This is a genomic window from Flagellimonas eckloniae (genome assembly GCF_001413955.1).
In the GTDB taxonomy this organism is placed as follows: domain Bacteria; phylum Bacteroidota; class Bacteroidia; order Flavobacteriales; family Flavobacteriaceae; genus Flagellimonas; species Flagellimonas eckloniae.
This window is the reverse complement of sequence record NZ_LCTZ01000002.1, coordinates 3,315,657-3,371,321: the sequence shown is the minus strand read 5'-3', so window position 1 is coordinate 3,371,321 and position 55,665 is coordinate 3,315,657. Positions and strand designations below refer to the sequence as shown.

The following is a 55,665-nucleotide window of genomic DNA, read 5'->3' as shown; positions in this document are numbered from 1 at the left end:
TAACTTCCGAAGCTACATCTGCAAGAAAAATAGACCAGTCCAAGGCGGAATCACCTCCACCAGCTATCAATACTTTTTTATTTCGATAGACTTCGGGTTCCTTAATCATATATGAGACTCCCTTATCTTCATATTTTGATAAATTATCCAATAACGGTTTTCTGGGTTCAAAGCTCCCCAGACCTCCTGCGATGGCAATAATCGGAGCGTGATGTTGGGTGCCTTTGTTCGTAGTTACAACAAAGCTTCCATCTTCCAATTTTTCTATTTTTTCTGCTCGTTCCCCTAAGGTAAATCCAGGCTGAAAGGGTTTGATCTGTTCCATTAAATTATCCACAAGTTCACCGGCTAGGACTTCTGGAAATCCTGGGATATCATAAATGGGTTTTTTGGGATAAATTTCGGAACATTGGCCTCCTGGTTGGGGCAACGCATCTATTAAATGACATTTAAGCTGTAACAAACCTGCCTCAAAAACAGCAAAAAGACCCGTAGGTCCCGCTCCAATTATCAGTATATCGGTTTTAATCATTCAGAATCTTTTTTGGATATCTGCGCAACTTAGAATTTGTGTAAGGAAAGATTTATGATTTTTATCAGCTAGCTTACATTAATGACCTCTTCAATTTGAGGAACATATTTTTTTATGGTCATTTCCACGCCACTTTTAAGCGTCATTTGGTTAACGCTACAACCTATGCAATTGCCTTCTAGCTTTACCTTTACCGAGCTGTCGTTATCTATTGAAATCAATGAAATATCCCCGCCATCACTCTGCAAAAATGGTCGAATTTCATCCAAGGCCTTCTCAACATTTGTTTTAATCTCTTCTGATGTCATACTCATTTCTTTTTAACAGCAGCGCATCCCGCCATAGTTGTAATTTTTATTGCTTCTGTTGGGGGCAGATCTGTATTTCTTCTCACCAATTCCTGAACAACATTTTTAGTCAAGTCTTCAAAGTCTTCTTCTATTGGAGAAGCGGTCTGCATTGCGGCAGGTCTTCCAACATCTCCTGCCTCTCTAATACTTTGCACTAAAGGAATTTCACCCAAAAATGGTATTTCAAGATCTTCAGCAAGGTTTTTGGCACCACCTTTACCAAAGATATGGTATTTGTTGTTAGGCAGTTCTGCAGGGGTAAAGTAGGCCATATTTTCAACAATTCCCAATACTGGAACGCTTATTGCCTCCTGTTGGAACATGGCAACTCCCTTTCGGGCATCTGCCAGTGCTATTTCCTGTGGAGTACTTACCACAACGGCACCCGTTACCGGCAAGGACTGCATAATACTTAAATGGATATCTCCCGTTCCCGGGGGAAGGTCCAATAATAGAAAATCAAGTTCTCCCCAATGCGCATCAAAAATCATTTGGTTTAAAGCTTTGGACGCCATTGGGCCCCTCCAAATTACCGCTTGATTGGGCTGTGTAAAGAATCCTATTGAAAGTAGTTTCACACCATAGTTTTCAACAGGCTTCATTTTTGCCTTTCCGTCTACATTGATCGATAGTGGTTTTTCCAAAGCCACATCGAACATAATAGGCATGGATGGACCATAAATATCCGTATCCAGTAAACCTACCTTAAAACCCATTTTGGAAAGGGTAACTGCGATATTGGCCGTTACCGTAGATTTTCCAACACCTCCTTTTCCTGAAGCTATTGCAATTATATTTTGAATCCCGGGAATTGGATTTCCCTTGATCTGATTTACCTTAGGTTTTGATGAGGCCTCAACTTTAAGGTTGACTTGGATTTTTGCTTTTTGATAGACCTCGCTATGGATTATTTTTAAGATTTCAACCTCAGTTTTCTTTTTGGCCTGAAGACTTGGATTTTTAATCGTCACATCTACCTCAACCTCATCCCCAAATACCTGAACGTTGGTAACTGCTCCGCTTTGCACCAAATTTTGCCCTTCTCCAGGGGCGGAAATAAGTTCTAATGCTTTAAGAATATCTGCTTTGTTCAGCTTCATTAATCCAATTTTGTTTGCAGTCGTTTAAACCGATTCTAAATTACAAAGATACGCCCCAAAGCTTAGAATAAGAAACAGTTAGATTGAAAATGGAAATGACAGGATAGGTTTGCACTATATCCTGAAAAGAAATGATTTTGATGTAGAAAGATAAATTTTCACTTAACCGACTATATGACTTTGGCCAAGTCTTCAAATATTTTCCCTCCCCTACTTTTAATTTGATTGGGAGTGCCGTTTTCCTCTGGACAATTTGAAAAATCGACTTTTACAGTGGGCAAGGTATCTTCAACCACTTTGTTTACATAATCAATTTCGCACTGCGGGGCAAAACGTTCATTGGTAATCAAAATAAGTCCATCAATACTGCCATCAAATAACGTTTTTACCACTTTTTTTCTGTTCAATAAATCATTTTTGGATTGGTAGACTACAAGTTTATACCCTTTTTTTACAGCTGCTTCTTCAATACCTTCCATGATAAAGGCACAAAATATTTTTGAGAAGTTAGGTACGATAAGGCCTATGGAGTTTGTTTTCTTAGATTTTAGGGCCTTTGCTGAAAAATTAGGTTTATATCCATATTCTTTGGCTATTTTTCGAATTTTCAACTTGGTGTTTTCACTGATTTCCTTGCTATTGTTTATTGCCTTTGAAACGGTTGATTTTGAATATCCTGACAAATAGGAAATTTGGCTTATGTTGATTTCAGACTTCATGTGTTATTAAAATTCCTTTCTTAAGTGGGTTATAGCCATCCCCACCGCTAACATTTTTACTTCTGCTTATAGAATTAAAGACTAGTTTGGTTGCATAAAGTTACACTTAGACCTACCAATTTTTTCAATCTTAGGTCACTTTTACGAAATCGATTGAAATTTTCTCAAACCTTTGATAATCTGCCAGTTTAAAATTACTTTATCTTCTTTATGGAAATTTATTCAGAATATTCCTTCTTTCTGATTTAATACGGAAAATCTTCTTCATTTAGCTCGCTCGCGGGGTTCCAAAAATGTTTTTGAAAATCGACTATTTGATTGTCTTTGACAACGATTCCTTCATTTTCCAAAAGCTGCTGCATTAGGTTGGTTCCATCAAAATGATGCTTTCCAGTTAGTACACCAACTCGGTTCACTACTCGATGTGCAGGTACATCCTTGGCCAAAGAGTTGTTCATGGCCCACCCAACCATTCTTGCACTGCGCGCTGCTCCCAAATATTTAGCAATAGCTCCGTAAGAAGTAACTTTTCCGTAAGGAATTAATTTAGCAACCTCATATACCTTGTCAAAAAAGTTCTTATCCGCCATATTACCTATAAAAAATGCGAATTAAAGTGATTACCAACAAAACTAACATAAGCCCACTAAGAATATAGTTGGAGTTTTTAGAAAATCTATTTGTTTTGGTTTCTAATTTATTGAAGTAAAATGTATAGAGGTACAATACCGAAAAGGTGCCCGCACCAGCTGCCAAAACAAAAGTCAACGTATCTTTTAATTCAAACTTGATCCATCCAGCTTTGTTCCACATTGCATTTAAACCACTGTAATATGGTATGGTCAATAGGTTCACAGCGGCCAGGAGGATTCCTTTAAAAAAACTGTTCTTTTTACTAACCCTGACTTCTTTCGGCTTCTGCTTTTTATTTCTTTGGGCTGAGATAAAAAAATAAACTGCAAAAAAGGCAAATACCCACAATGCAATCTTTAATAATAGATCTATTACTTCAGGATTGTTATATAGGAATTTGGAAATAAGTACCGCAATATAGGCCTGGATCATTATCATTGAGGAAACCCCCAGACTGAAGATAATTCCATTCAACTTGCCCTTTTCCACGCTGGTTTTAGCTGCGTTCATATTAAGCAACCCAGGAGGCACAGTTGCCATAAAGGCAGCTGAAAAAGTGGCAAAGAACAGTATAAGTACGTGAATCATTGGCTAGTTTATCCTAAACTGGATGTACGTGATTGGTTTTCCTTTCTCAAGATACTGATTTTCATAAAAAGTCTGAATTTCCAGAACTTCTTTTGGGCTTCCTGCATTTTTATACACATCGTGGTTTGCATAAAGGATTTCATGACCTTCACCTTGTAAAAGTCCTAGGGTATATCCGTGCATAAATTCACTATCAGTCTTTAGGTTTACAACTCCTTTTGGCTTCAAAATGTGTTGATACTTTTTAAGGAACACAGGATTGGTAAGGCGATGTTTAGTTCGTTTATATTTAATCTGTGGATCTGGAAAGGTTATCCAGATTTCATCTACTTCATGCTCCCCAAAAAGGCCGTCCACCAGTTCAATTTGACTTCGGAGAAATGCAACATTAGTCAAGTTCGCTTCTTGGGCAGACTTTGCTCCACGCCAAAATCGAGCTCCTTTAATATCAATCCCTATAAAGTTCTTATCTGGGTTTTTCTCTGCAAGTCCCACGGTGTATTCCCCTTTTCCACAGCCTAATTCCACTACAATTGGGTTTTCGTTCTTAAAGAACGAAGCCCAACTTCCCTTGTACTTGAATCCAGCAATAACCTCTTCCCTTGAGGGCTGGATCACATTGGAGAAAGTTTCGTTCTCTTTAAATCGTTTTAGTTTATTTTTGCTTCCCACTTACCTTTTCTATTGACCAAAACTTAATGTTTTGACAAAACTAAGGAAATCCAAAAGCAATATTCATTTTGTTGCTTTGTAGTTGTGCAAAAATCCAAACGTATTTTAATAGCCCCATTAAACTGGGGACTTGGGCATGCCACCCGATGTATTCCTATCATTAATGCACTTTTGACACAGGGACACCAGCCTTTTATAGCTTCAGATGGTGTTGCACTTGCACTTTTACAAAAGGAGTTTCCAAATCTTCCGTCTTTTGAATTGCCTTCATATAAAATAACTTACGCCCAAAAGGCGAAGAATTTTAAAATCAAAATGATTTGGGACTCTCCCAAGGTTCTAAAAGCTATATCAAAGGAGAAAAGAGCCGTTAAAAAGTTGGTCAAGGAACACAATCTAGACGGTATTATTTCCGATAATCGATTAGGTGTTTTTTATAAGAGAATTCCATGCGTATTTATTACACATCAGCTTAACGTACTTTCGGGAAACACCACCTGGATGAGCTCCAAGGCACATCAAAAAATCATAAAAAAATTTGATGCCTGTTGGGTTCCAGATGTAAAGGAAAAACCCAATTTAACGGGAAAGCTTGGACACTTGAAAAAATCCAAAAGCAACATTACGTATTTAGGGCCTCTGAGTCGGTTCGAAAAAATAAAGGTTGAACTGGAATACAATCTTATGGTGCTTCTTTCAGGACCAGAACCTCAACGAACCTTTTTGGAAGAAAAGATTTTGAGAGAGCTATCCTCTTATCATGGAAATGTGCTTTTTGTGAAAGGAAAAATAGAAGATTCACAAACTAAGGAAATTCGGAGAATACCAAAAGGCAGAATTACGCTCTATAACTTTATGCAGTCCCAGGAATTGCAAATGGCATTGAACCAAAGTGCCCAGATACTTTGCCGATCAGGATATACGACTGTTATGGACTTGGCCAAATTGGAAAAGAAGGCCTTTTTTATTCCTACACCAGGACAATATGAACAAGAATATTTGGCGAAACGGCTGGAAAAGCAAAACCTGGTTCCCTATGCCGTACAGGACAGTTTTACTATTGAAGATTTAAATCGAATAGAGAATTTTAAGGGGTTAACATGCTTTGAATCCGAAATAACCTATTCAGAGCTATTCTCTGTTTTTTCCAAAGTGAAAGAGAACTCAGAGCCTACATCCACTTCACTTTCCACATAAATCTTCTCATCATGTGCCTCCATAATATGCTTTACAATGGAGAGGCCCAATCCTGAACCTCCTTCATCTCGACTGCCACTTTGATCTACTCGATAAAAACGCTCAAAAAGCCTAGGAATATGCTCTTGGGGGATACCTTCGCCATTATCAGTTACCCTGACAATCACCTTATTTTTAATTAGGTTTTCAACACTTACTTCGGTTGTTCCATTTGGATGGCCATATTTAATGGAGTTGACAAGAAGATTACTTATAACTTGCTGTATCTTCTCTTTGTCAGCATTCACATAAATTGGGGACATGTATTCTATATCGAACGTTAGACTGATTTCTTTTTTTGCGGCCTTCATTTCTAAAAGGTCAAATACGTTTTGAATGAGTTCAACTATATCAAAATCTTCTCGGTCCAATTTTAACCCTCCAACTTCAAGTTTGGTAATTAAATCAAGGTCTTTTACAATGTAAATCAACCGTTCCACTCCCTTGTTTGCGCGGGTCAAGTACTTTTCGCGAATTTTCTTATCGTTCATGGCACCATCCAATAGCGTTAGAATGTAGCCTTGTACTGTAAAAAGTGGGGTCTTTAATTCATGGGAAACGTTTCCTAGAAAATCCTTTCTGTATTCTTCACGGATCTTTAGGGTATCTATTTCAATTTTCTTGTCCTCGGCAAACTTTTCAATCTCCTGGGTCAAGGTTTTCATATCTGTTGTTACTGGTTTTGACGAAAATGAAGAGGACTCCAAAAGAGAAACATCATCATATATTTTTTTAACTCTCCTGTAGATAAATCGTTCTACCCTAATCTGCAGAATAACAAATGAAATAACGAAACAGGTCAGTGCAAACAAGAGAACAAACAACCAATCTTGTTGTTCTTTATAAATGAGAAATAAAATGAAAAACCCAGAAAGTAAAATAGTTATCAAAAAGGATGACCTTAAGGCAAACTTATAAGATTTCCTTAGCTTAATGGCCATTACAAGACAAACTTATAGCCTACGCCTTTGACTGTTTTAAAATGATGGTCGCCTATTTTCTCGCGTAGTTTCCTAATATGCACATCGATGGTTCTACCACCAACAACAACCTCATTTCCCCAAACCTTGTCTAAAATCACCTCCCGTTTAAATACCTTATTAGGTTTGGAAGTCAACAATGATAAAAGCTCAAATTCCTTTCTTGGGAGTATGATCTCTTTTCCATCATTAACAATTTTGTACTCCTCCCTATTGATGACAATATTGCCCACTTTTACAATATCTTCAACCTCTGCTTTGTCTTCTTTTAATCTTCTGAGCAATGCTTTCACCTTGCTGACCAATACTTTTGGTTTTATGGGTTTGGTGATATAATCATCTGCTCCTGCATCAAAACCGGCCACTTGGGAATAATCCTCTCCACGAGCTGTTAGAAAAGTTATTATTGTATTTTCCAAACCTGGGGTACTTCTAATAATCTCGCATGCCTCAATGCCATCCATCTCGGGCATCATTACATCCAAAATAATAAGATGAGGGCTTTTCTTTTTTGCTTTTGCGACCCCTTCTACTCCGTTTTTTGCTGTAAAAACTTCATACCCTTCCGAAGAAAGATTATAGCTCACAATTTCTAGAATATCCGGTTCATCATCAACAAGTAGAATCTTAATGTCCTTTGTTTTCATGGGATGGTATTTTTTGTGTTGATCGCCCAAATGTAAATATAATACTATAACGGCATTAATGCTTAACATTCATTTAATGTCATAACAATATTGTAACAGTTTTCAAATAAATACTTAACACGCACCTAACATCGCTTTTACAGGTCGTAACGTTCTTTGCCACCGAATTCTAATCCAACAGAACATTATATGAAAACTTATTTGATCTTACTCTTTTCGTTTTTCACTCTAGCTGGTTTTGCTCAAGAGAACGGTAGCATTGTAGGTAAGTTAACGGATAAAGAACTCAACAATGACCCATTACCTTTTGCCAACGTTATAATAAAAGGAACAACAAATGGCACAACTTCAGACTTTGACGGTCTATTTGAAATTACCAATGTTGAGCCTGGTACATACACCTTGGTATTTAGTTTCTTGGGATATGAAACGCTTGAGGTTCCCAATGTTCTTGTTGAAACTGGAAAGGTTACTGAAATAAATGCTGGTTTGGGCGCAAGCAGCGTGGGTTTGGATGAGGTTGTGGTAACAACAACCGCTAGAAAGGATTCCGAAGTCGCACTTTTACTACAACAGAAAAATGCTTTGGTAATTCAAGAAGCAATTAGTGCCGAAGCCTTAACCCTTAAAGGTATTGACGATGCGGCGGCAGCGGTTGCGCAAATTTCTGGTATTTCCAAACAACAAGGTTCTAGTAATGTTTATGTAAGGGGCTTGGGAGATCGCTACCAAAATACAACAATGAATGGGCTTTCGCTTCCTTCTAATGATGTCAGCAAAAAGAATATTGACCTTGATTTATTTTCTTCCAGTATTATAGAAAATGTATCTGTAAGTAAAGCATATAGCCCAACCTTTTATGGTGATTTTGCTGCAGGGAATGTAAATGTTGATTCCAAGGAATATACTGGAAATGGCTATTTTGAAATTTCCGTTGGAAGTGGTATAAATACCAATGCTTCAGGTGAAGATTTTGTGCGCAGTGAAGGACCAAGCAATTTTGGGTTCTACAACAGATATGATAATGATCCTTTTGCTATTGTATTGTCCCATGGTGTTGACCCTCAAGACGCATGGAGCCCTATAAATTTATCCCTGGCCGGTGAAGGTGGTTATTCTTTCAATTTTAATGACGACAAATCCAGACTAAGTTTTTTTGCAGCAGCAAGCTTTAACAATGGTTATGAGTTATGGGAGGGTCCAGCCAGAGATTTCACAAACGTTTTAAAAGTAGATTTTCCCAATGTAAAAGAGTTTGCCTATACTACGAACACTACTGCTTTGGGCAATATCACCTATAAAATAAACAATGAACACAAAGTTAAATATAGTTCCCTGTTTATAAACAGTTCTACCGATGCAGTTGGTTTCTATGGAGTCAATGGGTTGGGTACAAACAGGGATGCAATCATTACCACTGATGAAGGATTTTATGTAATGAACGTTCAGTTTAACCAAGATATGATTTTTGTAAACCAGTTGACGGGACAGCACATTTTTAATGAAAAATTGTCTTTGGATTGGGGAACAGGCTTTAATAAAGTCTTTTCTGATGAACCAGATAGAAAAAGGATTACATTGGAGAACTACCAACTTGCATTGGATGGCGATGATTCAACAAATCCAGTATTTTACACCAATATTCCATTTGACAACCAGCGGTTTTTTCAAAGTATTGAAGATGATGAATTAAATAGTTTTATCAATTTAGGTTATCAAGTATCAGAAAAGGTAAAATTTAACTTTGGATACAACGGCCGAAGAAAAGAACGTAGATTTAATAGTATACGCTATGGATATGAAATTCAGGACAGGAATAACACGCCAGTTACAGATGTCACTGATTTTAATACCATATTTGATGTAAGTAATATCAATATTCCAGCTGGTGAAGGTTTATGGGATTTGCTCGTCTTAAACCCAATAAATAATGACATTGGCAATCGAAACAGACCTGGATTAGCTGAGAACACATATAAAGGAAATCTTGGCATTCACGCGGTTTATGCAACAGCCGAACTAGAACTTAGTGAAAAATTAAGTGTTATACCTGGTATCAGAGCAGAATCATATAGTCAAAAGGTTGAATATGATGTAATCAACATTAGCGCCACGGATCCGGGGTTCAGGGATGTATATGAGAATATCTTCCTGCCAAGTTTAAATGTTCGTTATGCCCTAAATGACAATTCCAATCTTAGACTTGGTTTTAGTAAAACAGCATCCTTTCCAGAATTTAAAGAAGTTGCACCCTTTGTGTATGAATCCGTAACACAGCGTATAGGTGGTAACCCAGACCTCTTGGGCGGTTTAGATGGAAATGGACCAACTTACTCGGATATATTCAACTATGACCTAAAATATGAGTGGTTTTTAGAGCGTGGGGAAATAATTTCCATAGCCGCATTTGCAAAAACAATCAAAGACCCTGTAAACAGGGTAGTTGCTGCGGATGCTACAGGAACCCAACGTTATTTTAGAACTGGGGACCAAGCGGATGTATATGGAATAGAAATGGAAGTGAGAAAGAATCTCTATATGGATTCTGATGATAATGCAATACTATCCGTTGGCCTAAACGCAGCGTATACTAAAACTGATCAGGACCTTAAAGATATCCCCGGGGGTACAGAAAACACATTCGGAACGGCTTTCGACCGTGACTCAGACGAATTAGAAGGTGCATCACCTTTTATTATCAATACAGATTTGAATTATAGCCCTGTATTTGGTAATTACAAACCAAAAGCCACAATTGCTTTTTCCTATTTCTCAGATCGGATTTTCTCTTTGGGATCAGGAAGTCTAGGGAATATTGTGGAAAAAGCTGTTCCTACATTGAATTTTGTTTTGAAGAACTCATTTGGAGAGCACTTTGAAGCAAATCTTACAGCCAAAAACATTCTAGATCCAGATATTTCTTTTATAAGAGAAGGAACCGATATAGGAGATATTGTAATAAGAGAGTATAATCTTGGGGTTAACATTGGGCTAACCCTTAAATATAAATTTTAATTTTTTTTTTAAACTAAGGACAAATGAAAAACAAGTTTTTATTTTTAGGTATAGCCGCTGCTTTATTCATTGCTTGTGAGAGCGACGATACCTCAGACATTGTTATTAATGATAATAGTGTTACTACAACCAACAATAATTCTGGTGGAGAAACACCAACCGAGACAACGGTAAACCTTAATGGGCTATACACAACTAATCTTACTTTAGATCCAGATGTTGAGTATATCATTACCGGACCCGTACTTATGGCAAATGGTACTACGTTGACCATTCCCGCAGGTATGACAATAAAGGCAGAACCTATTGGAGTAAATGCATATATAGCTATTCAACAGGGGGCTAGAATCAATGCGATAGGCACAGCGAGCGAGCCAATCATACTTACTTCCAACGCTACTGTGCCTTCTTCAGGTGACTGGGGAGGTTTGGTTCTTTGTGGAAAGGCTCCTATCAACTCTACACCTGATGGTTCAGATGATATTGCTACATCAGAAGTTGGAGCTTTGGCTTTTGGAGGTAACATCCCTGCAGATAACTCTGGAAATGTTGAGTATGTACGTATTGAATATGCTGGTGGAGCAATTGACGGAAACGCAGAATTGAATGGTTTATCAGTTTATGGCGTTGGAACGGGTACTACAATTGATTATGTACAAGTTTTTGAAGGATCTGATGATGGTTTTGAATTCTTTGGAGGAACTGTAAATGCAAGTCATTTGGTTGTGGTAAACGCTGAAGATGACTCTATTGACTGGACAGAAGGTTTCGTGGGCACATTGACCGATGTTTATGTACAACATGGAACTTCGCACGACAAAGCTTTTGAATGTGATGGATTCAACACAGACTTTAGTAATGAGGCAGGTTATTTTTCCGCTCCAACAGTTACTAATGCAACTATTGTTGGAAATCCAGCTGATATTGCTAACGAAAGCGAGGCCATCAGACTTCGCGCCGGAACTAGGTTTACTTTTAACAATATTGTAATCAATGATTTTGATGAAGGTTTCGACTTGGACGATGCCGATACAGGCGTTGGTGTAGTAAACGATGATTCCAACATTATTGATGTAACCTTTAATACTGTTACAACTAACCTAAAAAATGATACTGGTTCAGTTTTTGACGAAGCTGATATTATCTCAGGAGTAGGTAACGGTACAGGTACGGATATTGCCACCTGGGGTGCCGGATGGACCGTGGGCATTAATTAATAAAAGGTATTATAGATAAAGAAAAGCCCCGCTTTGCGGGGCTTTTCTTTTGCATTTCATCGAAAAGTGTGGGTATTTTCCGTAAACAAAGATAATACAGACCCCATTTTTTTTATATTTGCGGCATAACCTTTGTAACCAATACTTTATGAAGCATATTTACCTTGTTGTATTATTCTTTTTTGTTTCTACCCTTGGATTTTCCCAAAATGCCCAGGCTAGTGCAGATATACAAGGTTTTAAATTGTTTCCCAATCCTGTTACCCAAGGAAAGGTTTTTATAGAGACTGCTGAAAATTCACCAAAGCAAATATTTATTTTTGATGTGCTGGGCACTAAAGTGCTTCAAACTACAATTTTAGGGAAAGAACTCAATCTTTCAGGTTTTGATAAGGGCGTTTATATCCTTCGAGTAATTGAAAATAACAATGTAGCTACTAGAAAGCTAATTATCAAATAATTATACTTTTCGTCCTGAAAAAGGGCCCAAAACACCTACTTTTCCCACTTTACCTACATAATTCTTTGTTTCACAACATTTTATAGCTAACTCCAACAGGTTTATTTACTTTTATATTGCTTATTATCCCAAATCAGCATGTATGAAGAAAATCTACTTTATTCTCATTATGGCGTTTCCTGTATTTAGCTTCGGTCAAGAATTGGTCAGTGTAAATACTGAACAAGCACAAGAACTTAAAGGTTTTAAGATGTATCCCAATCCTGTTTATGGTGATGAAGTCTATCTTACTACTGCCACTAATGGTAACAAACAAATTAAAATCTACGATGTTTTTGGAGAAGTCGTACTCACGGACAGAATTGCGACCAACACGTTGAACATATCCAGATTAGTTCCAGGAGTTTATGTACTCCAAGTAACGGAACAGAAAAAGACGATGACCCGAAAACTGGTCATTAAATAAGAATTGCTATCAAAAAAGCCCTTTTAATAAAAGGGCTTTTCTATTTTTGGGTACTTTTTATTGCCCAATGAACAACGTACAGATTCAAAATATCTTTTCAATTTCAACCCAGGCTGAATTTGAGTCGTTGGCACTGAAAATTTTTTCTTTTCAATTTGAAAATAATCCTGTTTACCAAACTTTTTGTCAATACGTAAAGAAGTCACCTTCAAATGTTCATCATGTTGAAGAAATTCCGTTTCTCCCCATTGAGTTTTTTAAGTCCCATAAAGTGATAGTAGCTTCCAACGAAGCTCCGCAAACAGTTTTTGAAAGTAGTGGAACAACCGGAAGTCTTACAAGTAAGCACTATGTGCACAACCTCTCCCTATACCAAAAAAGCTATCAAAAAGGATTTACTTCATTTTATGACCCTATTGAATCCTATTGTATTCTGGCCTTACTTCCTTCGTATCTTGAAAGAAAAGGTTCTTCTTTGCTATATATGGCAGATGATTTAGTGACCCAATCACAACACCCGTCAAGTGGATTTTATCTTTATGATTTTAAAGCGCTTTATGAAAAACTGCTGCAACTGGAAAAAGAAAAAACAAAGACCCTTTTAATTGGGGTTTCCTTTGCGCTTTTGGATTTGGCAGAACAATATCCGTTGCCTTTGAAACACACAACAATTATGGAAACTGGAGGAATGAAGGGAAGACGGAAGGAACTGATACGGGAAGAATTGCACAATATCCTTAAAACTTCATTTGGGGTTCCAAAAATACATTCAGAATATGGAATGACCGAATTACTTTCCCAAGCTTATTCCCAAGGTGATGGCTTGTTTAGAACTCCAAACTGGATGAAAATCCAAACTCGTGATACGGAAGACCCTTTCACCACACAATCTCATGGGAAAACCGGTGGGGTAAATGTTATTGATTTGGCCAATGTAAACTCCTGCTCTTTTATTGCCACACAAGATTTAGGCAAAACTTATGCAGATGGGTCTTTTGAAATTTTGGGAAGGTTTGACCAATCTGATGTTAGGGGCTGTAATTTAATGGCGCTATAACCTATTCTGAACTAAGTTTATACTCTAGGCCTGGTCCATCGCATGCATTCCAAGTACCATTTAAAGCACCTCTAGCATAAAAGAGAATTTCCTTTCCGTTGCCATAGCAACTGGCAATAAGGCTTTTCCCTGTTTCATAGGTAAGTTCATAATATTTGTTATCCCCTTCTTCCAATACCTCATATGTTCCCATTGCTTGAGTAATAACCTCATCTCTCTTTCTGGATTTAAAAAAGGTCCCGTTAGGATTAAAAAGATAATATTCTTGCCATTCCATATCCTCTCCAACGGTTTCAGAGTTGATAAAACTTCCGGTCATACGAACCAATTCCCATTTCTCTATTCCATTTTTTAATGGTACTTCTGCTTCATTATCAGAATTGGAATTACATGCACTTAGTAAAATAATCATGCAAAAAAAGAGTGTTGATGCCTTCATTATATCAGTTTTTCAGAACAAAGAGCAAAAAATTCCTTTTTGGTTGCGCAAATTGTTTGGAATTAACACTTAGTCCACCACCAACACAAAATAGTTTTTCTTGCCACGTTGGAGCAATACAAACTTGCCATTGATTAAATCAGAAGAGGTTATTGTATAATCTTCTTTTACCTTTTCCTTATTTACGGAAATGGAATTCTGTTTTAATTCTCTTCGTGCTTCACCATTTGAGCCTAAGAAACCCGTCTTTGCCGCTAAGGCGCCTATCATATCCAAACCAGCATCTATTTCATCCTTGGAAACCTGTGCTTGGGGTACACCATCAAAAACATCCAAAAAAGTTTTTTCATCCAATTGCTTCAAATCTTCCGAAGTTGATTTACCAAACAGAATGTTACTTGCTTTTATGGCATTTTCTAAATCGGATTTAGAATGCACCATAGTTGTAATTTCTTCCGCTAATCTTTTTTGAAGTGCTCTTTGGTGGGGAGCTTCTTGATGGGTGATTACCAAATCTTGAATTTCTTGTTGGCTTAAAAACGTAAAGATTTTTGTATACTTTTCGGCGTCTTCATCTGAAGTGTTCAACCAATATTGATAAAACTTATATGGTGAAGTTCTTTCCGCATCCAACCAAACATTTCCACCTTCGGTCTTCCCAAATTTAGTACCATCAGCCTTAGTAATTAAAGGGCAGGTCATGGCAAAGCCTTTACCTCCGCCTATTCTTCTGATAAGCTCGGTTCCTGTGGTGATATTTCCCCACTGATCGCTCCCACCCATTTGAAGGGTACAATTGTGGTTTTGGAACAGGTACAAGAAATCATATCCTTGCACCAATTGATAGGTGAACTCGGTAAATGACATACCTTCCTTGGCATCCGAAGAAAGGCGCTTTTTAACCGAATCCTTCGCCATCATGTAATTGACCGTAATATGTTTGCCAACATCGCGAATAAAATCAAGAAAGGAAAAATCTTTCATCCAATCGTAATTGTTCACCAGAACAGCTGCATTTGGTTCATCACTTTCAAAATCCAAAAACCGACCTAGTTGCGATTTTAGGGCTTCTTGGTTGTGCCGAAGTGTTTTTTCATCCAGCAGATTACGCTCGGCCGATTTTCCGGAAGGATCTCCAATCATACCCGTAGCTCCACCTACCAAGGCAAACGGCTTATGTCCTGCTAGTTGAAAATGCCGGAGCATCATAACACTTACCAAATGTCCAATGTGTAATGAATCAGCAGTTGGATCAATTCCAACATAAGCGGCTTGCATTTCTTTCATCAGATGTTCTTCCGCGCCAGGCATAATATCATGTACCATACCTCTCCATTGTAACTCTTGAACAAAATTCTTTGTCATGATAATCTTTTAGAATAGCTGCAAATATAAAATGAAGTTCTTACATCCCTTAATAAATCCATGGCAAATAGGTACTTTTATAGCATGATTTTGGTTACGGGAGGTACGGGTTTAATAGGTTCACATTTGTTGTTTCGTTTGGTCAAAAATGGAAAAAACGTAAAGGCCAGTTACCGAAATAAAGACAGACTACAGAATGTTTTAAAAGTCTTTGGATACTATACGGACAATCCATCCGAACTATTTAAAAAAATAGATTGGGTACAGGCTGATCTAGTAGATATTGGTTCACTTGAGCTTCTTTTTGATGGTGTTGAATATGTATATCACTGCGCAGCAATGATTTCTTTTGACCCCAGTGATTATCCTGCTTTGGTCAAAAATAACTCTGTGGGCACAGCCAATATTGTTAACCAATGTCTGGAACGCCGCATAAAAAAACTTTGCTATGTGAGTTCCATTGCCACAATTGGCCCGAGTGCTCCAGGAAAGGAAGCAAATGAGGAAAATGAATGGAATGATACCAATATTTCAGTCTACGGTCTTACAAAGCAAGATGCTGAGTTGGAGGTATGGCGTGGTTCCCAGGAGGGTTTGTCGGTAGTCATTGTTAACCCGGGAGTAGTTTTAGGGCCAGGGTTTTGGAAATCTGGAAGTGGTTCATTGTTCACTTATGCCTCCAAAGGCAAAAAGTCCTTTATCCCAGGCGGAACAGGTTTTGTGACCATTTCTGATGTAGCTTCTTCCATGGTGCAACTCATGGAGTCCAAAATTGAGGGTGAGCGGTTCATTCTAGTAAATGAAAATCTGACCTATCAAGAAATACTTCAAAAAATTGCCCCTAATTTAGGTTCAAAGGCCCCAATTAAAAGAATTCCTTTCTGGGTTTTGGAATGTTTTTGGCGTTTGGATTGGTTAAGAAGCAAGCTTTTTGGAAAAAGTAGAAAGCTTACAAAAAGCGTTACCAAAGGACTTTATAAAAGAGAAATATATACTAGTGAAAAAATAATAAAGGCTTTAGGTTTTAAATTCGAAAACCTAGATTCAGCAATAGGTTTTTGTTGTTCAAAATTTAAGGGTTAAGCGTCTGGAGCAGTTTTTTTCTTTTCTTTTGATTTACTGATGGAGTCCGCTTTCTTTTTTCTTGAGTTTGCAAGACTATCCTTTTTTCTCTTGGAAACATCTTCCAAAACCTTTACTCTTTCTTCCAACATTTCCTCCACTTTTTCATATATAGCTTGATATTCTAGAGGTATTGAAGCATAGTATAAATCACTTTGGGAAAATTGGGTGCTGTCTATTTGATGTTTTTGAAACAGAAACGGCATTGTTTCAATTTTATGTTCAGCAAGCAGGGTGCTGGAAGATGACTTTACGGAATTCAATATGGCCAAATCATGTAAAATAACAATCATTTTTTCCTTGGGTATAAGGTTTTTTGGCTTTTCCACTACCTCTTCACCGCATGAAAAAAGAAATACCGCAAACAAGGACAGAACTATCTTTTTCATTTTTATCTATTAAATGTAAGCCTTCGGGCGTTCTTTTTTTCAGAAAAAACACCCTTCTCATAACCCAAATGGCCATTGATAAAAGTACGTACCACTTCTGAATCAAAAGTAACCCCTTTAAATGGTGACCACCCACATTTATAAAAAATATTCGATTTTTTAACCTCAGTTTGGGAATTCTGGGTTACCTGAACCAAATCTGCATAATACCCTTCGCGAATAAACCCTCGTCTATCAATATCAAAAAGCTTTGCAGGATTATGGCACATTTTTTCCACAATCTTTTCAAGTTTTATCCTTCCTTCCTTCTCTTTTTGTAACATGGCCAACAGTGCATGCTGCACCAAAGGACCTCCTGAAGGTGCACTGGCATAGGGGTTGTCTTTTTCTGCTAAAGTGTGTGGGGCATGATCGGTTGCAATCACATCAATTCTATCATCCAAAAGTGCTTCCCAAAGTTTTTCCCTGTCCAAGGCTGTCTTCACGGCTGGGTTCCACTTTATCAAAGTCCCTTTCTCAGCATAGTCCTCATCTGAAAACCAAAGGTGGTGTATACATACTTCAGCTGTAATCTTCTTCTCCTCCAAGGGAATTGTATTGGTGAACAAATCAGTTTCAATTCCTGTGGAGACATGAAATACATGCAATCGTGCTCCGGTTTTTTTTGCCAAAGCAATTGCTTTTGAAGAGGACAAATAGCAAGCTTGTTCACTTCTTATTATTGGGTGGAATTTTATTGGAATATCATCCCCATACATTTTCTTATAGGTATCCATGTTTGCACGTATTGTTCCCTCATCTTCGCAATGGGTAGAGATGACCATATCGGTATTCCTAAAAATTTTCTCCAAAACAGCTTCATCATCAACTAACATATTTCCCGTAGATGACCCCAAGAACAATTTAACCCCTGAACATGCATTTTTATCCAATCGTTTTAATTCTTCCAAATTGTCATTGGTTCCACCAAAAAGAAATGAATAGTTGGCATAAGCATCTTTTGAAGCGATGGCAAACTTTTCCTCAAGTTTTTCTATGGTTGTGGTTTGCGGGTTCGTATTGGGCTGTTCCATAAAAGTAGTTATCCCACCCGCCAAAGCAGCTTTGCTTTCTGTGGCAATGGTTCCTTTATGTGTTAACCCCGGTTCCCTAAAATGTACCTGATCATCTATAATTCCAGGTAACAGATAATCTCCATCCAAATCTATTGTTCTAGCATTGGTATCTGAAATATCACCATCAATTCTGGTAATGAAATCTCCATCTACAAGTACATCTGTCTCCAAAATGTTGTTCTCATTTACAACTTTTGCATTCTTTAGTAGGGTTTTTGGCATTTTAAAATGTCTTTTTGAAAAATATACTTCTAAACTTCATGGCAACTACACCGAAAATGGCTTCTCGTATTATTGCTGAGTTCATTTTAGACTTTCCATTGATTCTATCCGTAAAAATAATGGATACTTCTTCTATCTTAAATCCTTTGAGATACGCCCTGTATTTCATTTCTATTTGAAATGCATAACCAATAAATCGTACTGCATCCAGGTTTATGCTCTCAAGCACTTCTCTCTTGTAGCAAACAAATCCCGCAGTGGGGTCATGAACTCGCATTCCCGTAATAATCTTCACATAAAATGATGCGCCATAGGATAGTAAAATTCTAAAAAGAGGCCAGTTCACTACGTTCACCCCTTTTTTATACCTAGACCCCACTGCAACATCGGCTCCATTCACACAGGCCCTGTGCAAACGGGATAAATCTGCAGGGCGATGGGAAAAATCAGCATCCATTTCAAAAATGTAGTCATACCCTTGTTTCAAAGCCCATTTAAAACCATGGATATAGGCCGTGCCCAATCCTGACTTCTCTTTTCTAACTTCAAGAAATAGACGATCAGAATATTGCTCTTGTAGAACTCTAACATTTTCTGCAGTTCCATCTGGTGAATTATCATCAACAACAAGAACATGGAAATCCTTTTTAAGATCGAAAACCGTTTTTATAATGGCTTCAATGTTTTCAATTTCATTGAAAGTGGGTATAATCACTAAACCGTCTGCCATTATCAAAAGATTAGAGCGCAAAAATAACGTTTTCTTGGTTCCTACCCCAAGTCATCTTTTGCACCGTTAAGCATCAAGTTGGTCAATATTTGTAACTTTGCCGCATCTAAAATTTATTTGATGACCCAAAAGTTTCCCAGGCTTTTTCTTATTCTTCTGGCTGTTCTTTTTGTTCTCAATCTTGTTCAAAGTTATTTTACAGAACTCATTTATGATGAAGCGTACTATTGGTATTACGCCCAAAATCTGGATTGGGGTTATTTTGACCATCCACCAATGGTTGCTTTTTTGATAAAGATAGGAAGCTTGTTTTTTGATGGTGAGCTAGGTGTTCGTCTTATGAGTTGTGTGCTCTCAGTAGGCACTTATTTAATTTTGTGGGAGCTTATTGAAAACCCGAAAAAGAAGGACTATATCATCCATTTTTTCCTGCTTGTATCCTCGTTCACATTAATGAATGCTTATGGGTTTTTGATGTTGCCAGACACTCCCCTTTTGTTTTTTACCGCACTTTTCTTGCTACTATATAAGCGTTTTTTGAACAATCCTTCCATTTGGATTTCCATCTTTATGGGAATTGTCATGGCAGCATTGATGTACAGTAAATATCATGCGGTTTTAGTAATCCTATTTGTCTTTTTTTCCAATCTGAAGCTTATAAAAAACTGGAAGGCTTGGTTGGCAGTCGCAATTGCACTCATCTGCTATACACCACACTTTTTATGGTTGTACCAAAACGATTTTGTGTCCATCACTTTTCATTTATATGAGCGGCCCAATCAGGCATATTCTTTTGAAAAATTCACTTTGGGTTATTTTTTGAACCTTATTGTAATTATAGGTTTACTTTTTTATTGGATATATTTTTCACTTTTTAAATACAAAGTGACCGATAAGTTTTCCAAGTCACTGTTATATTTAACATACGGGGTTATTATTTTCTTTTTCATTTCCAGTTTTAATAGACGGGTTCAGGCGCAATGGGCAATTGTTATTTCCATTCCAATGGCACTAATGGCTTTTAATCATCTAATTGAAAATGCGAGAAGCAGAAAATGGATGTACAGAATAGGAATTGTAAGTTTTGTATTACTTCTTTATGCAAGAGTGTGGCTTGTGCATAGGCCTTTGCTGCCTATGGTTTTTGAAACCCATGGCAATAAACAGTGGGTAAAGGAACTAAATTCAAAAGCTCGGGATATTCCCATAGTTTTTGATAATTCGTACAGACGTGCTGCTATGTATGAGTTTTATTCCAGGAAACCATCCTTTTCCCTTAACAATGGATTTTATAGAAAAAATCAATATTCCATTGATAATTCCGAGGAAAGGACACGTGGCAAAAAAGTTATGAACGTTACGAAATACAGCAACAGCGGTGATATTAACTATATGCATTTGGACAGTACCGTTTTTTATGGAAACTTTATAGACAACTTTCAATCCTACAGAAAGCTAAAATGTATTGTGGAAGATTCTAAAGATAGAGCCAACAGCATATTAAAAGTATATAATCCTTATGAGTTTGATATTCCACTTGATAACCTTAACTATACTATTGCCTTCTCCAATGCACATAAGCAAGTGAAGAAAATTATTCCCCTTAAAGTGGAACTATTGACAAAGAACCAAACTATGCTAAAATCAAAGGATACCACAATGTATACTTTTGAACCAATAAAGCCCAAAATGGAAAATATAGAGTATTTCAGGATTGGAATATCGGAAAACGACTTACTGCCAGGATTAAACGGCATGCCAATTAAAATAAAGGAATGAATCCTATTCACCACACAATTGAGTCTTTGGATTGGATGACATTAGTGCTTTTTTTAAGTATGGTAGTGCTTGCCCTTGTCAAATATCTGTTTGGAAACAGGTTTCTTAGTTTTATCATTTTGCCTTTCAACAATAAATATATTGTCCTGAATAGTAAAAAAGGGAGGAGGCTTCTAAACTGGTTTCATATCCTACTTACACTATTCCAACTAATAAATTTTTCTTTGTTTATTTTTTTGTTTCAAAAAACATTTTGGGGTATTCCAAGTTATGGCCAATTTTTCTTCTTTCTGATCACCATGGGTTTTTTAATTCTCTTCCAACTGCTTAAAATATTGCTCCAATATGGGAAAGGGGTTATTTTTAATACAACGGTTTTAATTTCTGATGTAATCTTCAATAAAAGTTCCTATTTTAACTACAGTAGCCTAATTATGTTTGTAAGCAATGTTATTCTTATATACATTCTAAAAGACTCAAAACCCTTGATTTATGTTACAATTATCTTAATTGTTTCCATTAATACGATTGGATTAATCAACCTGTTGAAGAACTATCAAAAAGCTATAATCCCCTATTTTTTCTATTTTATTTTGTACCTTTGCACACTCGAAATTGCACCCTTGGTCATAATTGGAAGCTATCTTAAAGATTGAAAGCTTATGAAAGTAAAAACAATTTTGGTTTCCCAACCAGAACCCAAAATAGAAAATTCTCCCTATTCAAGATTAATTGAAAAAGAAAAGGTAAAGGTAGATTTTAGACCTTTTATCCATGTTGAGGGAGTTGAAGCTAAAAATGTAAGGCAGCAAAAAATTGATTTAAATAATTTTACTGCTATAATCCTTACCAGCAGGAATTCTGTGGATCACTTTTTTAGAATTGCGGAAGAAATGCGATTCAAAGTGCCAGATTCCATGAAGTATTTCTGTCAATCAGAAGCCGTAGCCTATTATTTACAGAAATATGTGGTGTACAGAAAACGGAAAATATATGTAGGTAAAAGAACTTTTAATGAGCTTGTTCCACTTATTAAAAAATACAAGGATGAAAAGTTCTTGTTGCCGTCGTCAGATACTCTTAAAGAAATTGTTCCCCAAGCCCTAAACGAACTTAAATTAGATTGGAAACGTGGAATTTTTTATAAAACTGTCATCAGCGATCTTTCTGATTTAAGGGAAGTAACTTATGATGTTTTAGTTTTCTTTAGCCCATCTGGAATTGAGTCATTACTTAAAAACTTTCCAGATTTTGAACAAAACAGTACGCGCATTGCCGTATTTGGAAATAGCACTGTAAATGCTGCCACAGAAGCAGGATTACGAATAGACATAAAAGCTCCAACACCGGAGACTCCTTCAATGACAATGGCATTGCAGAAATACATAACCAGTGTAAATAAATAATTGGTTGCTAAAAATATAAAACAAAAGGCCCGGTCAATTGACCGGGCCTTTTGTTTTAGAAAGCATATCGTTGTGGTCCTCCCCTCCTAATTTCCTCACTGGCATGGGCTTCAAACTTTTTAAAGTTTTCCCTAAAAGCATTGGTCAATTTAAACGCTGTTTTATAATAGGCTTCATCATTGTTCCAAGTTGCCCTTGGGCTCAACACACTGGTAGGGACTCCAGGGCATTCTCTAGGTTGGGCTACGCCAAAAACAGAATGGATATGGTATTTGTCATAATTGTAAAGCCCAAGTTCTCCACTTAAGGCAGCACTGATCATGGCCCGTGTGTATTTTAGTTTCATTCGGGTTCCAACTCCATATGGCCCTCCAGTCCATCCTGTGTTTATCAACCAAACATCAACTCCAGATTCTTGCATTTTATTGCTTAACATTTCTGCATATTTAGTTGGATGTAATGGCATAAATGGCGCTCCAAAACATGCAGAAAACGAAGGTTGCGGTTCAACAACTCCAGCCTCGGTTCCGGCCACCTTTGCAGTATATCCAGAAATAAAATGATATGCAGCTTGAGCGGGAGTTAATTTAGAAATAGGAGGAAGAACCCCAAAGGCATCAGCAGTCAAAAAGAAAATATTCTTGACATTTTTGCCTATTGAAGGTTGCTGTATATTGTCAATATGATGAATGGGGTAACTAACCCGGGTATTTTGGGTAATGGAAGTATCTCCAAAGTCAACATCCCCATCAGCATTCATGATAACATTTTCCAAGATAGCCCCTTTCTTTATTGCTCCATAAATTTCTGGTTCCTGTTCCTTGGAAAGGTTTATTACTTTGGCATAACAACCTCCTTCAAAATTAAATACGGTATTGTCTGCTGTCCAACCATGTTCATCATCTCCGATCAATTTACGGTTTGGGTCCGTGGACAGAGTGGTTTTTCCCGTTCCCGAAAGGCCAAAGAAAATAGCAGTATCGCCAGCTTCTCCCACATTGGCCGAGCAATGCATGGGCAAGGTGTTTTTGAAAACAGGAAGGATAAAATTCAATGCAGAAAAAATCCCTTTTTTAATTTCACCGGTATACCCTGTACCACCAATCAGGGCAATTTTTCTGGAAAAATTAAGGATTGCAAAATTATGCTGTCGGGTTCCATCCAATTGGGCGTCTGCTATAAACCCGGGTGCATTGATTACAGTCCATTCTGGACTAAAAGCTGCCAATTCATCCTCTGTTGGCCTTAAAAACATATTGTACGCAAACATATTGGACCATGGATATTCATTTATTACCCTTATGTTCAACTTATAGGCAGCATCAGCACAAGCATAGCAATCGCGAACAAATAGTTCTTTTTCATTTAGATATGCTATTACCTTATCATAAAGTTTATCGAATTTTTCGGTTTCAAAAGGTATGTTTATATCCCCCCACCAAATCTTCTCTTCTGTAATAGAATCCTTCACGATAAAACGATCCATGGGAGACCTTCCAGTAAACTCACCCGTATTAACGGCCAAGGTGCCTGATGAGGCTTCTTTACCCATGTCCATTTCAATGGTAAGGTCATGCAATTGCTCAGAAGAAAGTTGGTAATGAATATGCTCGTTTTTTATCCCATATTCATTTAACGAAATCGTTTTCGTAATCGGAGTGGACGTATCCATAGTTTAGTTTTTTTAGTTGGTACAAAACTAGAAAAATATAATCTCTAAAAGGCTTTATTATAGTTTATTTAATCGATTTCTTGGTTAAAATGTAATACCCAAAAAGAAACCACCCTAAAATTAAAAAAGTGCCACCTATGGGAGTTAATATTGCTATTTTCATAAATTCAAAATTGAATAAACTATTGATAGACAGGGCATAAATTGAAAAAGAGAACAAAATAACACCCGTAAGAATCAAAATGAACACTGTTCTTTTCTGCTTTATACGAAGCCCATCCCAAACTCCCAAAATCAACAAAAAAAGTGCATGGTACATTTGATAGCGTACCCCAACTTCAAAGGTATCAATAGCATATCCAGTGATTAATTTCTCCAATCCATGTGCCCCAAAAGCACCCAAAAGAATTGCTAGCAGTCCTAGTAGTGTTGCGGTCAATAAAATTGTTTTGTTCATAACTTAAATTCCCTTTATTTTTAAAAATATAACAATTTGATACCTTAGTATTTCGTTTTAATCAAAAGTAACTAAAACCTATGGCCCGCACTATTTTGGTCTTTGGAGCAGGAAAATCTACCTCATATCTATTGGATTATATCCTAAAAAAATCAAAAGAGGAGAATCTTCATTTGTTAATTGGCGACATCAATCCTGAGAACATTTCAACCTCCATTTCCTCCCATAAGAATTGTACTGTCATTGCTTTGGACATATTTAATGATGACGAAAGAAGGAAGGCCATAGTATCAGCATCAATTGTGGTTTCAATGTTGCCCCCAAGACTACATATAAAAATAGCGGAGGGCTGTATCCACTATAAAAAGCATCTTGTTACTGCATCTTATATAAGCAAAGAGATTCAAAAACTGGACAATGACGCAAGAAAAAGCGGTCTTGTTTTTATGAATGAAATAGGGCTGGATCCTGGCATAGATCATATGAGTGCCATGGAAGTTATTGATCGTATTCGCAATCAGGGCGGAAAAATGTTACTTTTTGAATCTTTTACGGGTGGTTTGGTTGCCCCTGAACACGATTCAAATCTTTGGAACTATAAATTTACATGGAACCCAAGAAATGTGGTACTGGCCGGTCAAGGTGGAGCTGCAAAATTTATCCAAGAAGGATCCTATAAATATATTCCGTACCAAAAACTATTTCGCCGTACTGAACTTTTAAATATTGACGGGTATGGCTCTTTTGAGGTATATCCCAATAGGGATTCCTTAAAATATAGGGACGCTTACGGTCTTCAGGATGTTTTGACACTTTATCGCGGCACAATGCGCAGAGTGGGCTTCTCCAAAGCATGGCAAATGTTTGTGCTACTTGGCATGACGGATGATAGTTACAACATTGAAAATTCTGAGGGCATGTCTTACCGACAATTTGTGAATTTATTTTTACCCTACTCACCAACTGATTCAGTTGAATTGAAATTGCGCCATTACCTTAAAATTGACCAAGATGATATTAAATGGGGGAAACTATTGGAATTGAATCTTTTTGACGAAACGAAACGAATTCCATTAAAAAATGCCAGTCCGGCCCAAATGCTGCAATATATCCTTGAAGATAATTGGACCCTTGAAGCAGATGAGAAGGACATGATCGTTATGTACCACAAATTTGGTTATGAAATTGATGGTAAGAAAAAACAAATAGATGCCAACATGGTGGTATTGGGTGAAAATCAAAATTATACTGCAATGGCAAAAACCGTTGGCCTGCCCGTTGCGATGGCAGCGCTCCAAATTCTAAATGGGAAAATCAAGACTCCTGGCGTACAAATTCCAATAAAAAGCGAAGTTTACCGCCCCATACTTTCTGAACTAAAACAGTATGGAATTAACTTTAAGGAATACGAAGTGCCCTACCTAGGATACAACCCAAACTCTATTGGAAGTTAAAGTTTTATAGTTTCTAGGTATCTTTAACTACAATTTTCAATAATTCCTATGAAGACTCCTAACAGTTCGGTTAAAATTGATGGTATTGATAAAAAAATACTAAGGTATTTGATGGAAGATGCCCGTAGGCCCATTTTAGAAATTGCCCGAAACATCGGTATTTCTGGAGCCGCGATACATCAACGGCTACGTAAATTGGAAAAATCTGGATTGTTGGCAGGCTCTAAATTCATCATCAACCCCAAAGTTTTGGGATATACCACAATGGCTTACATTGGTGTTTTTCTGGACAAGGCAATGGCCAATCCTCAAGCAGTCAAAGCTTTGGAAAAAATTCCTGAAGTGCTGGAATGCCATTATACAACTGGAAACTGGTCTATTCTTATTAAGGTTTTATGCAAGGACAATGAACATTTGATGATGGTATTGAACAAAAAAATTCAACAAATCGATGGAGTTTCCAGAACTGAGACCTTTATTTCATTAAATCAGCAGATAGACCGACAGATTTCAATATAAAAAGCCCATTTGAATTGCTTCAAACGGGCTCATATTTTGTTCCAATAAATTTAGTCCCTTCCGCCAAAAACTTGGAAAGCCCAATACACCAATGAAGCCAAGGCTCCCAAAGCCGCAACCAAATAGGTTCTGGCCGCCCATTTTAAGGCATCTTCAGCACCGGCATACTCCTCTTGACTTACCATATTTTTTTGCTTTAGCCATGCCAATGCGCGGTTGCTTGCATCATATTCCACGGGTAAAGTGATAAAACTAAAAATTGTAGCAAAGCCCATCATTACCAAACCAGCAATGGCAATATAGTAGCCAATTCCAACTCCTGCTGCGGCACCTAGCATCAATCCACCAAAAACCACCCAAGTAGACATCCCAGACGTAACGCTAACCACAGGAACCAACTTAGATCGCATGGTCAGCCATTCATAGGCTTGGGCATGTTGCACGGCATGACCAACTTCATGCGCGGCAACCGCAGCTGCAGATGCATTGCGTTGGCTATACACCCCTTCGCTCAAGTTTACAGTTTTGTTTTTAGGATTGTAATGATCTGTGAGCATTCCAGCAGTGGAAATCACTTTGACATCCCTAATACCATGGTCATCAAGCATTTTTTGCGCAATTTCAGCTCCGCTCATACCATTACGAAGGTGAACCTTGGAATATTTTTTGAATTTACTTTTCAATCGACTGCTTACAACCCAGCTGATCAAGGCCACAGCACCAATCAATATATAATATGTCATCATAGTTTTAGCTTTTGAAATTATTTAAAGATACTAAACATTCCCATTTACACAGAAATATCATACCCATTGAAAAGCAAAAACCCCGCCATTTTTGGGCGGGGCTATTTTACTGACAAAATGCGTGTTAAGCAAATACAGGCTCCCAATTAAAGGCTTCTGTAATTTCTTTGTATACAATTTCTCCTTCAACAATGTTAAGCCCTTTAGAAAGGGCTTTATCCAAATTACAGGCACTTTGCCATCCCATGTTAGCTAATTTTAATACATAGGGCAGTGTTACATTAGTCAAGGCAACCGTAGATGTGTAAGGGACTGCCCCAGGCATATTAGCTACGCAATAGTGTACAATATCATCTATAATGTACACCGGGTCTTCATGGGTTGTGGCTTTTGTTGTTTCAATACAACCACCCTGGTCTACCGCAACATCCACAATTACGGTTCCCGGGCGCATTTCTTTAAGCATATCCCTAGTGATAAGGTTTGGTGCTTTTGCTCCTTTTAAGAGCACACCTCCTACAATAAGATCATGGGTTTTTATATGCTTTCTGATATTAAATTCATTTGAAAATTCGGTGACTACATGACTGGGCATTACATCATTGACATAGCGCAACCGTTTCATATTAACGTCCAATATGGTTACATGGGCACCCAATCCGGCTGCCATTTTAGCAGCTTGAATACCTACGGTACCTGCGCCCAATACCAAAACCCTTCCGGGTGCCACTCCAGGAACACCTCCTAAAAGCACTCCTCTACCTTTTACGGGTTTCTCCAAATATTTTGCTCCTTGTTGAATTGCCATTCTTCCAGCTACTTCCGACATTGGCGTTAGCAAGGGCAATGTTCCTTCAGCATCCTCAACTGTTTCATAGGCAATACAGACCGATTTACTATCAACCATAGCTTTGGTCAATCTTTCACTGGAAGCAAAATGGAAATAGGTAAACACAATCTGACCTTCTTTAATCAATCGATATTCTGTTTCGATGGGCTCCTTTACTTTTACGATCATATCGCTTGCAGCGTATACCTCATCTATTGTCTCTAAAATACTTGCACCAACCTGTTGATAATCCTGATTGAAAAAACCGCTACCTTCACCTGCTCCAGACTGCACATAAACGGTATGGTTATTCTTTACCAATTCAAAAACTCCAGCCGGAGTCATTCCAACTCGGCTTTCGTTATTCTTGATTTCTTTTGGAATACCTACAATCATTTTGTTGCTTTTTTTGATTTACACTTCAAAAGTGTTACAAAAAAAACAAACTACGAAATAATTTCGATAAAAAATAGGGGGTAATCGTTGAAAAAATACTTTTTTTATCATTTTACCCTAAAATCATAGGGGGTATATTAAAATATATATTCAATTATACATTTTATACCCTATTAATTATAGGGTTCATTTATATCTAAATTTTAAAAGAAGCATGAACAACACCAAAATTCCAGTAACGGCATTAGCCAAAATAATGGCCAGACTTTGGTATTGTATTCCGTAGTACAACCAAAGCATGGTCCCAACAAAAAATCCTATGTACATGGTAAAGGAAATGTCTTTGGTAGATTTGTATTTCCAGGTTTTATAGACTTGCGGGACAAACGAACTAGTGGTCAATGTTGCGGCCACAAGACCAATTATTTCAATGGTTTCCATAGTTGGTGGTATTTAATGTTCTTATACGGGGATACCTTTACTTCAACTCCAATAAAAGCTATGTTCCTATAATAAGGATTCCTTAGCCCACAATGTTCACAATCTTGCCAGGTACAACAATTACCTTTTTAGGCGTTCGCCCTTGCAATTGTGCTTGGGTTTTTTCATGGGCCATAACGGCAACCTCAATAGCATCTTTATCCAAATCTAAGGGAAGTTCCATGGTAAAACGCATTTTACCATTAAAAGAAATAGGATACTCTTTGCTACTTTCTACCAAATGTTTCTCTTCAAATATTGGAAACGGAGCTTCTGCAATAGATGTTGAATACCCCAACCTTTCCCAAAGCTCCTCGGAAATATGGGGAGCATAAGGTGAAACCAAGATGGCCAATGGCTCTAAAATTGCCTTGCTGGTACATTTTTGGGCTGTCAATTCATTTACACAGATCATAAAGGTGGATACCGAAGTATTGAAGGAGAAATTTTCAATATCCTCCTCCACTTTTTTGATGGTTTTGTGCAACGTTTTTAAATTTTCTGCTGATGGCTCTGAACCTTCATCAATAGCACTATATAACTTCCATAATTTTTTAAGGAAGGAATGCACGCCCGTAATCCCGGCGGTGTTCCAGGGTTTGGATTGCTCCAGAGGTCCCAAAAACATTTCATACAAGCGAAGGGAATCTGCCCCGTACTCCTCACAAATGGCATCTGGGTTAACGACATTGTATTTGGATTTGGACATTTTTTCGATTTCGCGAGAAACTTTCACAATTCCATTCTCATCAATGAATTTTGCATGTTTAAACTCCGGTTGCCAATTTCTAAATTTAGATATATCCAATTCATCTGATGAATTGACAAAATCCACATCAACACGAATTTCGTCAAATGAAAGTTCTTCAACAGATACTCCTGAAAGACTTTGAATCAATTTGAAAGCCTCTTTATTTGTGTTAATATCTAGGTATTTCTCAATAATTCCTTTCGACACAAAAACATCGGTTCTTTGAGCCACTCGATAAACAAATGCACTCGTCCCCGTAATCATCCCTTGATTAATCAACTTTTTGGCAAACTCATCCTTGGGGGCAATCCCGCGATCAAACAAGAACTTTTGCCAAAAACGGGAATACAACAAATGTCCCGTAGCATGCTCGCTACCTCCAATATATAAATCCACATCTTCCCAATAGTCAACCGCGTCTTGGGAGTAAATGGCTTCCTTATTGTGCGGGTCCATATACCGATTAAAGTATTGGGAACTCCCCGCCCAACCGGGCATGGTGTTCAATTCCAAAGGAAACACCGTTTTGTGATTGATCAATTCATTATTGACCACTGTACATTGTTCGGTGTCCCAAGCCCATACGGTAGCATTGCCCAAAGGCGGTTCACCCGTTTCCGTAGGAAGGTATTTTTCAACTTCAGGCAGTTCCAATGGCAAATGCTCATCAGCAATCATTTGCGGCATTCCATCTACATAATACACCGGAAAGGGTTCTCCCCAATACCGCTGGCGACTAAAAACGGCATCGCGCAAGCGGTAATTTATTTTTCCTTCTCCCTGACCTAACCGTTCCAACTCAAAAATCGCACGCTTAACCGCTTTTTTATAGGGCAACCCATTTAAAAAGTCAGAATTGGCAATGATGGTTTTTTCTTTATCAGCAAAGGCTTCTTCAGAAATATCTATCCCTTCAAAAATGTTGGGAATGAGAATCTTAAAGTGTTTTGCAAAATCGTAATCGCGTTGATCACCGCAGGGAACAGACATTACAGCCCCTGTTCCATATCCTGCAAGCACATAATCGCCAATCCAAATAGGAATGGGCTCTTTGGTAAAGGGATGTTCTGCATATGCCCCAGTGAAGGCTCCTGAAATGGTTTTTACATCGGCCATTCGGTCGCGCTCCGAGCGTTTTGCCGTAGCTTCCACGTAAGCTTCCACAGCTTCTTTCTGTTCTGGGGTGGTAATTTGCGACACCAACTCATGTTCTGGCGCCAAGGCCATAAAACTTACCCCAAAAATGGTATCGGGGCGGGTAGTGAACACTTCGATTTGATGAGATTCCTCGTCGCTTTGCTCTCTCGGAATGACATTAAAAATAGCAGAGGCTCCTTCGGAGCGACCTATCCAATTGGTTTGCGAATCTTTGAGTGGTTGTGGCCAATCAACGGTATTCAATCCATCCAACAAACGTTGGGCATAGGCAGTAATCCGCATGCTCCATTGCGTCATTTTCTTTCGGATAACGGGATGTCCTCCGCGTTCTGAAACGCCGTTCACGATTTCATCGTTGGCCAAAACAGTCCCCAAAGCGGGACACCAGTTTACTTCGGTATCCGCCAAATAGGTCAATCTATATTTTAGAAGTAGCTCTTGCTTGGTTTTTTCTGAAAAATTAGTCCAGTCTTCTGCACTGAACGTTAGCGTATCATCATCACAAGCAGCATGCACTGCCGCATTTCCTTCTTTTTCAAAAATGGAAATCAAGTCCGAAATAGATTCAGCCTTATCCGTATCCTTATTATACCATGAGTTGAACAATTGGATAAAAACCCATTGCGTCCATTTGTAATACTTGGGATCTGAGGTTCGCACTTCGCGATTCCAATCAAACGAAAAACCAAGTTGGTCCAACTGCTCTCGATACCTTTTTATATTGGTTTCTGTAGTAATTGCAGGGTGTTGTCCCGTTTGGATGGCATACTGTTCTGCTGGCAGACCAAAAGAATCGTATCCCATTGGATGCAATACATTAAACCCTTTATGCTTTTTGTAGCGGGCATAGATATCCGTAGCTATATAACCAAGCGGATGCCCCACGTGCAATCCCGCCCCTGAGGGGTAAGGAAACATGGAAAGCGCATAGAACTTTGGTTTATCTGAATTGTTTGAAGCCTTGAAGGTTTCGTTTTTCTTCCAATACTTCTGCCATTTCTCCTCGATTTTTTGAAAATCGTAGTTCATAGTACCATTCAATTTATAATGTCACATCGAGCGCAGTCGAGATGTCTCAAATTAACCCGAGAGATTTCTCGTTCCAATAGCATTGAAGCTCAAAATGACACCTATAGTGTCTAACTTTTCGAATTGCAAAAATAGCTTTAATCCCCTAATTACGATTTACTTTTCTATTTTTACATACTGATTTTGCTGTATGAGTCAATATATTGAACGATATCAACGTAGAAAGCTGATTTCCTCTTATTTTTCAGTGGTTTTGAGCATAGCTCTGGTCCTTTTCCTACTCGGGGTTTTGGGACTCCTTGTTTTGAACACCAAAAAATTGGCGGATCACTTTAAGGAGCAGATTACCATTTCCGTTTTTTTAAAGGATAATGCCAAGCCGGTGGAAATTGACCAGTTGCAGAAAAGTTTGGCGCTGGCGGATTATACAAAATCGGCCGACTATGTGTCCAAAGAGGATGCGGCTGAACAATATAGCGAGGATATCGGGGAAAATTTTACAGATTTTCTGGGATACAATCCATTAAAAAATGCAATTGATGTGAACCTTAAGGCCGACTTTGTTTCTCCTGAACAGATTGAAGAAATTGCCGCAAGTATCGCAGCTAAAACCTATGTGGATGAAGTAAGCTATGACAAACCCTTGATTTCATTGCTTACCAATAACGTTCGTAAAATAAGCCTATGGATTCTTGTTGCAAGTGCAATTTTCACCTTTATCGCCGTGCTGTTGATCAATAGTTCCATTCGACTTTCCATCTATTCCAAACGTTTTATCATAAAGACCATGCAAATGGTGGGTGCAACTAAGGTGTTCATTAGAAAACCTTTTATTTGGACAAACATTAAGCTGGGAATGTTTGGGGCCTCGTTGGCCCTGATTGCTTTGGCCATTGTATTGTATTACGTGAACAACAATTTTCCCGAATTGGATTTATTCAAGGATTTCGTTGTTCTAATCGCATTGTTTGTTGGTATTTTTGGCCTTGGAGTTGTTATTTCATGGGCGAGTACCCATATTGCAACACAGCGTTTCCTGAATTTAAGAACTGATGACCTTTATTATTAACTTTACAACATGAGTAAGAAAAATAAGAACGTACAAAAACCTAGCAAGGAATTTATTTTTCAAAAAAGAAACTATATGTTTCTCTTTATTGGACTCGCCTTTATTGCGTTGGGGTTTATTTTAATGAGTGGGGGGGGAAGTGATGACCCAAATGTGTTTAATCCGGATATCTACAATTTTAGAAGAATACGCTTGGCTCCTACCTTAATATTGATAGGTTTGGGGATACAGGTCTACGCCATTTTATTGAATCCTAACAAAAACAAAAAGTAATTTGGAAATCATTGATGCCATTATCCTTGGAATTATTCAAGGACTGACTGAGTTTTTACCAGTATCATCCAGCGGACATTTAGAATTGGGGAAAGCTATTCTAGGTGCGGATTCACTTCCTGAGGAAAGTCTTTTATTTACGGTTATTCTACATTTTGCAACTGCCTTAAGTACCATATTGGTTTTTAGAAAAGATGTTGCGGAAATTTTTAAAGGGCTTTTTCAATTTAAATGGAATGAAGAAACGCAATTCTCGCTCAAGATCATTATTTCAATGATTCCCGCCGCTTTGATCGGCTTTTTTTTACAGGATTTCCTAGAGGTCTTTTTTGATGGTGCAATCATTATTGTAGGCATCATGTTGCTCATTACCGCAATTCTTTTGTACTTGGCAGATTTGGCAAAAACTACGGACAAAGGTGTTTCTTATCGCAGTGCATTTGTTATTGGTATGGCACAGGCTGTAGCCATACTTCCAGGAATTTCAAGGAGTGGGGCTACCATTTCCGCAGCAGTGCTTTTGGGTGTTGACAAAACAAAATCTGCCCGTTTCTCATTTTTAATGGTGGTTCCCTTGATATTCGGAAAAGTGGCCAAGGACCTCTTAAGTGGCGACATCAATTTTGTTGGAGACCAGGCCATTGCCATGGGTGTTGGTTTTATTGCCGCCTTTATTACCGGTATTGCAGCCTGTACTTGGATGATTAAGTTGGTAAAACAAAGCAAGCTTACCTATTTTGCCATTTATTGTTTGATTATAGGTCTTATTGCCATTGCTTGGAGTGTTTGGGGGTAAGTTCTTTCAGAAAGTGATCCCTATTAATTTAAAATTCAATCCGGCTTGAAAACCAAAGAGGACTTTTTAAATGGTCAGATTTTATTGATTGACAAACCACTGGAATGGAGTTCTTTTCAGGCAGTCAATGCCTTAAAATGGGCCATTCGAAAAAAATTCAACCTAAAAAAATTTAAAATAGGGCATGCAGGCACCTTGGATCCGCTAGCCACCGGGCTTTTAATTATTTGCACCGGAAAATTCACCAAGAAAATCCCTGAACTTCAGGGGCAGGTCAAAGAATACACCGGAACTTTTACCTTGGGTACAACCACACCATCCTATGATCTGGAAACTGAAGTAGACCAAACCTTCCCAACAGAACATATAACCCCAGATGGCATTAAGCAGGCCACGGAACACTTTTTGGGTGAAATTGACCAAGTCCCGCCAATCTTTTCAGCCTTAAAAAAAGATGGCAAACGGTTGTATGAATTTGCACGCGAAGGAAAGGAAATTGAAATAAAATCCAGAAAAATTGAAATCCTGGAATTTGAAATTACCCAAGTAAATATGCCAAATGTGCATTTTAGGGTGGTTTGTAGCAAAGGCACCTACATTCGTTCTTTGGCGCATGACTTTGGGAAAACACTACAATCTGGCGCCCATTTATCTACCCTTAGAAGAACCAAAATAGGTGATTTCAACGTAAATAATGCCATTACCCCAACGGTTTTCAAGGAAAATCTGTCGTAAAGAAGTTAAATTCCTTTAAAAAAACAGATAAGGCATGAACATTGGGATAAAATATTTTTAAAAAAAAGCGGTTATAGTATCACCATGAACCTAAACAGGAACCAGTTATCTTTTTTAATAACTTTTTTCTCTATGTCTCTTGTGATTTTGTTGTTGTTCAACATTCATTTGGGAGGCATAAAAGAAGAAGAATATGTTATTGAAATGAGTTTGGCCGATGAGGATATCGAAGAACTGTTGCGGGAAGAAGAGGAACGGCTGGAAGAAATGGCAAATAACGACCCTATAAAAAGCCATATGGCCTTTAACGAAACGGCCAAACCATCTGTTGGAAATCCAGAACCCTTAAAAACATTGGAAGAATTATTGGAAGAACGCGCCTTGAACAATGATCAAGGGACTCCAAGTGATTCAGATGGGGAGTTCGCGGAACAATTAAAGGAATTGGCCGCCAAACGCGAAGAAAAAAAACAACTCTTAGGGGAGCGCGAAGCACAAAAAGAGGAGTTTACCAACAATTTAAAAGATAAGCGTACCTCCATTTCGTATTCCCTGATCGATAGAAATGCGTATTCTTTACCACCTCCAATTTATACCTGTATTGAAGGCGGAAAAGTTGTTATAAATATTAAGGTGGATGCTTCTGGCTATGTTACGGAGGCTGACTTTAATGACCAAAGTTCAGGGACCAGTAATGGCTGTTTGGTAGATAATGCAATCGCTTATGCCCTAAAAGCGAGATTTAACCCGGATTCCAAGGTTTCTCAAATTGGTACGATTACCTACCTATTCCAACGAAAATAGGGTATCAATTTTAGGTTTACCCCAACCCTAGTGGTTTAGTAATCCAAAGGATTTATATACTAATTTCCTTTTGAATCTTACGTTAAATTTCCCGAACTTCACTTGTCAGTCATTAAAGGAAATTAAAACAGTCCTTAGCTTAACGTTGTACGCAAACTGAAAAAAATGGAACTCAAACTTAATATTGGAATTGAAGACTTAAAGTTTGGTATGTTTCAAAAAATGGTTTATGGAACAATAGGAATACCAGATAAAATTCAAGAAGACGAAGAGGATTCAGACAATGTTTACTTAGAATACAATAATCAAAAATTAAGGCTAACCATTTACAAAAATGAGGACAACCGATTAGGATACATTTACTGCGCTAGTCCGCAATTGTCGTTCAACGGATTTAAAATAATTGACCAAGATGCCGATTCGATTAAAAATGAGGTTTTTGGGGATTTAGTGAAGAAATGGGAAATAGAAGAGTATGATTTCTGGTCGACTCACAGTGACGATGACAATTGGCTTACTCTTAATGTGGAATTTGGGAAGGTGAGCAGTGTAGAAATCGGGGCGCCTTGGAAAAATGAAGAAGAATACGATTGGCCAAATGATTTGACGATTAGTTAAATATCATTAGAAAATGATATGAAAGAGATCAAATTATTACTCCTCTTGCTAGTTGTTGGACTAGTTCCTTGGCTATTTAAACGTTGGAGTTTCAACTTAAAGCGAAAACGTCGTCGGAACTATTATCGTAATACTTATTTAAAATCTGACGAGTGGAAAAGAAAACGCTATGTTGTCTTAAAACGTGATAACTGGAAATGCGTTTACTGTGGAAAACGAGCAACACAAGTTCATCATAAAAGATATGCGAAGAAAAATATTGGAAAAGAACCTATTAAATGGTTAGTTTCAATTTGCAAATCATGTCATGACAAATTACATTAACAAAAAAGCCTGGGTTCAACACGGGCTATAATTTATAGCTACAATTCGTTAACTTGAAACATAGAAACCACCAAAAACTAGATTTACCACGCCCCAACGAAACCACAGCCGAGACCTATAAATGAACCCAAAAAATGCTTGCTAGAAAAGCAACCCCAACAAATCCTTTAAAATATCCTGGCCTTTATCTTTGTTATACCACAGCTGAAGGTCTTGTTTGAACTCTGAAGTAAGTGTGCCATGCTCTTTTTTATACGCTTCGGCCATTTCTGTGGCAATACTTGATCTAGGCCCCCACTCACCAACTATTTCTTCAGTCTCCCTGTCCAGAACAATCAATTTTGGAATAGACCGGGAACCATTCGTTAAGAACTCGTCCATCAACTCCAAGTTTTCATCCCTAAGTAGTATTCTTAATTCAATATTTGGGTTCAACTCAGCTATCTTGTTCATTACAGGCAAGCTGGGCGAAGCATCGCCACACCAACTTTCACTCAATACCAAAAGGGTAAGTCTTTTTTTACTATTGGAAATTTTGACTTCAATTTCTGGAGATAGTTTTAAGGTCTTGTCCCAACGGTTCATTCTACGGTCATTGAGCTCTGTATAATTGATAAGCGATTCCAACTGATCTTTGCCCGTGGTTTGCCTATTCTTGGCCAAATACTGCACCAAATCACGATATTCCCTATAATTCATGCTGCTTGAAATACCGTTTTGTATAAGTTGTAAACGTTCCTTCTTCGATTTTTTTTCAGCTACTTCCATAATCAATACTTTTTTCAAAATTAAGCCTCAAAATCAGCCTATAAGCTGATTTTTATCATTGGTTGTATTCTCTGTTGAAAACTTACAAGGCATTGTAGGTAAGTGAAAAAATAGCCTTCCTTATTAGTTCAGTAATCGTTTCTTTACCATGCCTCCTTTGGTGTCGTTTATACTATTCATGACCACAAAGGCATTGGCATCGATTTTATTGAGCTCAATATTCAATTTCCGTATCTCCAACCTTGTGATTACGGTATAGACAACGTCATATTCGTTATGCTCCCCTTTTTTTCCATAACCGCCACTTGCTTTATAGATGGTTAATCCCCTTCCCAACTTCTCTGTGATCATTACTCTGATTTCTTCGCTTTTTTCTGATATAATGGTAACCCCGGTATACTCTTCAATACCTTCAAGTACAAAATCCAAGGTTCTGGAGGCGGCCAAATAGGTCAACATGGAATATAAAGCGGCCTCAATCGATAATAGATACGCGGCAGCCAAAAAAATCAGAATATTGATTAAAATGATAACATCCCCTATTTTGGCTCCCATTTTTCTACTCAAAAAAATGGCCAAAACCTCTGTTCCGTCCAAGACGCTACCACCTCTAATGGAAAGTCCTATTCCCGCACCCAAAAAAAACCCGCCAAAAACGGCAACCAATAACTTGTCTTGGGTCACTTCTGGAAATTGAACAAATACCAATACCAAAGCCAATCCTAAAATTGCCAGAATAGCTTTAATGGTAAATTGCTTTCCCAATACGCGATACCCCAAAAACAGAAATGGAATATTCACCAAAATAATCAAAACCCATAACGGAACGGAAGTAAGTTCTGTAACCAAAAGTGAAATTCCAGTAGCACCGCCATCAATAAACCTATTGGGCAGCAAAAAACTTTCTAAGCCAAATGCAGCTGAAAAGATTCCTGTTACAATAAAAAAAGTATCTTTTATTATCGGGTTTACTCTCATTTTGCTTATGGTTAAAACTCCGTAGTTGCTTTAGTCTTGTGCTAAGTCAGCTATAGGGCTTCTGGGTTAATGGCCAAGCTCTTAAACAACAGAGCTTTTGTATAGAAAAATTTATTCTGCACCTCATTTTGTTTCAGGGATGAGTCTATGAGTTTGCTTTCCCGTGAATTGATCAAAAACAGTGAACTTTCCCCAAAACTGAATTTGCGTTCTTCAGCGGTCAAAAGTGTGTTATAATCCCTCACAATATTATCTATTAATTGGTTTTGGGTCGTGTAGGAATCCAACTCTCGATAAATTGCCACAACCTTATTTTGAATCTCGACCTGGGCATTGTCGCGGTCAAATTGCGCGTCTTGTAGTTTAAACTTTGCCAATTTAAGATCACCCCGTTCCTTTCTCAAAAAAAGTGGCAACCGAAAACTGAGTCCTCCCTTGTACTGGTCAATATCCAACGAATTGATTTGATCGGGAGATTCAGTCAAAAAATTATACTCCACATCCAACTTGGGCAATAACTTATTTGCCTTGAGCCTTTTGTCAACCACCAAACCGTCAATCTTGTATTCCAAAGACCTCAGCTTGGGATGGTTTTCCAAGGTAAAGCTATCTAAAGGTTTACCCATAATCTCCAAGGTCACATCAATGTCATTTTCCACATTCTCATCGGGAATAACTTGTGGCTGTAATTCAACAGGCACATCATTTATCCATAAAAAGTTGGAAAGTTCCAAAGACTTTTTCATCAGCTTTACTTTGGCCTGTTCCAAATTAAGTGCCCTGTCTTGCACTATAATTTTGGCCTCTACGGTATCTATAATAGCTATATCTCCAGAAAGTGCCCTTTGCTTTACTCCTTGAAAACGTATTTCGGCGTTTTGAAGAAAGTCATCAAAAATCAAGGCGTCTTTATACGCTCTTAACCAATCAAAATAAGCCAGGGAAGCATTATACAGTACCTCATTGACCAATAAATCTTGATCTGCTTTTGATTGTTCCCTAAAAAACTTGGCCTTTCTAAGAGTTGCCATGCGCTCATTGGCCCAAAAACCCTGACCCAATGACATGGATACACCTGCACTGTACAGTCCATCGTCAGGAAGTGATTCGTCAAGGTTTGTAAATGCTCCTTGATTTTGTTCAAAATTTCCTTTGAGCTCAATTCCGAACCATGTTGGAATTTTAAAGGTGGTATTGAGTCTATCCCAATATTCAATACCTTTAAATTCCTTTCTATCGTAATCCACTTCAATTTTAGGGTCAAAACCGCCTCTGGCCTTCATTAGATTGGCCTGCCCCATGGCTATAGTGAGCTGTGCCTGTTTTGCAATGGGATGGTATTTTTTTACATACCCCAAATACTCCTTAAAATTAAGCGCCAAGGTATCTTGCTGTGCATGAAGCCCAAAGACAGCTACAAATAAGAATACCCAAAGACAGATTCCATACTTATTTCTTTTTGACATTGGCCATTCCGTTTTCAGGTTGATAATAATTTGGGGGGAAACCATTCAATTGTCTCCAAAGTTCAAACCAAATGGGAACATCTTCCAATAGTGCCATTGTATTTGCTCCAGAGCCTACCCGAATATCTTTTGGCCATGCCCCATCTTCTTTATCCGGAGCCAACAATACCCTATACTTTCCATTGTCACTTATAAAAGTTTCTATGGCCACTACTTCACCTCCAAAAGTTCCGAAGGAAACATTGGGCCAACCGCTAAAAACTATTGCCGGCCAACCATCAAATTGTATCCGAACCTTTTCTCCAATATGAATCAACGGTAAATCTATGGGCTCTACAAAGGTTTCCACCGCCATATCATATTCAGAGGGCATAATTCCAACTAAACGATCTCCTTCTTTAAAGGTCTCACCAATACCAGATTGTATTGCCCTATTGATGAAGCCACTCTGGGGTGCTCTTATATAGAGCATGTTGTTACGCATTTCATAGTTGGTATAGGCATTCTCCAACTTGGTGACTTGTGCCTCTGAATCAAACTGATTGGATTGTGCGGTGAACATATCACTGCGTGCCTTGGAAATTTTATCAGTGTATGCCGCTTGCACCCTGTTGATTTCTACTTGGGCATTGATAACTTCATTCTTACTGGCCAACAACTTGTTTTCCTGGGAAATTAATTTGGCCTGCGTCTCTTGGAGCTTCAATCGTTTTTCCTCCACATCGGTAACCGCTTTTAAGCCTTCTTTCTGAAGTTGGTCTATTCGATTATATTGTCGCTCCGCGATAGAAATATTGGTCTTTGCCGCCTCAAAATCTATACTATCGCTCTGTACTTTTAACCTGGATTGAATGAGTTTGTTCTTGGCTTGTTCCAATTTTAAAACACGTTCATTGGACAGTGCACTAATTTGGGCATTCAGCGCTTTTACCTTTTCTTCATACGAGGTTACGGACATGGATTTTGCTCTAATTTGTTGACCTGTACGCTCAACCAAATTTGGATCAAAATATTCACTTTTCACTTCTGAAATAAAGAGGATGGTATCTCCTTTCTTTACATAATCCCCCTCTCTAACATACCATTTTTCTATTCGCCCTGGAATTGGCGATTGAATGGTCTGTGGGCGTTGGTCCGGCTTTAGGGTGGTTAAGTACCCTTTTCCAGTAATATTCTGCGTCCAAGGCAAGAACATTACAATAAAAGCAATGATAAAGAATGTTGCCAGAAGTCGATTAAAATGTTTGTAATGTGTTCTATAAAAGACTTTTTTGACCGCTTTATAGCCGCTCAGGTCAACTTTTTCATTCAACTTGTTTGGTGAAATATTTAACATGGCCTTATTATCTTTCGTTAATCAATTTTCCGTTCTCAATTGTAATAATACGCCCGCAACGTTCTATCCATTTAGGGTTTTCACTCACGATGACCAAGGCCCACCCATTGGATGGGTCCGTAATAAAATTCATTATTTTTTCAGCCTCTTTATCTCCAAATTGATCTAATGGGTCCTTAAGGATTAAAAGTTTGGGCTTTGTAACAATGCTTCGTGCCAAAACTATTTTCTTGGAAATGGTATATGGAATCTGTCTCCCTTCTGGGTACAAAACGGTTTTTAATCCCTTTGGCTGTTCTTTTACAAAACTGGTGAGTCCCGTTTTCTCCAAGGCCCAATACACATCTTCCTGGGAGATGTCCTTGTTTCCAAAAGTGATATTGTTTAGTATGGTTCCTTCGAATGGGGATTCCTCACTCAACGATTGCCCCAAATGTGAACGATAATAACTAAGGTTCAAACCTTGCAGGGCAATATTGTTTACAAAGATTTTACCGGCGTCCGGTTCCAATATTCCTGCGATAATCCTCAACAACGTAGATTTGCCGGAACCACTCGGGCCCTGCAATAAAATTTGACACGAGGGGGTAATGGTCATAGAAACATTGTCTATGATTTTTTTATCCCTGTCAGGTACATTATAGGAAACGTCTTGAAGTTCAACTGTAAATCCTTCATGCTCAGCAAAAGGTTTTTCCCCATCTTGTGGTTCCAACTCCTTATCCACTACTTGTCCCAATTTCTCCAATGAGGTCAATAGGTCATAGAAAGTTTCAAGACCCAATATCATTTTTTCAACAGAGCTAATGACCAAAAGAATAATGATTTCAGCAGCTACAAACTGCCCAATGTTCATTTCTTGATTAAGAACGAGTAATCCACCAATCAATAAAAGTCCGGCCGTAACCAAAACCTTAAAACCGATCATTTGGATAAACTGAATCACCAAAATTTTAAAATGACTTTCCCTGGCGTCTAAATAATTGGCCACCAAAGTGTCATTTTTATCAATGCCGTGTGTAGTTTTTCCTGAAAGTTTAAAGCTCACCAAAGATCTTGCTATTTCCTGAATCCAGTGTGCCACACGGTATTTGTTCTTAGATTCATCTAAACTGGTCTCCAGTCCTTTCTGTGCGGTAAATTTGAATACCACATATATAAGAAGAATCAAAAGCAATCCATATATGATAAAAAATGGATGGTAGAATGACAAAAGCAACAATCCAAAGACAATTTGTAGAAAAGCCGCCGGAAAATCAATCAATATTTTTGAAAGTCCTTTTTGTATTGTCAATGTATCAAAAAAGCGATTCGCCAGTTCTGGTGGGTAGAAATCGCGCAATTGGCTCATCTTTATTTTTGGAAATCGATACACAAACTCAAAGGATGCCCTGGTAAATATTTTTTGCTGAACGTTTTCAATAATACGTATTTGCATCAGTTGTAAGACCCCTACAAATGCAACACCCAAAGTAACCAAAACAACCAGGACAATCCATGAGGTACTTACTTGTGCGCCCTGTATTAGGTTTATTATTGCCTGAATCCCTAGAGGAAGTGAGAGATTTACCAAGCCAGCAAAAATGGCATAGTAAAAAACTTGCATCACATCTTTCTTATCCAGTGCCAGCATTCCCATTAGGCGTTGCCAGGCGGTAAGAATATTTTTTGACATAGGTTTATGAATTTAAAGTCTTGAAGACTAGGTCGGTGAAATAATGAGTTGGGGTTGTAGTTTTATTACAATCGGTTAACATTGGAAAATGTTCTCTAAGAAAATATTGGTGTAGCGAACCTTCTAAAATAGTACTTGCCAAACTTGAAGGGAACTCATATTCGCCGTCCATTGACACTATCATATCATGCAGGCGATTTACAAGTCTTTTATAAATAACAAAATAACCGTCCTTATTTTCTTGATCAACTTCTTTGGTCAAATACGATTTAGAGTATTCATTTATTACGATTTTATTCAGCAAAACCTCATTTATATGCGAAAACGAGACATCTTCTTCAACCGTTTGTGTCAAAATATCGATGGCTTTTCTAAGCTTTTCACTTGGATTTGATATTGCATTGGTGGCAAAGACCATTTTGTACTCCAACCACCCCCAGTACCACGAGGCCAAATAGAGCAATAATTTGTGCTTGTTTTCAAAATAGCGATAAATGGAACTTTCATTGGACTTTATGCGTTCCCCCAACTTTCTGAAGGTAAAGCTTTCAAAACCCATATCATCAATCATTAAAATACTTTGCTCAACAATCCTTTTTCCCAGATCGGATGATTCAGGGTCTTTCACATAGATTTTTTCGTTGATTCCTATTCGTATAGATTGCATTAATCTTTCCATATTATGTATGCCTTTAAATAATTTCAAAACAAATATAACAGTAATACTATTAAATTATAATAGTTTAACTACTTATTAACAATAGTAATGCTTTTTATTATGAGATTAATCCTATCTTTATAGTAAAGTTTTTAACTTAAAACCTAAGCCCATGAAACAATTTTTACCATTTTGCATATTCTGTATGCTGTTGTTAGGTTTTCAAACTATAGCTCAAGAAAAGACACAACACATAAAATTTAAACACTTTGTTGAGAGCCGGGGAGATAGTGAGTTGGGAATGCTCTTGGAAATCCCATATTCAGATATTGTAGTACTCAACAACTCCCTAAACTCATCATCGGGATTTGGCCTTACCATGAACTTTCATGGAAATATTGTTGTTATAGATCAAATGGATATAATGCCCGATGGAAGCACACAAGTTGTTTTGCGAAGGGAGGATGGCAGGAAGTTTTATGGCTATAAATCTACCATAAAAGCAATTTTGGTCAAAGAGAAAGCTGTAAATGAAAAATCAATGTAATTATGAAACCTTTCCTTTTTTTAGTAATCTTTTCCTTGCTAATCGGTAGCATAAATGCACAAAATCACCAAGATTTAGTGAAAATAGGTGATGAACTTGTCATAGGTAAGCCATCAGGTGTTATATATAAAAATATAAATGTTACACGTAAAAACTTTATTATCAAACGAGGTGGCATTGCCAATATCTCAACCTTAGAAAATTCTGTGGTTACAGTTACAAAAATATCTCATAGTGACAATCCGATAATTACGTTCAAAAAATCTAATGGAAGAAAGTTTTTTAGAGTATACAAAACTTTGACCGCAGAACTTAATGGAGCTATAAACACAGGTGAGATGGCATTATATACGCGATAATATTTAAGTTGATTAAAAATTAGTAAATGAAAAACTGGTTGCCTGTCTGGTTACGCTCCAATACACAAAACAAAAAAGTGCCAGTTGCCCAAACAAGCAAGACGGACTCTTTTCTGTTGATTGAAGGGGCCTTTACTCCCCTACAAGCAGCCGATATCCTATTATCGCTTATAAATGATAAAATCAAATTCCATACAGTTCAATTACTCAATCTTAAAGATATAAATCAAATAGATTTTTTAAATTCTGAACACAGAATACGTGAACTGAGGGAAACCAAAAACCAGATTACCAAGATTATATTGGATGCTAGAACCCAAGACAAACACCTAACAATCCACAGTAATATTGAAGTTTCTACTACAGATAAACTGAGTTAATATTTTTCAAACCAATCAAAATCTTCATGAATTATTTTGTCTTTCTCGTTCTCTAAATATTCCAAAAAAGCCGAAGCAACTGGAGAAAGCTTCTTTGACCTGAGCCAAACCAAATTCCATGTGGTTTGTATTGGGAGTTGTTTCTTTGGATAAATTTTTAAATCTCCATTTTTTAATTGATTTTTTATTCCAATCAACGGCATTATGGAACAACCTAATCCAGCAATAACTGCTTGTTTCACAGCTTCATTGGAGGTAAGTTCTATGCGCTTTCCAACCTGTATTTGCGATTTTTTTAGGTAATTTTCCATTGCAAAACGAGTTGCCGAACCCGGTTCTCTAAATATAAGTGGGGTATCTTTTACAAACATATTTTTAGACAACAAGATTCTTTTGAAATGATTCGGGTTTGCAACCAAGTACAACTTGTTCTTCATCAAACTTATTGTATTTAGTTTTAAGTGATCTGGCAATACGGAAACCAAGGCAAAGTCAACCTCATTGTTTTCAAGACTCTGTACCACACTAGCCTTGTTGGTCACGTCCATTCCCAAATCAATCCCCATATTGGACTTCATAAAACCAGACAGGAAGTAAGGCATAACATATTTTCCGGTAGAAACCACAGAGATTTTAAGTCGCCCGGCAAGTTTCCCATCATAAGATTGCATTTTGTAATTTATTTCATCCACTTCACTTAAAATACGCTCGGCTGCATGTGCTATTTCATTGCCAAAATCGGTTATAAAAAGCTTTCGGCCAACAATTTCGGTTAAGGGAATGGGAAATTGATCCTGAAAATTTTTGAGTTGAATAGACACCGCCGGTTGGGTCAAATAAAGTTCTTCCGAAGCTTTTGTAATACTCTGTTTTTCAGCAATCTTCAAAAAAATTCTCAACTGATGCAATGTATAATTCATAAATAATATTTATATAAAACATAATAAATATAAATAAAAATATATAAATTAAAGCGTACATCTTTGTAAAAAATTTACATCCATGTTACACAAACTCTCACAATCACAAAACCTCTTGGCCAAGAAAGAAAAGTCAGGAGATGTAGAAAAATTTTACCCTATTTACTATGCCTTAATGGGGTTTTTATTTACTGGTGTTTTAATACTTTCCGCACTTAACGGTTTTCTGTTTTTTGGATGGTTATGTATTTCAATGTCCATCATATTTGGTCTTTTGTCCATTAACCTAATGGGGAAAAAATTAACACGAAAAAATTAACGTAACCTTTAAAAAATTAACAAAATGGAAACTTTAATCGAAACAAAACAGAAAATTCAATTGGTAGATGGTTCTTTTACCCCATCTGAAGCATGTGATGTAATTACCTCACTACTAGACGAAAAAATAAACTTTCACAAACTGCAACGCCTATCTTGGTGCGAAGGAAATGGAGGGGCCAATACCAAATATCCTGACGACAGAATACAGGAACTGGAAAATGAAAAAGCCATCGCCAAAAATTTTATCAATAGCATTAGAAGTGAAGGTAAAAGATTGAGAATCGATGGAATCTTGAAAATCTCCTTGGAAGATTAAAACTTAATGGATTTACACCTTTTATTTGACAACCTGACCAACCCTGCTTTACTTTTCTTTTTTTTGGGAATCATTGCAGTACAATTGAAAAGTGATCTTGAAATTCCACAAAACTCATCAAAATTTATTTCCCTTTACCTACTTTTTGCCATTGGATTCAAGGGTGGCCTTGAACTCTCCCACAGCAATTTTAGTATGGAGATCATATGGTCCTTGCTGTTTGGTGTTTTTTTGGCCATTTCTGTACCCATTTTTGCCTATTTCATACTAAGAAGAAAGTTCAGTGTGGAAAATTCAGGTGCCATAGCCGCTGCATATGGATCAGTTAGTGCGGTCACATTTGTGACCGCTATTTCTTTTCTGGAAATTGAGAACATAGAATTTGGAGGACACATGGTAGCTGTTATGGCCTTAATGGAAGCTCCATCCATAATTATAGGAGTTCTGCTAATGGCATTTTTCAAAAAGAACAAAAAAGAAGAGAATAATTTTAAGAAAGTACTGCATCATTCTGTTACCAATGGCAGTGTTTTATTAATACTCGGTAGTTTGGCAATTGGTTTTCTGGCCAATGAACATCAGGCAGAGGGCATCAAACCTTTTACAACGGACATTTTTAAAGGATTTCTTGCAGTTTTCCTTTTAGATATGGGGATTACCAGCGGTAAAAAACTAAACGATTTTTTAAAGAAGGGATGGTTTGCCCTTATTTTCTCCATAGGATTACCCATTTTGAATGGGTGTGTTGTAGCCTGGTTCAGCCAATTTATAACGGAAAGCGTAGGAAATCGATTTCTGTTTTCCATTTTAGCTGCAAGCGCATCATACATTGCTGTCCCCGCCGCAATGCGCATAGCCGCTCCAAAGGCCAATCCAAGTTTATATGTACCTATGGCTTTGGCATTTACCTTTCCCTTCAATATAACACTGGGCATGCCTTTATATCTATTTATCATTCAATGTTTCAAACCCTAAATCACTTGTTTATGAAGAAGAAAGAATATCCAAACTTATTTCCGAAACTAGATACGTATGGGCCACCTAAAGAATCTATTAATAAACCATATTTGCTAAAGCTGGGAGCCTCCTTTAGAATAGGTATGCCAGCAAATCAATCCTACCTTTATATTCAGGAATCAATGACAAGGAAAAAATCCAACTTAAACGTGTTGCATCCAAAAAAACTGTTTAATCAAATTGTTGTTGCAACTGGGATTCTTGAACTTTCCAACTCCAAACAAAAAGCCATTCTGGAGCGAAAGGACAAAAACGATTTTTATGTGGGGCTACGGAGAATATATGTTGATATCAACGATGCCATTATTGCAAAAGAGGTAATCCCACTATAAAAAATCCTTTTCCAGTATCTTTAGACAAAAAACCAATAATGGATAAACATCGTTGTGGTTGGTGTGAAGGTGATTCATTATATGAAGCATATCATGATAAGGAATGGGGGATTCCGGTTAAGGATGATGACACTTTATTTGAATTCCTGATTTTGGAAACGTTTCAAGCTGGGTTAAGCTGGATAACCGTGCTGCGAAAAAGGGAGAATTTCAGAAATGCTTTTGACAATTTTGATTATCGTAAGATTGCCCGTTACAGTCAAGACAAAATTGACCAGCTTCTTGAAAATCCAGGAATTATCAGAAACAAATTGAAAGTGAACGCTACTGTTTCCAATGCCAAAGCCTTTATCGCAGTTCAAAAAGAGTTTGGAAGTTTTAGCAGCTATATATGGGGTTTTGTGGACGGAAAACCAATAAAAAACACACTGAAAAATTATAAAAACGCTCCGGCAAACACCCCTCTTTCTGATAAAATCAGCAAGGATTTAAAAAAACGCGGATTCAAGTTTGTTGGCAGCACAGTGGTTTATGCGCATATGCAGGCAACTGGAATGGTAAATGACCATGAAGTAAACTGTTTTAGGTATGATCAAGTGTAAACCTTTAATAAGCTTCCTTGCCCTTCTCTTCTGTTCTTCAATTTGGTCCCAGAACAAATATGAACAGGAGTATCGAATTTCCCAAACCGAATTTCCTTCCAATGCATATGAACTTATTTCGGAACAACTTAAATCTTCAAAACGGGTTCGCTATTATAAAGAAATAGACAGTATTAAGAAGAGTTTTGAAGTAAAATTCAAAAAAGGCCGATTACATTATAGTATTGAATTTGATGAACATGGAAAATTGGAAGATGTTGAGTTCAAAATTAAGGAAATAGATATTCCAGATGATAGTTGGGAAAAAATCAGTGACTATCTTAACAAGAGTTTTCAAAAAGTACGTATTGTAAAAATTCAGCAACAACATCCGGTAGGGGATTTAGCTCCAGAAAAAGTCATAAAACAAGCCCTGCAAAATCTCATACTACCCTACATTAATTATGAAATCGTTTTTACCTCTAAAAACAGTGGAGGCTATCAAAACTATGAGGCGCTTTTCAATGCAGATGGCAAGTTTCTAAACTTGCGTAAATCCCTCTCATCAACATATGATCATGTTTTGTATTAGATGGGTTTTGTTCTTCATTTGCTTCTTAGGGCTATCGTCCCTGAAAGCGCAAGACAACCTTACCGGATTTTTGCAACCACAGGTAGCAATCAATTACGATGTATCTAATACCTACTCGCATAATTTTTCATTGGCACATAGAGGTTATTTCATAAAAAATGGAGATTCTGGATATGAAGCAAGACAAATTGATTTAGTCCATTTTTCCAAATTTAGTCTTTCGGATAATCAAAGTTTGGCCTTTGGGGTGCAATATCGGTTTCGAAATATTTTTGAGGACGAGAGTGATGAAATTAGATTAACCCAACAGTTCAACTTCTCAAAAAGACCGTTTGTGGTCAGATTGGGGCATAGATTCCGAACAGAGCAACGAATTACCAAAGCATTGACAGTGCATAGATTTAGATATCGATTTGCTGTTGATTTCCCTTTAAAAGGTGAGGTTTTGAATATTGGGGAGCCATACTTTATTGGTACGTTTGAAAATTTATTAAGTGTGGCCAAAAGTAATTCACCAGAATACGATACCAGGATTAGCGGCCAAGTGGGATGGCAGCTTCAGGAAGGGCTAAAACTTCAAACAGGAATAGAATATCGCATGGAGGATTATGCTTCAGATTTTCCCCAAAATGTATTTTTCGTATTGACAAGCCTGCAATTATCCCTGTAAAATATTCATGAAATCTTCTCTTGATATCTGCTCTGCGCCTAAACTCTCCAAATGTTTTGTATGAACTTGGCAGTCTATTAGTCTATACTTCTCTTGCTCTAATTCCTGAGTCAATTTTATGAATGCAAACTTGGAAGCATTTGGAACGGTTGAAAACATGCTTTCTCCACAGAAAACATGACCTAAATCAATCCCATAAAGCCCGCCAACTAAATTATTTCCTTCCCATACTTCAAAAGATTTAGCAAAACCTTTTTCAAACAGGTCCAAATAAGCCAATTTCATTTTTGGTGTAATCCATGTTCCGTCCTGTCCTTTTCGCTGAACTTTTGCGCAATTGTCCAACACTTTTTCAAAACAAGTATTCTGCGTCAAGTTAAATTGTTCGGTTCTTATTACTTTTCGCATACTTTTTGAAATTTTGATTTTATTTGGGAATAAAACCATTCTTGGATTTGGACTCCACCATAAAATTAAGTTGTCTTCATTAAACCAAGGGAAGATGCCACTTTTGTATGCCAATAAGAGACGTTCTGGAGATAAATCACCACCTACTGCTAGAAGACCATCTTCATTAGCAGCTTCAACTGGAGGAAATTCCAATCTATCTCCCAAAAAAAATAGGGGAAGTTTTTTTGAGTCTTTTTCCAAGATGCAATTTTTGTTAAAATTACGGAAAAAGGTTATAAAATAAGGAGTCCTCCTATATAAACCAGACTTCCTATCAACATAAAAATTAAGGTATACGGTAAAATTTCCTTGGCCTTTAACTTAGTTATTCCCAAAAGGGGCAAAGCCCAAAAAGGTTGTAGCATATTTGTCACTTGATCGCCATAGGCCAAAGCCATAATTGCCTTTGGTAAAGGAACACCCAACTGTGTGGCAGATTCCAAAACAAGAGGTCCTTGAACGGCCCATTGACCTCCGCCACTTGGAACGAAAATATTAACAAGTCCTGCGCTCAAAAAGGTGAAAATAGGCAAGGTAACTGAGGTACTTATGGATACAAAAAAATCGGAAATGTCATTAATCATTCCACTACTTCCCATGATGCCCATAATTCCAAAATATAATGGAAACTGAATCAGGATACCAGCTGTGTCCCCAATTGCCTCTTCTATGGCAACCAAAAAACTTTTAAAACTTCCGTGAAGGATTATTGCCAAACCCAACATAAAAAAGTTGAGCATATTTGGAGTGATATTTAGGACTTTGAGCGAAGGCAAATACTGAAGTAAAAAAGCAATTAATATTAATGCTCCAAAGCAAGAGGCAACAATTTTTGAGTAATCCAATTTTTCTGCGCCTTGCAGATTTTCTCTGTCAACAGATTTAAATCCGTATTCTTTCAAAGCAATAGTTTTTGGCCTAACTTTTTTGCCCAAATAATACACTGTAATGGTAATTGACAAAGCCACAATAATAAATAACAGTACATTCCAATAACTAAACACCGTTAGCGAGGTGGAAATGGTTTCTGGTAATTGCGCCAACAACTCCACGTTGGAAATCCCCTCCAATAAGCTTTTAACATGTCCTGCTTCCGAAACCTTTATTGGTGCCGATCCGCTGATTCCCCCATGCCAGACCATTAAGCCCACATATCCAGATGCTCCTATTAATGGGTAATTGATGGGGATATTGTTCGCTTGGGCATATTCGCCTACTTTTCTTGCCAAAATAGCCCCGAATATGAGCCCAAGTCCCCAATTAAAGAAAGAAACCAACATTGTTGGCAATGCCACCAATACAGCTGCGTTAGAGGTATTTTTTACAAGTTTGGTAATTCCCAGAATAATCCGTTCCATGGGTTTGCTCAAAACCAATACGTGGCCCAGAACTAAAATGAGCATCATTTGGTACGCAAACACCAAAAGACCATTGTTCCAAATTCCATTTTCCCAATAGGAAAGAACAGCGGCCAAATGATTTTTATCCGAAGTGTTATCCGTAAAAATTAAGGCAAGTGCAACAGTCAGTACTGTTAAAAGTACTGCAATGGTAAAGGGTGAAGGTAAATACCTTCTAAATACATGTTCTATTACCTTGGTAAGACCCAATGCGGACTAGAATGGCAAATCGTCGTGGTCTTCCTCTTTAAGGTTATCAGCAGGTTCAAAAGCTTCCATTGGTGGTACTGGAGGCATGTTTTCGCCACTTGTTTCTTCTTGCAGATTTTCAATACGCCAACCTTGTATGGAATTAAAATATTTGGTCTCTCCCTGGGGGTTTACCCATTCCCTGCCTCTTAAATTAATGCTGACCTTTACCATCTGCCCAACACTATAATTGTTTAGTAAATCGCACTTGTCCTGTACAAATTCGACCAAAATATGCTGAGGATACTGTTCCTCTGTAGTAATTACCAACTCTCTTTTTCTGAAACCATTATTACCGTAGGTTTTGGTTTCGTCAATCATTTTAACTTTTCCTTGGACTTCCATCTATACTGCTTTTCAATAAGCATCAAAAATACACAAAATGAACCCTAATAAAAACCATGTGCAAGAACGAAGTATCAACATATTTTTACATTTTCTGCTATCTTTAATCACAATTGTACCAAAAAATGAACTTCAACCCCAAAAAGAAGGCTTCCAATATCATTCTGTTGATTTCGGCATTCGTTATAGTGAGCCTTATTCTTTGGAATACCAATAGCTTTTTTAAAAACTTTAAGGAAGAGGAGCGTTTGAAAATGGAAATCTGGGCAACCGCCCAACTAGAACTTATTCAATCTTCCGTAGATCAAGAATTAGGGAACTTAACCCTCAAGGTTATGGGGAACAACACCTCAACTCCCATGATTTTGGTAAATGAGGAAGGTTCTATAAAAACCCATAATATTTCTGCGGAAAAAGCGGCTGATAGTATTTATCTCCAGAGAAAAATAAGACAATTTGAAAGTGAAAATGAACCTATACATATTATCCAGGAAGGGGAATTATTGGAAACCCTTTATTATGGAAACTCAGAGGTTTTGAACAAGCTAAAATATTATCCTTTAGCCCTTCTCTTGATTATTTTTCTTTTTGGCGCGGTCATTTTCTTTTTCTTTAAAACCAACAAGGCCTCTGAACAAAATAAACTGTGGGCCGGAATGGCCAAGGAGACGGCCCATCAAATAGGAACTCCGTTAACTTCATTGTTAGGTTGGAACGAGCTATTAAAGTCTGAAAAAATCAATCAGGATATTACCAAAGAAATAGCAAAGGATATTACCCGACTGGAGACCATTACCGACCGTTTTTCAAAAATAGGATCTATCCCTGATTTGGAAGTTCATGACATAGTTTCTGAAACTGAAAAGGCCTATGAATATTTAAAACGAAGAAGCTCCAAGCTTATACATTTTTCGTTTACATCAGACATTGATGAGCTACCTGTTCTTTTAAATCCTCCGCTGTTCAACTGGAGTATTGAAAATTTGGTGAAAAATGGGATAGATGCCATGAAAGGAAGAGGGAACATCACCATTGAGATTGAAAAAAAAGGCCCTAATGTCCATATTTTGGTTTCTGATACAGGCCATGGTATTCCAAAAAGTAACTTCCAAAACATCTTTAACCCTGGCGTAACATCCAAAAAAAGGGGGTGGGGATTGGGATTGTCATTGGTAAAAAGAATAGTTGAAGAATACCATAAAGGAAAAATTAAAGTACTTTCGTCTAGTAAAGAAGGAACAATCATGCAAATTTCCCTCAAAGCAAATGTTTAATGAGCTATGGCAAAAGAGAAACAAATTGCGATAAAGGAAGCTGAGATTACCAACAATTGCCCCGAATGTTTTAACCAGGAGCTAAAGCTCACCTTTTATCAAAAGCACACCTACAATCCATTTTATCATAGGACGACCGATTTGGTTACCCATGAAATAAAATGCAAGAAATGCTATTCATTAATATATCCCGTAAATTGGACGGACGATATTGAAAGAGTCTTTGATTACTACAATAAGTTGGTCACCCCAGACAAAGCTTCTGTTAGGTTTACCACTCTCTTTTTTATAATCCTTATTTTGGTTTTGGGATTGATTGGGGCTGGTATTTACCTTAAAATGGAAGGGTTTATTTAAGCTTGTCCTGTATCTGTCCTGCTATCTCCTCAAATTCTTCTGTGCTGAAGCTTTCTTTATATTGAAAGGTAGCATTTTTCATACTATGCAATGGAATCAAATGCACATGAACATGGGGAACCTCTAAGCCAATAACCGACATCCCAACACGTTCACATGGGATAGCTGCTTCAATGGCCTTTCCTACCTTTCTGGAAAACTGCATAAGCTTAGTGTATGAGTCTTCATCAAGATCTAACAACCTATCTACCTCTTTTTTAGGCACACAGAGCGTATGTCCTTTTGAGTTTGGATTAATATCTAGAAAGGCAAAATTATCTGGGTCCTCCGCTATCTTATAACAAGGGATTTCTCCACTAATGATTTTGGTGAAAATACTGGGCATGCTTGGTTTGGTTTGGTTCTGAACAAAAAAATCCCGTTAGGAACGGGATTAAATATAAGGATTATAAGATCTTTCAATCCCGTGTAATCTCCAAAATATCAAACTTTAACGTTCCATTGGGTACGGTAATCTCAGCAACATCACCAACCGATTTGCCCAGCAATCCCTTTCCAATGGGAGATGTAACCGATATTTTCCCTGTCTTAATGTCAGCCTCGCTTTCGGCAACCAAGGTGTATTTCATTTCCATTCCATTGGTTTGATTTTTCAACTTTACGGTAGATAAAACCAACACTTTTGATGTATCTAATTGCGATTCATCTATTAATCTTGCATTGGCCAAAGTTTCCTCCATTTTTGAAATCTTCATCTCCAAAAGACCTTGTGCTTCCTTGGCCGCATCATATTCAGCATTTTCGGATAGATCTCCCTTATCCCTAGCTTCACCTATTGCCTGAGAGGCTTTGGGCCTTTCCACGTCTTTTAAGTAGTTCAGTTCTTCCCTTAATTTTTTTAGTCCCTCAGCCGTATAATAAGATACTTTACTCATATCGTCATAATTTAATACAAAAGAACATTGAAGAAAACCAAAAAATTTTCCCAATGCACTTTATTTCTACAAATACAAAAATCCCCAACTGCTTCTATGATTTGCATAGGTTTTTAGCGAGGATTTAACGCAAATATAGGTATTTTTTGCCCAAATTTGTCCAACTAATGTTTTGAAATCCAAACTATGAGGTACTCCTGGGGCTTTATTTTTTTTATTTTTTTATTCTCTTGTGATTCTGATGGCACCAATAGAAATCCATATTTACAAGAAGTGAATTTTAGGTTTGAATTGGATTTGAATCTGCCACTTTACAATAGCCTGAACAATATAGGCAACCCGATATATGTAGGAAACAATGGTGTGGGAACCAGAGGCGTTTTTGTAATTAAATCTGGGTTGGATTCTTTTTTTGCTTTTGAAGCAAGTTGTCCTAACCATGCCCCAAACAATTGTTCCACAATGACCCTAGATGGGCAAAATGTAATATGTTCCTGTGAAGATTACACCTATAATCTTTTTACCGGCCAACAATTGAACAGACCGGATGACGGGAATCGATATTACGACCTTCTTTTTTACAATGCCTCACAAAGTGGAAACATCATAACTATTTCGAATTAGGAGTAATTAAATAGTATTCAGTATTTTATCCATGACCCAACTGGTATGAAGGCCAGAGTCTCCCGTGGATGGATGTACTGCTTTTCCCAGAAGGTGATTTTTAATATTTTGTACGTGTTGCTCTTGAATATGTTCTGGATGTGGAACATCCAATACTTGGTGTCCCGAGGAATTTTCCAGTTCAATTGGTGCATCATCCAAAATAGCAAAACTTATTTTTCCATCGGAACCAAAAATTTCGACTTTGTCAACACGATGATATGTTCCAAAATTCCAGTTGCCTTTTCCGGTAATTCCTCCTTCATGCAGCCAACTTCCTGTAATGGCATCATATGCAGTGTACAATCCTTGTTGATTCAGGGCTATACCGTTGACTTCTTTAATATTTCCAAGTAAAAAGGTGAACAAATCCAGTCCATGACTTGCCAAGTCATCAAAATAGCCTCCAGGCGCTATAGTTTTATCTGTTCTCCAATTATAGTCTCCATTTAAATCCATCGCACTAGGAGGTTTGGTCTTCTCCCATTGAATATGCCTTACCTCACCAATCAAATTATCATCTAACCATTCCTTTATTTTTTGAAATCTTGGAAGGGACCTGCGATAGTAGGCTATAAAAAGTGGCAGATTCCTTGTTTTAAAGGCTTCATAAATTGCCAAACTATCCTGATAATTTGGTGCCATAGGTTTTTCAATACAACATGGTTTCCCCGCGGCCGCAACATGAAGGGCATAAAATTTATGCGTGTCTGGAGGTGTGGCTATA

Annotated in this window: 65 protein-coding genes (2 of these 65 running past the window's edge); 32 read left to right on the top strand and 33 right to left on the bottom strand. The window is 37.6% G+C overall.

The genetic code is table 11. The features are described from left to right. The 7 genes from AAY42_RS14565 to trmB all read right to left on the bottom strand — a co-directional run. Positions 1–532 carry the 5' portion of an NAD(P)/FAD-dependent oxidoreductase gene (locus tag AAY42_RS14565; RefSeq protein WP_055396514.1) on the bottom strand. Its footprint begins 527 nt before the window's first position, so only the first 532 of its 1,059 coding nucleotides appear in the window; the start codon lies at positions 530–532; its stop codon lies beyond the left edge, outside the window. A 68-nt stretch (positions 533–600) separates the two neighbouring features. After that, positions 601–840: a NifU family protein gene (locus AAY42_RS14560; protein WP_055397955.1), complete on the bottom strand. Its 240-nt coding sequence runs from the start codon at positions 838–840 to the stop codon at positions 601–603. A gap of 2 nt (positions 841–842) precedes the next feature. Beyond that, a complete protein-coding gene (locus AAY42_RS14555; protein ID WP_055396512.1) occupies positions 843–1,982 on the bottom strand; it encodes an Mrp/NBP35 family ATP-binding protein in 1,140 nt (379 codons plus the stop codon). 170 nt (positions 1,983–2,152) lie between these two features. Next, positions 2,153–2,701, bottom strand: coding sequence for a LacI family DNA-binding transcriptional regulator (locus AAY42_RS17975; RefSeq protein WP_082433457.1), 549 nt, complete (start codon positions 2,699–2,701; stop codon positions 2,153–2,155). A 245-nt stretch (positions 2,702–2,946) separates the two neighbouring features. Further along, on the bottom strand, positions 2,947–3,291 hold the full coding sequence (locus AAY42_RS14540; protein WP_055396505.1) for an MGMT family protein: 345 nt from the start codon (positions 3,289–3,291) through the stop codon (positions 2,947–2,949). A gap of 1 nt (position 3,292) precedes the next feature. After that, positions 3,293–3,922 carry a LysE family transporter gene (locus AAY42_RS14535; RefSeq protein WP_055396503.1) on the bottom strand — a complete coding sequence of 210 codons (630 nt, stop codon included), beginning with the start codon at positions 3,920–3,922 and terminating at the stop codon, positions 3,293–3,295. A 3-nt stretch (positions 3,923–3,925) separates the two neighbouring features. Beyond that, complete coding sequence (trmB, locus tag AAY42_RS14530; RefSeq protein ID WP_055396501.1) at positions 3,926–4,594, bottom strand: tRNA (guanosine(46)-N7)-methyltransferase TrmB; 669 nt, start codon at positions 4,592–4,594, stop codon at positions 3,926–3,928. 84 nt (positions 4,595–4,678) lie between these two features. Here trmB and AAY42_RS14525 point away from each other — a divergent pair, with 84 nt between their 5' ends. Beyond that, positions 4,679–5,791, top strand: coding sequence for a glycosyltransferase (locus AAY42_RS14525; protein WP_055396499.1), 1,113 nt, complete (start codon positions 4,679–4,681; stop codon positions 5,789–5,791). On the opposite strand, the gene AAY42_RS14520 is transcribed toward AAY42_RS14525, so the two are convergent. Both AAY42_RS14520 and AAY42_RS14515 read right to left on the bottom strand, forming a co-directional pair. After that, positions 5,716–6,771, bottom strand: coding sequence for a sensor histidine kinase (locus AAY42_RS14520; RefSeq protein ID WP_055396497.1), 1,056 nt, complete (start codon positions 6,769–6,771; stop codon positions 5,716–5,718). The two genes, AAY42_RS14525 and AAY42_RS14520, sit on opposite strands and share 76 nt — an antisense overlap. Beyond that, positions 6,771–7,457, bottom strand: a complete 687-nt coding sequence (locus AAY42_RS14515) for a response regulator transcription factor (RefSeq protein WP_055397953.1) — start codon at positions 7,455–7,457, stop codon at positions 6,771–6,773. Before AAY42_RS14515 ends, AAY42_RS14520 begins: the two co-directional genes overlap by 1 nt. A 189-nt stretch (positions 7,458–7,646) precedes the next feature. Here AAY42_RS14515 and AAY42_RS14510 point away from each other — a divergent pair, with 189 nt between their 5' ends. The 5 genes from AAY42_RS14510 (at position 7,647) to AAY42_RS14490 (ending at position 13,672) form a co-directional block, all read left to right on the top strand. Further along, complete coding sequence (locus tag AAY42_RS14510) at positions 7,647–10,472, top strand: TonB-dependent receptor (RefSeq protein ID WP_055396495.1); 2,826 nt, start codon at positions 7,647–7,649, stop codon at positions 10,470–10,472. 23 nt (positions 10,473–10,495) lie between these two features. Then, positions 10,496–11,689 (top strand): hypothetical protein, encoded by a 1,194-nt coding sequence (locus tag AAY42_RS14505; protein WP_055396493.1) that lies wholly within the window; start codon positions 10,496–10,498, stop codon positions 11,687–11,689. Positions 11,690–11,837: 148 nt separating this feature from the next. Further along, the gene (locus AAY42_RS14500; RefSeq protein ID WP_055396490.1) at positions 11,838–12,149 is read left to right on the top strand and encodes a T9SS type A sorting domain-containing protein; all 312 of its coding nucleotides are present in this window, start codon (positions 11,838–11,840) and stop codon (positions 12,147–12,149) included. Between the two features lie 142 nt (positions 12,150–12,291). After that, entirely contained in the window at positions 12,292–12,615 is a 324-nt protein-coding gene (locus tag AAY42_RS14495; protein WP_055396488.1) for a T9SS type A sorting domain-containing protein, read from the top strand. Between the two features lie 67 nt (positions 12,616–12,682). Then, positions 12,683–13,672: a LuxE/PaaK family acyltransferase gene (locus AAY42_RS14490; RefSeq protein WP_055396486.1), complete on the top strand. Its 990-nt coding sequence runs from the start codon at positions 12,683–12,685 to the stop codon at positions 13,670–13,672. Between the two features lies 1 nt (position 13,673). On the opposite strand, the gene AAY42_RS14485 is transcribed toward AAY42_RS14490, so the two are convergent. Together AAY42_RS14485 and tyrS are read right to left on the bottom strand one after the other, a co-directional pair. Further along, positions 13,674–14,084: a hypothetical protein gene (locus AAY42_RS14485; protein ID WP_082433455.1), complete on the bottom strand. Its 411-nt coding sequence runs from the start codon at positions 14,082–14,084 to the stop codon at positions 13,674–13,676. A gap of 96 nt (positions 14,085–14,180) precedes the next feature. Further along, entirely contained in the window at positions 14,181–15,476 is a 1,296-nt protein-coding gene (gene tyrS, locus AAY42_RS14480) for a tyrosine--tRNA ligase (RefSeq protein ID WP_055396481.1), read from the bottom strand. A 60-nt stretch (positions 15,477–15,536) separates the two neighbouring features. Between tyrS and AAY42_RS14475 the strand changes: the two genes are divergently transcribed. Continuing rightward, positions 15,537–16,559, top strand: coding sequence for an NAD-dependent epimerase/dehydratase family protein (locus AAY42_RS14475; protein ID WP_245625624.1), 1,023 nt, complete (start codon positions 15,537–15,539; stop codon positions 16,557–16,559). On the opposite strand, the gene AAY42_RS14470 is transcribed toward AAY42_RS14475, so the two are convergent. The 3 genes from AAY42_RS14470 to AAY42_RS14460 are packed head-to-tail and all read right to left on the bottom strand — an operon-like array spanning position 16,556 to position 19,054. Next, positions 16,556–16,987, bottom strand: coding sequence for a DUF4296 domain-containing protein (locus AAY42_RS14470; RefSeq protein WP_055396477.1), 432 nt, complete (start codon positions 16,985–16,987; stop codon positions 16,556–16,558). The two genes, AAY42_RS14475 and AAY42_RS14470, sit on opposite strands and share 4 nt — an antisense overlap. A 2-nt stretch (positions 16,988–16,989) precedes the next feature. Further along, positions 16,990–18,324: a dihydroorotase gene (locus AAY42_RS14465; RefSeq protein WP_055396475.1), complete on the bottom strand. Its 1,335-nt coding sequence runs from the start codon at positions 18,322–18,324 to the stop codon at positions 16,990–16,992. A 1-nt stretch (position 18,325) separates the two neighbouring features. Further along, positions 18,326–19,054 (bottom strand): polyprenol monophosphomannose synthase, encoded by a 729-nt coding sequence (locus AAY42_RS14460; protein WP_055396473.1) that lies wholly within the window; start codon positions 19,052–19,054, stop codon positions 18,326–18,328. Between the two features lie 120 nt (positions 19,055–19,174). Here AAY42_RS14460 and AAY42_RS14455 point away from each other — a divergent pair, with 120 nt between their 5' ends. Genes AAY42_RS14455 through AAY42_RS14445 form a run of 3 tightly spaced genes read left to right on the top strand, consistent with a single transcriptional unit; the run spans position 19,175 to position 22,239 of the window. Next, the gene (locus tag AAY42_RS14455; protein WP_055396471.1) at positions 19,175–20,833 is read left to right on the top strand and encodes an ArnT family glycosyltransferase; all 1,659 of its coding nucleotides are present in this window, start codon (positions 19,175–19,177) and stop codon (positions 20,831–20,833) included. Next, positions 20,830–21,489, top strand: a complete 660-nt coding sequence (locus tag AAY42_RS14450; protein ID WP_055396469.1) for a DUF4271 domain-containing protein — start codon at positions 20,830–20,832, stop codon at positions 21,487–21,489. The genes AAY42_RS14455 and AAY42_RS14450 overlap by 4 nt, the downstream gene beginning before the upstream one ends. Positions 21,490–21,495: 6 nt before the next feature. Next, positions 21,496–22,239, top strand: a complete 744-nt coding sequence (locus AAY42_RS14445; RefSeq protein ID WP_055396467.1) for a uroporphyrinogen-III synthase — start codon at positions 21,496–21,498, stop codon at positions 22,237–22,239. 55 nt (positions 22,240–22,294) lie between these two features. On the opposite strand, the gene pckA is transcribed toward AAY42_RS14445, so the two are convergent. Both pckA and AAY42_RS14435 read right to left on the bottom strand, forming a co-directional pair. Next, positions 22,295–23,911 (bottom strand): phosphoenolpyruvate carboxykinase (ATP), encoded by a 1,617-nt coding sequence (gene pckA / locus AAY42_RS14440; protein ID WP_055396464.1) that lies wholly within the window; start codon positions 23,909–23,911, stop codon positions 22,295–22,297. Between the two features lie 64 nt (positions 23,912–23,975). Beyond that, entirely contained in the window at positions 23,976–24,368 is a 393-nt protein-coding gene (locus AAY42_RS14435; protein WP_055396462.1) for a DUF423 domain-containing protein, read from the bottom strand. Between the two features lie 80 nt (positions 24,369–24,448). Between AAY42_RS14435 and AAY42_RS14430 the strand changes: the two genes are divergently transcribed. Continuing rightward, entirely contained in the window at positions 24,449–25,822 is a 1,374-nt protein-coding gene (locus AAY42_RS14430; RefSeq protein WP_055396460.1) for a saccharopine dehydrogenase family protein, read from the top strand. A gap of 48 nt (positions 25,823–25,870) precedes the next feature. Then, entirely contained in the window at positions 25,871–26,341 is a 471-nt protein-coding gene (locus AAY42_RS14425; protein ID WP_055396459.1) for an Lrp/AsnC family transcriptional regulator, read from the top strand. Between the two features lie 50 nt (positions 26,342–26,391). Here AAY42_RS14425 and AAY42_RS14420 read toward each other — a convergent pair whose 3' ends face one another. The 4 genes from AAY42_RS14420 to AAY42_RS14405 all read right to left on the bottom strand — a co-directional run bounded on the left by AAY42_RS14420 (position 26,392) and on the right by AAY42_RS14405 (position 31,730). Then, entirely contained in the window at positions 26,392–27,087 is a 696-nt protein-coding gene (locus AAY42_RS14420; RefSeq protein WP_055396458.1) for a zinc metallopeptidase, read from the bottom strand. Positions 27,088–27,211: 124 nt separating this feature from the next. Then, positions 27,212–28,312, bottom strand: coding sequence for an alanine dehydrogenase (ald, locus tag AAY42_RS14415; RefSeq protein ID WP_055396455.1), 1,101 nt, complete (start codon positions 28,310–28,312; stop codon positions 27,212–27,214). A 186-nt stretch (positions 28,313–28,498) separates the two neighbouring features. Continuing rightward, on the bottom strand, positions 28,499–28,753 hold the full coding sequence (locus tag AAY42_RS14410) for a SemiSWEET family sugar transporter (RefSeq protein WP_055396453.1): 255 nt from the start codon (positions 28,751–28,753) through the stop codon (positions 28,499–28,501). Positions 28,754–28,835: 82 nt separating this feature from the next. After that, a complete protein-coding gene (locus AAY42_RS14405) occupies positions 28,836–31,730 on the bottom strand; it encodes a leucine--tRNA ligase (RefSeq protein ID WP_055396451.1) in 2,895 nt (964 codons plus the stop codon). Positions 31,731–31,920: 190 nt separating this feature from the next. Here AAY42_RS14405 and AAY42_RS14400 point away from each other — a divergent pair, with 190 nt between their 5' ends. The 7 genes from AAY42_RS14400 (at position 31,921) to AAY42_RS18665 (ending at position 36,349) form a co-directional block, all read left to right on the top strand. Further along, positions 31,921–32,799 carry a cell division protein FtsX gene (locus AAY42_RS14400; RefSeq protein ID WP_055396449.1) on the top strand — a complete coding sequence of 293 codons (879 nt, stop codon included), beginning with the start codon at positions 31,921–31,923 and terminating at the stop codon, positions 32,797–32,799. A 9-nt stretch (positions 32,800–32,808) separates the two neighbouring features. After that, a complete protein-coding gene (locus AAY42_RS14395; RefSeq protein ID WP_055396447.1) occupies positions 32,809–33,072 on the top strand; it encodes a DUF3098 domain-containing protein in 264 nt (87 codons plus the stop codon). Position 33,073: 1 nt separating this feature from the next. Beyond that, on the top strand, positions 33,074–33,868 hold the full coding sequence (locus AAY42_RS14390; RefSeq protein WP_055396445.1) for an undecaprenyl-diphosphate phosphatase: 795 nt from the start codon (positions 33,074–33,076) through the stop codon (positions 33,866–33,868). Between the two features lie 45 nt (positions 33,869–33,913). After that, the gene (gene truB / locus AAY42_RS14385; RefSeq protein WP_055396443.1) at positions 33,914–34,603 is read left to right on the top strand and encodes a tRNA pseudouridine(55) synthase TruB; all 690 of its coding nucleotides are present in this window, start codon (positions 33,914–33,916) and stop codon (positions 34,601–34,603) included. An 84-nt stretch (positions 34,604–34,687) separates the two neighbouring features. Continuing rightward, entirely contained in the window at positions 34,688–35,407 is a 720-nt protein-coding gene (locus tag AAY42_RS14380; protein WP_055396441.1) for an energy transducer TonB family protein, read from the top strand. 165 nt (positions 35,408–35,572) lie between these two features. Next, a complete protein-coding gene (locus AAY42_RS14375; RefSeq protein WP_055396439.1) occupies positions 35,573–36,025 on the top strand; it encodes a hypothetical protein in 453 nt (150 codons plus the stop codon). Between the two features lie 18 nt (positions 36,026–36,043). After that, positions 36,044–36,349, top strand: coding sequence for an HNH endonuclease (locus AAY42_RS18665; RefSeq protein WP_055396437.1), 306 nt, complete (start codon positions 36,044–36,046; stop codon positions 36,347–36,349). A gap of 141 nt (positions 36,350–36,490) precedes the next feature. On the opposite strand, the gene AAY42_RS14365 is transcribed toward AAY42_RS18665, so the two are convergent. The 6 genes from AAY42_RS14365 to AAY42_RS14340 all read right to left on the bottom strand — a co-directional run bounded on the left by AAY42_RS14365 (position 36,491) and on the right by AAY42_RS14340 (position 43,251). Continuing rightward, positions 36,491–37,117, bottom strand: a complete 627-nt coding sequence (locus AAY42_RS14365; protein WP_055396435.1) for a thioredoxin family protein — start codon at positions 37,115–37,117, stop codon at positions 36,491–36,493. 123 nt (positions 37,118–37,240) lie between these two features. Beyond that, entirely contained in the window at positions 37,241–38,095 is an 855-nt protein-coding gene (locus AAY42_RS14360) for a YitT family protein (RefSeq protein ID WP_055396433.1), read from the bottom strand. 50 nt (positions 38,096–38,145) lie between these two features. Further along, positions 38,146–39,561, bottom strand: coding sequence for a TolC family protein (locus tag AAY42_RS14355; protein ID WP_055397952.1), 1,416 nt, complete (start codon positions 39,559–39,561; stop codon positions 38,146–38,148). Next, positions 39,545–40,897: an HlyD family secretion protein gene (locus AAY42_RS14350; protein ID WP_055396430.1), complete on the bottom strand. Its 1,353-nt coding sequence runs from the start codon at positions 40,895–40,897 to the stop codon at positions 39,545–39,547. The genes AAY42_RS14355 and AAY42_RS14350 overlap by 17 nt, the downstream gene beginning before the upstream one ends. A gap of 7 nt (positions 40,898–40,904) precedes the next feature. Continuing rightward, on the bottom strand, positions 40,905–42,572 hold the full coding sequence (locus AAY42_RS14345) for a peptidase domain-containing ABC transporter (RefSeq protein ID WP_055396429.1): 1,668 nt from the start codon (positions 42,570–42,572) through the stop codon (positions 40,905–40,907). A gap of 4 nt (positions 42,573–42,576) precedes the next feature. Continuing rightward, positions 42,577–43,251, bottom strand: a complete 675-nt coding sequence (locus tag AAY42_RS14340; RefSeq protein ID WP_055396425.1) for a TetR/AcrR family transcriptional regulator — start codon at positions 43,249–43,251, stop codon at positions 42,577–42,579. A 151-nt stretch (positions 43,252–43,402) separates the two neighbouring features. On the opposite strand from AAY42_RS14340, the gene AAY42_RS14335 reads away from it, so the two are divergent. Genes AAY42_RS14335 through AAY42_RS14325 form a run of 3 tightly spaced genes read left to right on the top strand, consistent with a single transcriptional unit; the run spans position 43,403 to position 44,516 of the window. After that, positions 43,403–43,777, top strand: a complete 375-nt coding sequence (locus tag AAY42_RS14335; RefSeq protein WP_139063743.1) for a hypothetical protein — start codon at positions 43,403–43,405, stop codon at positions 43,775–43,777. A 2-nt stretch (positions 43,778–43,779) separates the two neighbouring features. Further along, positions 43,780–44,136 carry a hypothetical protein gene (locus tag AAY42_RS14330; protein ID WP_055396422.1) on the top strand — a complete coding sequence of 119 codons (357 nt, stop codon included), beginning with the start codon at positions 43,780–43,782 and terminating at the stop codon, positions 44,134–44,136. Positions 44,137–44,162: 26 nt separating this feature from the next. Next, positions 44,163–44,516 (top strand): hypothetical protein, encoded by a 354-nt coding sequence (locus AAY42_RS14325; protein ID WP_055396420.1) that lies wholly within the window; start codon positions 44,163–44,165, stop codon positions 44,514–44,516. Here the strand turns inward: AAY42_RS14325 and AAY42_RS14320 are convergent. Then, complete coding sequence (locus AAY42_RS14320; protein WP_055396418.1) at positions 44,513–45,436, bottom strand: LysR family transcriptional regulator; 924 nt, start codon at positions 45,434–45,436, stop codon at positions 44,513–44,515. The genes AAY42_RS14325 and AAY42_RS14320 overlap by 4 nt on opposite strands. An 82-nt stretch (positions 45,437–45,518) precedes the next feature. Between AAY42_RS14320 and AAY42_RS14315 the strand changes: the two genes are divergently transcribed. The 7 genes from AAY42_RS14315 to AAY42_RS14285 are packed head-to-tail and all read left to right on the top strand — an operon-like array spanning position 45,519 to position 49,265. Next, positions 45,519–45,755 carry a hypothetical protein gene (locus AAY42_RS14315; RefSeq protein ID WP_055396415.1) on the top strand — a complete coding sequence of 79 codons (237 nt, stop codon included), beginning with the start codon at positions 45,519–45,521 and terminating at the stop codon, positions 45,753–45,755. Between the two features lie 24 nt (positions 45,756–45,779). Beyond that, positions 45,780–46,073: a hypothetical protein gene (locus AAY42_RS14310; RefSeq protein WP_055396413.1), complete on the top strand. Its 294-nt coding sequence runs from the start codon at positions 45,780–45,782 to the stop codon at positions 46,071–46,073. Between the two features lie 6 nt (positions 46,074–46,079). Next, positions 46,080–47,048 (top strand): sodium-dependent bicarbonate transport family permease, encoded by a 969-nt coding sequence (locus AAY42_RS14305; RefSeq protein ID WP_055396411.1) that lies wholly within the window; start codon positions 46,080–46,082, stop codon positions 47,046–47,048. Positions 47,049–47,059: 11 nt separating this feature from the next. Next, positions 47,060–47,422, top strand: a complete 363-nt coding sequence (locus tag AAY42_RS14300) for a hypothetical protein (protein WP_139063742.1) — start codon at positions 47,060–47,062, stop codon at positions 47,420–47,422. A 38-nt stretch (positions 47,423–47,460) separates the two neighbouring features. Then, a complete protein-coding gene (locus AAY42_RS14295) occupies positions 47,461–48,024 on the top strand; it encodes a DNA-3-methyladenine glycosylase I (RefSeq protein WP_055396407.1) in 564 nt (187 codons plus the stop codon). Further along, positions 48,011–48,595, top strand: coding sequence for a hypothetical protein (locus AAY42_RS14290; RefSeq protein WP_055396405.1), 585 nt, complete (start codon positions 48,011–48,013; stop codon positions 48,593–48,595). Before AAY42_RS14295 ends, AAY42_RS14290 begins: the two co-directional genes overlap by 14 nt. Next, positions 48,582–49,265: a DUF2490 domain-containing protein gene (locus AAY42_RS14285; RefSeq protein WP_175288772.1), complete on the top strand. Its 684-nt coding sequence runs from the start codon at positions 48,582–48,584 to the stop codon at positions 49,263–49,265. The genes AAY42_RS14290 and AAY42_RS14285 overlap by 14 nt, the downstream gene beginning before the upstream one ends. On the opposite strand, the gene aat is transcribed toward AAY42_RS14285, so the two are convergent. From aat to AAY42_RS14270, 3 genes are read right to left on the bottom strand one after another with little or no spacing between them, the layout of a single operon-like run. Further along, positions 49,254–49,916, bottom strand: coding sequence for a leucyl/phenylalanyl-tRNA--protein transferase (gene aat, locus AAY42_RS14280; protein ID WP_055396401.1), 663 nt, complete (start codon positions 49,914–49,916; stop codon positions 49,254–49,256). The genes AAY42_RS14285 and aat overlap by 12 nt on opposite strands. A gap of 32 nt (positions 49,917–49,948) precedes the next feature. Further along, positions 49,949–51,325: a short-chain fatty acid transporter gene (locus tag AAY42_RS14275; protein ID WP_055396399.1), complete on the bottom strand. Its 1,377-nt coding sequence runs from the start codon at positions 51,323–51,325 to the stop codon at positions 49,949–49,951. Between the two features lie 6 nt (positions 51,326–51,331). Further along, entirely contained in the window at positions 51,332–51,709 is a 378-nt protein-coding gene (locus AAY42_RS14270; protein WP_055396397.1) for a DUF3127 domain-containing protein, read from the bottom strand. A 125-nt stretch (positions 51,710–51,834) separates the two neighbouring features. On the opposite strand from AAY42_RS14270, the gene AAY42_RS14265 reads away from it, so the two are divergent. Beyond that, on the top strand, positions 51,835–52,983 hold the full coding sequence (locus tag AAY42_RS14265) for a sensor histidine kinase (RefSeq protein WP_055396395.1): 1,149 nt from the start codon (positions 51,835–51,837) through the stop codon (positions 52,981–52,983). Between the two features lie 6 nt (positions 52,984–52,989). After that, positions 52,990–53,340 (top strand): hypothetical protein, encoded by a 351-nt coding sequence (locus tag AAY42_RS14260; RefSeq protein WP_055396393.1) that lies wholly within the window; start codon positions 52,990–52,992, stop codon positions 53,338–53,340. On the opposite strand, the gene AAY42_RS14255 is transcribed toward AAY42_RS14260, so the two are convergent. Continuing rightward, entirely contained in the window at positions 53,333–53,725 is a 393-nt protein-coding gene (locus AAY42_RS14255; protein WP_055396391.1) for an HIT family protein, read from the bottom strand. The two genes, AAY42_RS14260 and AAY42_RS14255, sit on opposite strands and share 8 nt — an antisense overlap. 73 nt (positions 53,726–53,798) lie before the next feature. Further along, on the bottom strand, positions 53,799–54,275 hold the full coding sequence (greA, locus tag AAY42_RS14250) for a transcription elongation factor GreA (RefSeq protein ID WP_055397951.1): 477 nt from the start codon (positions 54,273–54,275) through the stop codon (positions 53,799–53,801). A 186-nt stretch (positions 54,276–54,461) separates the two neighbouring features. Here greA and AAY42_RS14245 point away from each other — a divergent pair, with 186 nt between their 5' ends. After that, the gene (locus AAY42_RS14245) at positions 54,462–54,899 is read left to right on the top strand and encodes a Rieske (2Fe-2S) protein (protein ID WP_055396389.1); all 438 of its coding nucleotides are present in this window, start codon (positions 54,462–54,464) and stop codon (positions 54,897–54,899) included. A 6-nt stretch (positions 54,900–54,905) separates the two neighbouring features. Here AAY42_RS14245 and AAY42_RS14240 read toward each other — a convergent pair whose 3' ends face one another. After that, a protein-coding gene (locus tag AAY42_RS14240; RefSeq protein ID WP_055396387.1) for a Gfo/Idh/MocA family protein crosses the window boundary here: on the bottom strand, positions 54,906–55,665 show its 3' portion. It continues 242 nt past the right edge of the window; 760 of the gene's 1,002 nt are visible here — the last part of the coding sequence; its start codon lies beyond the right edge, outside the window; it ends in the stop codon at positions 54,906–54,908.

What these genes read in the sequence shown, in the direction of transcription:
- AAY42_RS14560 (WP_055397955.1), bottom strand. Translation starts at nt 840, where the DNA reads ATGACATCAGAAGAGATTAAAACAAATGTTGAGAAGGCCTTGGATGAA.
- AAY42_RS14555 (WP_055396512.1), bottom strand. Translation starts at nt 1,982, where the DNA reads ATGAAGCTGAACAAAGCAGATATTCTTAAAGCATTAGAACTTATTTCC.
- AAY42_RS17975 (WP_082433457.1), bottom strand. Translation starts at nt 2,701, where the DNA reads ATGAAGTCTGAAATCAACATAAGCCAAATTTCCTATTTGTCAGGATAT.
- AAY42_RS14540 (WP_055396505.1), bottom strand. Translation starts at nt 3,291, where the DNA reads ATGGCGGATAAGAACTTTTTTGACAAGGTATATGAGGTTGCTAAATTA.
- AAY42_RS14535 (WP_055396503.1), bottom strand. Translation starts at nt 3,922, where the DNA reads ATGATTCACGTACTTATACTGTTCTTTGCCACTTTTTCAGCTGCCTTT.
- AAY42_RS14520 (WP_055396497.1), bottom strand. Translation starts at nt 6,771, where the DNA reads ATGGCCATTAAGCTAAGGAAATCTTATAAGTTTGCCTTAAGGTCATCC.
- AAY42_RS14515 (WP_055397953.1), bottom strand. Translation starts at nt 7,457, where the DNA reads ATGAAAACAAAGGACATTAAGATTCTACTTGTTGATGATGAACCGGAT.
- AAY42_RS14510 (WP_055396495.1), top strand. Translation starts at nt 7,647, where the DNA reads ATGAAAACTTATTTGATCTTACTCTTTTCGTTTTTCACTCTAGCTGGT.
- AAY42_RS14505 (WP_055396493.1), top strand. Translation starts at nt 10,496, where the DNA reads ATGAAAAACAAGTTTTTATTTTTAGGTATAGCCGCTGCTTTATTCATT.
- AAY42_RS14500 (WP_055396490.1), top strand. Translation starts at nt 11,838, where the DNA reads ATGAAGCATATTTACCTTGTTGTATTATTCTTTTTTGTTTCTACCCTT.
- AAY42_RS14495 (WP_055396488.1), top strand. Translation starts at nt 12,292, where the DNA reads ATGAAGAAAATCTACTTTATTCTCATTATGGCGTTTCCTGTATTTAGC.
- AAY42_RS14490 (WP_055396486.1), top strand. Translation starts at nt 12,683, where the DNA reads ATGAACAACGTACAGATTCAAAATATCTTTTCAATTTCAACCCAGGCT.
- AAY42_RS14485 (WP_082433455.1), bottom strand. Translation starts at nt 14,084, where the DNA reads ATGATTATTTTACTAAGTGCATGTAATTCCAATTCTGATAATGAAGCA.
- tyrS (WP_055396481.1), bottom strand. Translation starts at nt 15,476, where the DNA reads ATGACAAAGAATTTTGTTCAAGAGTTACAATGGAGAGGTATGGTACAT.
- AAY42_RS14475 (WP_245625624.1), top strand. Translation starts at nt 15,537, where the DNA reads ATGGCAAATAGGTACTTTTATAGCATGATTTTGGTTACGGGAGGTACG.
- AAY42_RS14470 (WP_055396477.1), bottom strand. Translation starts at nt 16,987, where the DNA reads ATGAAAAAGATAGTTCTGTCCTTGTTTGCGGTATTTCTTTTTTCATGC.
- AAY42_RS14465 (WP_055396475.1), bottom strand. Translation starts at nt 18,324, where the DNA reads ATGCCAAAAACCCTACTAAAGAATGCAAAAGTTGTAAATGAGAACAAC.
- AAY42_RS14460 (WP_055396473.1), bottom strand. Translation starts at nt 19,054, where the DNA reads ATGGCAGACGGTTTAGTGATTATACCCACTTTCAATGAAATTGAAAAC.
- AAY42_RS14455 (WP_055396471.1), top strand. Translation starts at nt 19,175, where the DNA reads ATGACCCAAAAGTTTCCCAGGCTTTTTCTTATTCTTCTGGCTGTTCTT.
- AAY42_RS14450 (WP_055396469.1), top strand. Translation starts at nt 20,830, where the DNA reads ATGAATCCTATTCACCACACAATTGAGTCTTTGGATTGGATGACATTA.
- AAY42_RS14445 (WP_055396467.1), top strand. Translation starts at nt 21,496, where the DNA reads ATGAAAGTAAAAACAATTTTGGTTTCCCAACCAGAACCCAAAATAGAA.
- pckA (WP_055396464.1), bottom strand. Translation starts at nt 23,911, where the DNA reads ATGGATACGTCCACTCCGATTACGAAAACGATTTCGTTAAATGAATAT.
- AAY42_RS14435 (WP_055396462.1), bottom strand. Translation starts at nt 24,368, where the DNA reads ATGAACAAAACAATTTTATTGACCGCAACACTACTAGGACTGCTAGCA.
- AAY42_RS14430 (WP_055396460.1), top strand. Translation starts at nt 24,449, where the DNA reads ATGGCCCGCACTATTTTGGTCTTTGGAGCAGGAAAATCTACCTCATAT.
- AAY42_RS14425 (WP_055396459.1), top strand. Translation starts at nt 25,871, where the DNA reads ATGAAGACTCCTAACAGTTCGGTTAAAATTGATGGTATTGATAAAAAA.
- AAY42_RS14420 (WP_055396458.1), bottom strand. Translation starts at nt 27,087, where the DNA reads ATGATGACATATTATATATTGATTGGTGCTGTGGCCTTGATCAGCTGG.
- ald (WP_055396455.1), bottom strand. Translation starts at nt 28,312, where the DNA reads ATGATTGTAGGTATTCCAAAAGAAATCAAGAATAACGAAAGCCGAGTT.
- AAY42_RS14410 (WP_055396453.1), bottom strand. Translation starts at nt 28,753, where the DNA reads ATGGAAACCATTGAAATAATTGGTCTTGTGGCCGCAACATTGACCACT.
- AAY42_RS14405 (WP_055396451.1), bottom strand. Translation starts at nt 31,730, where the DNA reads ATGAACTACGATTTTCAAAAAATCGAGGAGAAATGGCAGAAGTATTGG.
- AAY42_RS14400 (WP_055396449.1), top strand. Translation starts at nt 31,921, where the DNA reads ATGAGTCAATATATTGAACGATATCAACGTAGAAAGCTGATTTCCTCT.
- AAY42_RS14395 (WP_055396447.1), top strand. Translation starts at nt 32,809, where the DNA reads ATGAGTAAGAAAAATAAGAACGTACAAAAACCTAGCAAGGAATTTATT.
- AAY42_RS14380 (WP_055396441.1), top strand. Translation starts at nt 34,688, where the DNA reads ATGAACCTAAACAGGAACCAGTTATCTTTTTTAATAACTTTTTTCTCT.
- AAY42_RS14375 (WP_055396439.1), top strand. Translation starts at nt 35,573, where the DNA reads ATGGAACTCAAACTTAATATTGGAATTGAAGACTTAAAGTTTGGTATG.
- AAY42_RS18665 (WP_055396437.1), top strand. Translation starts at nt 36,044, where the DNA reads ATGAAAGAGATCAAATTATTACTCCTCTTGCTAGTTGTTGGACTAGTT.
- AAY42_RS14365 (WP_055396435.1), bottom strand. Translation starts at nt 37,117, where the DNA reads ATGGAAGTAGCTGAAAAAAAATCGAAGAAGGAACGTTTACAACTTATA.
- AAY42_RS14360 (WP_055396433.1), bottom strand. Translation starts at nt 38,095, where the DNA reads ATGAGAGTAAACCCGATAATAAAAGATACTTTTTTTATTGTAACAGGA.
- AAY42_RS14355 (WP_055397952.1), bottom strand. Translation starts at nt 39,561, where the DNA reads ATGTCAAAAAGAAATAAGTATGGAATCTGTCTTTGGGTATTCTTATTT.
- AAY42_RS14350 (WP_055396430.1), bottom strand. Translation starts at nt 40,897, where the DNA reads ATGTTAAATATTTCACCAAACAAGTTGAATGAAAAAGTTGACCTGAGC.
- AAY42_RS14345 (WP_055396429.1), bottom strand. Translation starts at nt 42,572, where the DNA reads ATGTCAAAAAATATTCTTACCGCCTGGCAACGCCTAATGGGAATGCTG.
- AAY42_RS14340 (WP_055396425.1), bottom strand. Translation starts at nt 43,251, where the DNA reads ATGGAAAGATTAATGCAATCTATACGAATAGGAATCAACGAAAAAATC.
- AAY42_RS14335 (WP_139063743.1), top strand. Translation starts at nt 43,403, where the DNA reads ATGAAACAATTTTTACCATTTTGCATATTCTGTATGCTGTTGTTAGGT.
- AAY42_RS14330 (WP_055396422.1), top strand. Translation starts at nt 43,780, where the DNA reads ATGAAACCTTTCCTTTTTTTAGTAATCTTTTCCTTGCTAATCGGTAGC.
- AAY42_RS14325 (WP_055396420.1), top strand. Translation starts at nt 44,163, where the DNA reads ATGAAAAACTGGTTGCCTGTCTGGTTACGCTCCAATACACAAAACAAA.
- AAY42_RS14320 (WP_055396418.1), bottom strand. Translation starts at nt 45,436, where the DNA reads ATGAATTATACATTGCATCAGTTGAGAATTTTTTTGAAGATTGCTGAA.
- AAY42_RS14315 (WP_055396415.1), top strand. Translation starts at nt 45,519, where the DNA reads ATGTTACACAAACTCTCACAATCACAAAACCTCTTGGCCAAGAAAGAA.
- AAY42_RS14310 (WP_055396413.1), top strand. Translation starts at nt 45,780, where the DNA reads ATGGAAACTTTAATCGAAACAAAACAGAAAATTCAATTGGTAGATGGT.
- AAY42_RS14305 (WP_055396411.1), top strand. Translation starts at nt 46,080, where the DNA reads ATGGATTTACACCTTTTATTTGACAACCTGACCAACCCTGCTTTACTT.
- AAY42_RS14300 (WP_139063742.1), top strand. Translation starts at nt 47,060, where the DNA reads ATGAAGAAGAAAGAATATCCAAACTTATTTCCGAAACTAGATACGTAT.
- AAY42_RS14295 (WP_055396407.1), top strand. Translation starts at nt 47,461, where the DNA reads ATGGATAAACATCGTTGTGGTTGGTGTGAAGGTGATTCATTATATGAA.
- AAY42_RS14290 (WP_055396405.1), top strand. Translation starts at nt 48,011, where the DNA reads ATGATCAAGTGTAAACCTTTAATAAGCTTCCTTGCCCTTCTCTTCTGT.
- AAY42_RS14285 (WP_175288772.1), top strand. Translation starts at nt 48,582, where the DNA reads ATGTTTTGTATTAGATGGGTTTTGTTCTTCATTTGCTTCTTAGGGCTA.
- AAY42_RS14270 (WP_055396397.1), bottom strand. Translation starts at nt 51,709, where the DNA reads ATGGAAGTCCAAGGAAAAGTTAAAATGATTGACGAAACCAAAACCTAC.
- AAY42_RS14265 (WP_055396395.1), top strand. Translation starts at nt 51,835, where the DNA reads ATGAACTTCAACCCCAAAAAGAAGGCTTCCAATATCATTCTGTTGATT.
- AAY42_RS14260 (WP_055396393.1), top strand. Translation starts at nt 52,990, where the DNA reads ATGGCAAAAGAGAAACAAATTGCGATAAAGGAAGCTGAGATTACCAAC.
- AAY42_RS14255 (WP_055396391.1), bottom strand. Translation starts at nt 53,725, where the DNA reads ATGCCCAGTATTTTCACCAAAATCATTAGTGGAGAAATCCCTTGTTAT.
- greA (WP_055397951.1), bottom strand. Translation starts at nt 54,275, where the DNA reads ATGAGTAAAGTATCTTATTATACGGCTGAGGGACTAAAAAAATTAAGG.
- AAY42_RS14245 (WP_055396389.1), top strand. Translation starts at nt 54,462, where the DNA reads ATGAGGTACTCCTGGGGCTTTATTTTTTTTATTTTTTTATTCTCTTGT.